Raw genomic sequence first — 57,671 nt, forward strand, 5'->3', positions numbered from 1 at the left:
TGTTATTTTAACGATACGTTTCGGATCAATTCCATGGGTCTCTCTTTCACTTGCTTTTTCATTTGGATTATATGGATTAACGAAAAAATTATTAAATTATGATGCAACAATTGGGCTTACGATGGAAACGATGTTAGTGACGCCATTTGCACTTATATATTTGTTTATGACAGGAGTTCATGGCTTTGGTTCGTTCGGTTCTATTTCGGCAATATCAACGTTTCTTTTAATAGGGGCAGGTATTGTTACAGCGTTACCACTCTTTTATTTTGCTAAAGGAGCACAACTTATTCCGCTCTATATGATAGGATTTTTACAATACATCGCGCCGACTATTAGTTTAATTTTAGGTGTGTTCGTTTTTGGTGAACATTTCACATCTACTCATATGATTGCGTTTTTCTGTATATGGATTGCTTTATTTGTCTTTTCAATGGCGAAAACAAAGTTTCTACTACAGAAGCAACCAAAATTTATTAAAAATAAATCAGCAAAAGTATCATAATGCGTAGTATTTTCTACGCATTTTTCTTTATACTTATATTATATAGAAATTCCATTATAGTCAGTGAGGAGCTGAAAAACATGGAAACAATTTTACATAATGATCCACTTATAGCAGCTATAATTTCTTGGTTTTTAGCACAGTTAACGAAAGTCGTTTTTAAATTAATAAAAACAGGCGAGTTTGATTTTGCTAAGTTCTTTGCTTCAGGTGGAATGCCAAGTTCGCATGCTTCGACTGTTACTGCACTTGCTACAGGTGTCGGAGTGGTGGAAGGTGTGGAGAGTCCAATATTTGCGGTTGCCGCTATTTTTGCCATTATTGTTATGTACGATGCTTCAGGAGTAAGGCTTGCGGTAAGTAAGCAAGCGAAAATATTGAATGATTTTTTTCATGGTAGACAAACAGAATATAAAAAGTTAAATGAGCTCGTTGGACATACACCGTATCAAGTTGTTGTTGGTGCACTATTAGGAATTGTTGTCGGGGTTGGGTATTGTTTGTAAGCAGAATGTGTGTAATACACGTTCTGCTTTTCTTTGTTTTCATACATATTTAGATGAGTTTTCGAATATCGTATACGGACTTAGAAAGGGTGGGTGAGCGGTGTGCTACTATATGACAAAGTGCATGAGGAGATAGAGCGGAGAACGACTGTACTTCAAACGATGCAAAGGCAAGACGGAGCGTGGCAATTTTGTTTTGAAGGAGCTTTGCTAACGGATTGTCACATGATTTTTTTACTCAAATTATTAGGGCGAAATGACGAAATAGAACCGTTTGTGAAAAGGTTAGTATCTCTTCAAACAAATGAAGGGACTTGGAAATTATACGAAGATGAAAAGGGAGGGAATTTATCCGCGACGATTCAAGCATATGCTGCTTTACTTGCTTCGGAAAAATATTCGAAAGAAGATATGAATATGAGGCGAGCTGAAATGTTTATTAAGGAACACGGGGGAGTTTCTCATGCTCATTTTATGACGAAATTTTTATTAGCGATTCATGGAGAATATGAATTTCCTGCGCTTTTTCACTTTCCAACGCCAATCTTATTTTTACAAGATGACTCCCCCCTCAGTATATTTGGGCTAAGCAGCTCAGCGCGTATACATTTAATTCCGATGATGATTTGTATGAATAAGAGATTCCGTGTAGAGAAAAAGTTATTGCCAAATTTAAATCATATTGCAGGCGGGGGTGGGCAATGGTTTCGAGAGGAGCGGTCTCCGCTGTTTCAATCGTTTTTAGGTGATGTGAAAAAGGTAATATCTTATCCATTATCGTTACATCATAAAGGATACGAAGAAGTAGAGCGCTTTATGAAGGAGCGTATAGATGAAAATGGAACATTATATAGTTACGCCAGTGCTACGTTTTATATGATTTATGCTTTGCTTGCATTAGGGCACTCTATTCAGTCTCCAATTATTGAGAAAGCTGTGACAGGATTAAAATCTTATATATGGAAGATGGACAGAGGAAGTCATTTGCAAAATTCTCCTTCTACCGTATGGGATACCGCTTTACTTAGCTATTCATTGCAAGAAGCTAAAGTTACAAATGAAAATAAGATGATTCAAAGGGCGACGGAGTATTTATTGCAAAAACAACAAACTAAAAAGGTAGATTGGAGCGTACATGCATCATCACTTGTAGCTGGCGGTTGGGGATTTTCAGATGTTAATACGACGATCCCTGATATAGACGATACTACAGCTGCCCTTAGAGCGTTAGCACGAAGTAGAGGGAATGATAGAGTAGATGATGCGTGGGGAAGAGGTGTGGAATGGGTAAAAGGATTGCAAAACAATGATGGAGGCTGGGGAGCTTTTGAACGAGGGGTAACGAGCAAGTTACTATCGAATTTGCCGATTGAAAATGCGAGTGATATGATAACCGATCCGTCCACACCAGATATTACAGGTAGGGTGTTAGAATTATTCGGAACGTATGCACCGAATGAATTACTTGAAGAGCAAAAAAAGAAAGCTATCAAATGGTTAATGGATGTACAGGAACAGAATGGATCATGGTATGGAAAATGGGGGATATGTTATATATATGGGACATGGGCAACGATGACAGGCTTACGTGCATTAGGAGTGCCTTCTACTCATCCATCGTTGAAAAAAGCAGCTTCATGGCTCGAACATTTGCAGCATGAAGATGGAGGGTGGGGAGAATCCTGTCAAAGTAGTGTAGAGAAAAAATTTATTTCTTTACCCTTTAGTACGCCGTCACAAACAGCGTGGGCACTTGATGCACTCATTTCTTACTACGATCAAGAAACACCGATTATTCGAAAAGGAATTTCATATTTGCTCGCGCAGTCTACTATGAATGAAAAATATCCTACTGGTACAGGGTTACCGGGGGGCTTTTATATTCGCTATCATAGTTATGGACATATATATCCGTTACTTGCTTTAGCGCACTACGTAAAGAAATATAGAAAATAAACCGAGAGATACTCTCGGTTTATTTTGATGGGTAGTAGGTCCCTGTTGAAAAGAATAAGGAACGTTGTAGTTCCTTATTTTTCTGTTGATTGGCGTTTTTGACGTGCATCAGCGGCATTTGCACGTGCGTTTGCTTCTAAGTCATTGTGGTCAGCGAGTTCGCGAGCGAACTCAACATCAATGCCATCGGCAGCTTTGTTTCGATTTACATTCTTTTTTTTCATTCGACACAATCTCCTTGTGTTTTATCCCGCATAAACGGTTAGTAAAACTCCCACCTCAAAATTCAGATGGAACAAAGAAGCTAGGTGGGAGATTAACTGCCCGTAAATGCCCGATTGGTGAGGGCTAATAATCAGTGGGGGATGAACAAAATCCTCACTGATTAAAGTTTCACTTTATGCGGCGTTGCAAAGTTAGTTTGACACAAATAGACTTTTTTATACAAAGAGGATTTGGAAAGCATAGAGCCGAAATATACAATATAACTAATAGAAATGGGGGATAGAGATGGAATTGTTGAATGGGAAAACAGCTGTTGTAACGGGTGCTGCACAGGGAATTGGAAAAGAAATCGCACGAGTTTTTGCAAAACTAGGGGCCAAAGTATTAATTAGTGATGTAAATGAAGAGAAGCTACAAGAAACGACACGTGAATTATCAGATGAAGGGTATGATGTGAGTTTATATCGATGTGATGTGAGTAATCAAAATGAAGCGAAGTCGTTAATTGAATATGCGGTGCAAAAATTTGGTACATTACATATTTTAGTGAATAACGCTGGGATTACAAAAGATGCAATGTTACATAAGATGGAGAAGTCTGCTTGGGAACAAGTATTACAAGTGAACTTAACTGGCGTTTTTTATTGTATGCAGCCAGCACTTCTTTATATGAGACAACAACAGTATGGACGGATTATTAATATTTCTTCTATTAGTAGGGAAGGAAACATTGGACAAGCAAATTATGCGGCTACAAAAGCAGGGGTTGTAGGCTTAACAAAAACAGCAGCGAAAGAGGTTGGAAGTTTTGGTATTACGTGTAATGCGATTTGTCCAGGGTTTATGGATACTGATATGACAAAAACAATACCGGATAAAGTAAAAGAGAAAATGGTTGGAGCGATTCCAGTTGGAAGAATCGGAACGCCGGAAGATATTGCAAACGCAGCTGCCTTTTTAGCATCAGAGTATGCGTCTTACATTACAGGAGAGGTATTAAATGTGAGCGGTGGGTTGCAAGTGTAAATGAATACATAATGAAAAGAGCCTGACCGAGTAGGTCAGGTTCTTTCTCGTTAATTTAAGTTAATCCAAACGCTCTTCACTTCTGTATAGTTGTTCAGCGCGTAAGATCCCATTTCGCGGCCAAGACCGGATTGTTTAAATCCTCCAAATGGAGATGCTGCATCAAAGACGTTATAACAGTTTACCCATACAGTACCAGCACGTACTTTACTTGCAACATAGTGTGCTGTTTTAACATTTTCTGTCCACACACCAGCCGCTAAGCCGAATTGTGATTTATTTGCACGTTCAATCACTTCATCAATATCGTTAAAAGGTATTGCAGAAATAACTGGACCGAAAATTTCTTCTTTTGCGATCGTCATTTCGTCATTTACGTCAGCGAATACTGTAGGAGAAACGAAGTAGCCTTGATCGAATGGATTACTTCCTCCGCAAAGTACTTCAGCGCCTTCTTCAATCCCTTTTTCAATGTAGCTCATTACACGTTTTTGTTGTTCTTCGGAAACGAGAGGACCGATTGTTGTTTCAGGGTTAAGACCGGCACCTTGATTTAGTTTTTTAGAATAGAGGACGAGATCAGCCATGACATTATCATACATTTTCTTTGGGATAAATAAGCGTGATCCAGCAGAGCATACTTGTCCTTGGTTAAACATAACACCAGAAAGTGCACCAGGAATCGCGCGAGATAAGTCGGCGTCTGGTAAAATAATGTTCGGTGATTTACCGCCAAGCTCTAAAGTAACACGTTTCAATGATTCAGATGCTTGTCGCATAATTTGTTTACCGACTGGAGTAGAACCAGTAAATGCAATTTTATCAACGAGTGGATGATTAACAAGTGCTTGTCCAGCTGATTCACCGAATCCAGGAACGATATTAATAACACCTTTCGGGAATCCAGCTTCTTCAATTAATTCAGCTAAGTATAGAGCGGATAGTGGAGTTTGTTCTGCAGGTTTTAAAACGATTGTACATCCTGTAGCAAGCGCAGCTCCCATTTTCCACATTGCCATAAGAAGTGGGAAGTTCCAAGGGATAATTTGACCGACGACACCAACAGCCTCATGGCGTGTATAGTTAAAGTAATCACCGGAAACAGGAATTGTTTGCCCAACAATTTTCGTCGCCCAGCCAGCATAATAGCGCATATGCTCAATTGCAAGTGGTATGTCTGCCGCCATTGTTTCACGGATTGGCTTTCCGTTATCTAACGTTTCGAGCTGTGCGAGCTCTTCTTTATGCTCTTCCATTAAATCAGCGAGCTTGTACATAAGACGGCTGCGTTCAGCAGTGCTCATGCGTGACCAAGGACCTTCATCGAAAGCCATTCGAGCAGCTACCACAGCTTTATGAATGTCTTCGCGACCAGCTTCAGCAACGATAGCGAGTGTTTCACCAGTTGCTGGGTTAGGAGTTTTAAAAGTTTTTCCGGAAGCGCTTTCAATGAACGCTCCGTTCACATATAGTTTCTTTGTGCCCTGAAGAAATTTCTCTACCTTTTCATGAAGATTTACAGCTAGTTGACTCATTGTATAACCCCCTTGAAAATATAATTTAAACGCAGTACGAGACGGCGTTTATTCCGAAATCAAGGATGTGGGAACTAGATGAAAAGCCTCTACTTAAAATCATAAATAAAAAATGCTGAAAATTCAAATTTCATTTTCGTTACAATTGTAAAAAATATGTAATGAAACATTGTATTCTATATAATTACAAAAAATCCTGCGCGTTTTTGTTTTCTAGTAGGAAAAACTAGAAAAACAGTGGTACAATTATACATCGTGAGAGGAGGGGGAAAATGAAGAATTATCATGATGATCCGCGCTTTCGAGTTGCCCATAGAGAAGCGTTAATTGGTCTTGGATTAGCTATTATTAATTTTATAATATGGTATGGATTTGCTTATGGGCTTGGAAGTAAGGATCCGAGTGAATATACATATGTATTAGGTTTTCCAGCATGGTTTTTTTATAGCTGTATCGTTGGATTTATCGTAATGGTTATTTTGCTTATTTTAGTTGTTCGTTTTTTATTTCAAGATATTTCACTCGATGAGGAAGAAAAAAGTGAGGAATGATAGATGAATTGGTATGTAATAATCCCAATGATAATTTCTTTTATCGTTGTGTTTTTAATTGGTGTATATGCATCAAGACGTGTACAAGCAACCGCTAATAATAAATTTTTACAAGAATATTTTCTTGGTGGGCGTGAACTTGGTGGCTTATTATTAGCTATGACGATGATTGCTACGTACGGTAGTGCAAGTAGCTTTATCGGCGGGCCTGGTATTGCTTACAATATGGGTCTTGGATGGGTGCTGTTATCAGCGATTCAAGTTGTAACAGGATATATCGTTTTAACGGTTATTGGTAAAAAGTTTGCTATTATCGCTAGAAAGATGGAAGCAATTACGCTTATTGATTATTTAAAGGGTAGATACAATAATAAAGCGGTAGTTGTTCTTTCTGCGTTATGTATTATAATCTTTTTGTTCTCAGCAACAGTAGCCCAGTGGGTTGGCGGCGGACGATTAATTGAGTCGCTAACAGGACTTTCCTACACAACGGCACTATTTTTATTTACATTTTCTGTACTTGTGTATGTGTTAATTGGTGGATTTCGTGCAGTCGCTTTATCAGATACGTTATTAGGAATCATTATGTTAGTCGGAACAACAATCATTTTAATTGCTACTGTCATTGCTGGTGGCGGAGTTGAAAAGATTATGCAGGAACTTATTCAAATTAATCCGAATCTAATAACACCGTTCGGAGCGGATGGAAGTTTAACGAAATCATATGTCACATCATTTTGGATTTTAATTGGGATTGGTGTCGTTGGATTACCGCAAATTAGTGTGCGTGCTATGTCTTATAAAAATTCAAAAGCTATGCACCAAGCATTAATCATTGGAACGGTTGTCGTCGGTACAATTATGATTGGTATGCATTTAACAGGTGTGTTTGCAAGAGTAGTCCTTCCAGGCATAACGGTACCAGATAAAGTAATGCCGCTACTCGCGATGGAAGTGTTGCCACCTTGGTTAGCTGGAGTTTTCTTAGCTGCACCAATGGCAGCGATAATGTCTACTGTGAACTCATTATTATTACTTGTAAGTTCGTCAATTATTAAAGATATATATGTGAACTACATAAATAAAGATGCCGCGGATAGTACGATAAAGAAAGGTAGCCTATTGATTACTGGTATCGTAGGATTACTCGTATATGCTGCCGCTATTAAGCCACCAGACTTTTTAATTTGGTTAAATTTATTTTCTTTCGGTGGTTTAGAAGCAGCGTTCATTTGGCCGATTGTGTTAGGTTTATATTGGAAAAAAGGAAATGCAACTGGAGCTCTCGCATCTATTTTAGTTGGAGTAGGTTCCTATATGTTTATTCACCTTTGCTACCCTAATCCATTCGGTATACATACAGTTGTTTTCCCGATTTGCTTTGCATTTATCTCTTATATAATTGGTAGTATGGTTACGATGAAAAAAGTAGCATAAAAATATAGAAAAACGTAGGAACTTCTAATATGAAGTTCCTACGTTTTTTGTTTATACAAAATTTATCTTTTTCATTCTGTATTCCGTCATGTATTCATAAAGTAATAACAATTGATGGGATGGAGTTGAGGTCTATGAAAAAAATATTATTTTTAGGAGACCCAGGAATTGATGACTCTTTAGCAATTATGTATGGATTATTGCATCCTGATATTGATATTGTTGGAGTCGTAACTGGATATGGGAATGTAACGCAGGAAAAGGCGACGAGTAATGCGGCGTATTTATTGCAAATAGCTGGCAGGGAAGATATACCTGTTATTAATGGTGCTAAAATACCTTTGTCTGGTGATTTTGTGACGTATTATCCAGAAATTCACGGCGCAGATGGCTTAGGACCTATTAAACCCCCAAAAGCTTTTTCACCAAATATAAAACCCTTTTGTGCATTTTTCGATATTCTTGAAAAGTACAAAGGAGAATTAATTATTGTTGATGCTGGTAGGTCAACAACATTGGCAACAGCTTTTATTTTAGAAAAACCGATGATGAAGTATGTGAAAGAATATTATATAATGGGCGGTGCGTTCTTAATGCCTGGAAATGTTACACCAGTCGCAGAGGCGAATTTTCATGGTGATCCTATTGCATCACAATTAGTTATGCAAAATGCAAAAAATGTGACATTAATACCGCTTAACGTTACATCAGAAGCGATTATTACACCGGAGATGGTGAAATACATTACGAAACATTCTAAAACGAATTTCAAGAAATTAATAGAACCGATTTTCAATTATTATTATAAAGCTTATAAAAATCTGAATCCTAAAATAACAGGGAGCCCAGTGCATGATGTAGTAACGATGATGGTAGCGGCAAATTCATCTATTTTAGATTACGTGTATCGTCGTGTTGATGTAGATACGGTTGGAGTTGCGAAAGGGGAAAGTATCGCTGATTTTCGCCCGCAACCTGAAGCAAAAGCGTTGAAAAATTGGGTTAAAATTGGCTGGTCTTTACATTATAAAAAGTTTCTAGAGGATTTTGTGAAAATTATGACGTAGACATAATAGTAGCATACAAGTTAAAATAATGGAGATGATTATTTAAACAATCATCTCCATTATTTTGTTTTTAAGAGATAAATAGAGAAGAGTTACACAATAGGAGAGGAATTTTACTTGAAAAAAACTATAGTATGCGCAGTGATTGTGGGTATTTTTGTTTTGCTGATATCAGGTAACTTTTTAGTGAAAAAAGTGTGGAGTTCAAATAATGATGATGCGCAGTACATAGCATCCTTTATTGAAGAACATAAAGATGAAAAGAATAGTGCACTTTTAATAAAAAGAAATGATAAAGTCGTGTATTCTGTAAATCCGGATGTTGTATTGCCAGTTGCTAGTACGATGAAGTTAATTGTGGCGCTTGAATATACGAAACAAGTTACAGAGGGGAAAATCGATCCGTCTAGTTTCGTTTCAATTAATGATGTGAATCGTTATTATGTGCCGGGTACAGATGGTGGTGCACAAGATAGATGGCAAAATTATTTGCAAAAAAAAGAAAAGATAACTGAAGGAGCGGTTTCTTTAGAAGAAGTTGCAAAAGGAATGGTTAAGTTTAGTTCTAATGCAAATACTGAATATTTAATGGAGGTATTAGGATTAGACAATATTAATCGGAATTTACAAAGTTTAGCACTTCCTGCACATCAACCGCTATTTCCGATTGTTTCATCTTTATACATTCCGGGATATTTGCATAAAGAATTACATGTTCCAAAATATAAAATAGAGAAAAAGTTAAAAGAAATGTCTCAAGAGCAATATCGTGAATATGCTATGATTATTCATGAACGCTTAAAAAAGAAGGGGCCATTATTACAGAAGGAAATTCCTCTGTATTTAGAGGAACGTTATGACAAAATTTGGTCGGATAGATTGCCGGCTGCTTCCGCTAACGATTATATGGTACTGCTTCAAAAGGCAAATCATCAAGGTGGTCTTACAGAAGCGGAAGAAAAAGTGTGGGCGAATATCGTTGAAACAGATATGAGCGCAAAGAAATATCGTAAAACATTCAGGCATGCTGGACAAAAGAATGGTTATACACCATGGACGGTAACAAAAGCAGTTTATGCAATGGATAAACGCGGAAACTGTACAGAAATTGTTTTCTTGGCAAATAATTTAAATGAAGATGACAGTGCTGAAATACGTAAACATTTAGCAAATCTACACTTTCAAGTGTTGCAAAGTGATAAGTATGATGCGACTTTTATTAAATAAACTCGGTGCTATGAGCGCCGAGTTTATTTTTATGTACAAGCACTTTTTCACCATCCTTGGGTATGATGGGTAGTAACACTTAGGCGAAAGGGGAAAAGGTGATGAAACAGAGTAAAGAAGAGTTTATTAAGAATGAAGGCGCTGATTTCCCTGGGAAAACATATGTAGATTGTGTATTACAGCACGTATTTAATTTTCAGCGTAATTATTTATTAAAAGATATGTTTCAAGTGCATAGGGCACATATTACTATGTTAACTGAAGAGAAGTTAATGAAAAGAGAAGAAGCGAAAGTTATATTAATCGCACTTAAAAAAGTAGAGGGGATTCCAAAGGAGAAGTTGCTATATACAGAGCAACATGAAGATCTTTTTTTCTTAGTTGAACATTTGCTTTCTCAAGAAGCAAAGTGTGAATTTGTAAGTAATATGCATATCGGTAGAAGTAGAAATGATATGGGTGTAACGATGTATCGCATGAGTTTACGGCAATTTGTATTACGGTTAATGGAACACCATTTATTGCTGCAAGAAAGTATGCTGGAGCTTGCCGGTGAACATATGGAAACAATTATGCCGGCGTATACACATACACAACCGGCGCAGCCGACAACATTTGGTCATTATGTTTTGGCAATTTACGATACGATGCAACGAGATTTAGAAAGAATGAAAAAAGCGTATCATCTTGTAAATCATTCTCCAATGGGGGCAGCTGCCCTTTCTACAACAAGTTTTCCTATTAAGAGAGAACGAGTTGCGCAGTTACTTGGGTTTACAAATGTAATTGAGAACTCATATGATGCTGTTGCTGGAGCGGACTATTTATTAGAAGTTAGCTCGTTACTAATGGTTATTATGACGAATACGAGTAGATGGATTCATGATTTTTTACTATTAGCGACGAAAGAATATGATGGGATTACTGTAGCAAAGCCATATGTGCAAATAAGTAGTATTATGCCGCAAAAACGAAATCCCGTTTCAATTGAACATGCCCGCGCTATTACGAGTAGTGCTTTAGGGGAAGCATTTACTGTATTTCAAATGATTCATAATACACCATTTGGCGATATTGTCGATACGGAGGATGACTTGCAGCCGTATTTATATAAAGGAATCGAAAAGGCGATTCGTGTTTTTTGTATGATGAACGCAGTTATTCGAACGATGAAAGTAGAAGAGGAAACGTTAAAAAGTCGTTCATATAAACACGCGATTACGATTACAGATTTTGCAGATGTTTTAACAAAAAACTATGAAATACCATTTCGGCATGCACATCATGCAGCAAGTGCGATTGCGAATATGTCATTGGAGCAGAAAAAGGAGTTACATGAATTAAATTTCAAAGCCATAAATGTATACTTACAAGAAAATTTGAAAGTAAATTTATTAGAAGAAGAGTGGAAAGAAAGTATATCACCAGAAGCTTTTATTCAAAAAAGAAATGTATATGGTGGACCGAGTAAAAAAGAGATGGAGCGTATGATTAAAAATCGAAAAGAGTCATTTCAAAAAGAAGAAGAGGTATTTGAAAAGGAAAAACAAAGAATTTTACAAGCTGAAAATGATTTGAATACGTTAGCTTCGAATATTATCGAATCGTAAAAGAGGGATTTAATGAATTAATCGCCAATACTTAATGGAACTATAAATAGAGAGAAGAGATTGTCGATGATTCAATTACATGTATATGAAGAGATTCTTAATTTTACAGAAGAGGTTACACCATTTTTAGAGAAGAATGAGCAGGAAAATAATCTCATATTAGGTGTATTACAAATGGTCCAAGAACCGATATTTATAGGAGTAGCAAAACAAGAGGAAGAAATTGCAGCTGTATTTCTTCAAACAGAAGAAAAGAAACAAATAATTGTTGCTACGTCTGAGATTTCGGCAGTAGCTATTAAGGAACTTGCAAAAGAGTTAACGAAAGTATATCCAAATATTCCTGGATTGATTGGTAATAAAAAAATCGTACAGAAATTAGCGGAAGAGATTGCAGTGTTAGAGAATAAGAAAACTAATGTTGCAATGGAGCAAGGTATATATGAATTAAAACAAGTAAAGAAAAAGTGGAACGGAGATGGAATCTTTCGAGAAGTAAGTAGTGATGAGCTAACATTAATAGAGCAGTGGATATATCAATTTTGCGAAGATGTGAAGCTTCCTACTACGAAAGAAGAAGCGAAACAAACTGCTCATACATTAATTACTAATCATCGTCTATTTGGTTTAGAAGTAGACGGGAAGATTGTTTCTGTAGCTGCAAAAACGAGACCAACTACAAACAATATAACAGTTAATTTCGTATATACACCGAAAGAAGCTCGGAAAAAAGGGTACGCATCTAGTTGTGTCGCTGCACTTAGTCAACGTATGTTAGATGAAGGCTACAAAACAACGACATTATATACGGACCTGGCAAATCCAACATCAAATAAAATTTATCAAGAGATTGGTTATGAGAAGATGATGGAGTCTGTACTCATATTTTTAGAGAAATAGAATGAAAAGGCACGCTATTATAGCGTGCCTCTTTGTTATTCATCAATTCGAATTACTTCACCCTGCGGGAAATTCTCAGTTTCTAGTAAGTTACGAATAGCTTTCGCAACATATTCAGGTGACAGCAGCTTTCCTTCTTCTTTTAATGCGGTGAATCGATCTAAGTTAATAAAGTCTTCCTTATTTGTTTCACGAATTTGTGCTTGCATATTTGTATCAACAACACCGGGTGCGAAAGCGACAGTTTTTACAGGATATTCTTTCTCCACTTCTTCAGTAGCTACGCACTGTGTAAACATATTGACGCCGGCTTTCGTTGTGCAATAAGCACCCCAGCCAAAGTAAGGATTTTTTCCTGCACCAGATGAAATGTTTATAACACGTTTATCTACTTTCCAGCCTTTCGTATGTTTCATGAAAGTGGATGTAAGAATCATAGGTGCGATTAAATTAATTTGAACGTTCGTAATGAATTGTTCACTTTCTGACTTTTCAATGGGCTTTATTGGTGCAACTGTGCCCGCATTATTAATTAAATGAATAGATGAGACAGTGCCTTCGTCAATAGAAGAAAGAATGTCATTAAAATGAATTTCTAAATTATGTACATCTGTAAGGTCTACGGAATGGAAAATACAATTGCTGTTATTTTGCTCTGCAAGTTTAGTAAGTTCTTTATTTTCTCTTCTAGAAATAGAGATGACCGTTGTATTTTCTTCTAACAATTGTGTGGCGATTGCCTCACCTAAACCTTGTGAAGTTCCTGTTATGATAACGTAGCGCATAGTGTAGTAAACTCCTCTCCATATATGTGGAATTTTATTGGACAACGTACATTGTATAGTTTGTCTACATTTTATAGTATAGAGCACTTTTTACTATAAATGAAATGAGATGATTATGTGCCTTTTATGAATCGCTTTACAACAACAGTAACTGGTGCCGTCACGTTCACTGGGAACACGTTAGGACTAAGTCCTACATCGCCTGCACCAAATAATAACTTCGGTACGATTGATGTGTTTACAACGGTAAATACATCGCTCCAAGTACCTGGATTCCCAGCAGGAACGACGAATGACTGGCCATTAAATTCTTCAAGTGCAATTTTGGATCTTCCGGCAGGGAGTAGTATTTTATACGCAGAACTAGTGTGGGCCGGCACATACCGGACCGATACAGAGGATGTTTCAGCTTTTTTAAATGATAACATTACATTTGCAACACCGGCGGGAACGTTTTCTGTTACACCAGATCCTGCAACTGCGCAGCAAGGTTCAGTAGGGAACCAGTTTTATTACGTACGTTCAGCTAACGTAACGAATCTTGTTAATACAGGGGGAGCGGGAACATATACAACGGGTGCTGTACCGGCTACAAGAACTTCTGCTGATCCAACAGTTAGTCGTTCAGCTGGTTGGACGCTTGAGGTAGTTTATCAAAATACAAGTTTACCACTTCGGAATTTGTCAGTGTATGCAGGTCAAGAAATTATTGATGCTTCATCACCACCAGTTGATGCTACTATTTCAGGTTTCGCAACTCCATCTACAGGTTCTGTTACAGGAAGAGTACTTGTAACTGCTCAAGAAGGTGATTCTAACATTGTTGGAGATCAACTTCGCTTTGGACCGAATGCGAATGCTACAGTTGCTTTATTCGGACCGAGAAATCCCGCAAATAATTTCTTTCAGTCACAAATTTGTAATGATAGTGGGAATTTAGATACAACTGGCACCTTTGGAAATTTGAATCAGCCGTTAGGGATAGCTTTAGCCGTCCGAAGACAAGGATGGGATATTACGAATGTAGATGCTTCGTCATCATTAGTAAATAATCAAACGTCAGCGACTGTTCGCTTTGTTACAAATGGAGATGGATATGCTGCAGCTGGTTTTGGTGTTCAAATTGATGCGACAGGGCCAATTATAAATCCTGTTAAATCTGTTGATAAAACCGTTGCAGCAGTAGGTGATATTCTCACTTATACGATTACCGTTCCGAATACAGGGTCAGGAAGTGCAGAAAACGTTGTATTACAAGACAGTATTCCGAATGGAACGACGTTTATAGCTGGTAGTGTTACAGTGGGGGGAGTAACGCAGCCGAATGCGAATCCAGCTATTGGAATTAATTTAGGGACGATACCTAATAATGCTCAGAGAATTATTACATTTCAAGTGAGAGTTACATCATTCCCGAATCCGAATCCAATTTCAAATCGTGCCATGGTATCATATCAATTCCGTCCTTTTGTCGGAAGCCTTCCTATTACAAGTACAGCTTCTTCAAATACAGTACAGACGACGGTAAACCGTGCAAATGTAAGTTTGCAAAAATCTGTAGATTTACAGACGGCAACACTTAATGACGTATTAACGTACACAGTGAATGTCACGAACAATGGGAATGTCGCTGCAAACAATGTTGTTTTTGTTGACAGTATACCTGTTGGAACAACGTTTGTAACAAATAGTGTTACGGTAAATGGAGTAGCGCGTCCTGGGGCGAATCCAGCGAGTAGTATTAATCTTGGAAGTATTAATGCTTCGCAAACGACTGTAGTGCGTTTTCAAGTTCGAGTGACATCTAATCCTCTTGTAAATCCAATTCCGAACCGTGCAAGTGCAACGTTTAACTTTATTCCGGTTCCTGGTCAACAACCAGTTTCAGGCCAAGCGACAAGTAATACAGTATTTACTACAATAAATATAGCCGATATAAGAACGAGAAAAACAGTAGATAGAGCTTTTGCGACAGTTAATGATGTTCTTACGTATACCGTTACAATTGAAAATACAGGAAATGTACTGGCGACGAACGTTATTTTTCAAGATCCAATCCCAATTGGAACGACTTTTATACCAAATAGTGTAACTGTTGATGGAGTTTCGCAACCTGTGGCAAATCCAGCGACTGGGTTTACGGTAGCGGATATATCTCCAGGTGGAAGTAGAACGGTGACTTTTCAAGTACGAGTTACATCTACCCCATCAGGAGGCACGATTGCGAATCGCGGTAATGTATCTGCTAATTTCGTCGTTATTCCGAATCAACCGCCAGTAACGATTAATAGGCAAACGAATACCGTTGTAACACAAGTTAATACAGGTGGTTTAAATGTAATAAAAGAAGTAAATACAGCTCAAGCGGCAGTAGGTGATACTTTAACATACACGATTGCCGTCCAAAATACAGGTAACGTTCCGTTAACAAACGTGTTTTTCCAAGACACTACTTCTTCAGCGGTTTCTTTCGTTGCAAACTCTGTAACAATTAATGGAGTACCGCAAAGTGGATTGAATCCGAATACAGGATTTTCTCTTCCAAATATTCCTGCGGCTCAAACAGTTGTAGTCACATTTGACGTATTAATTGTACAGGATCCAGAAAATGAAGATATTTTAAATCAAGCAAATGTAACAGCAAGTTTTCAAGTGAATCCGAGCGAACCGCCAGTAACAATCAATGTTCCTAGTAATATTGTGAATACAACTGTACAATCAGGGAATTTTGAAGTTGTGAAATCAGTGAATACGGATGTTGCAACGGTAGGTGATGTTTTAGTATATACAATCGAAGTCATAAATGCAGGTAGTGTACCAGCTACAAATGTATTTTTCCAAGATTCAATTCCACAAGGTACATTATTTATTGAAAACAGTGTATTTGTTAATGGTGTTTTACAAGAAGGTGCAGATCCAGAACTTGGATTCCCATTAAATAATTTGCCTACTGGCGCGAGTGTAATTATTTCATTTGAGGTATTAATTGATGAAATTCCGCCAGGGAATAATGTTGTAAATAACGCGAATGTAACTGGAGATTTTCTTGTAAATCCAACAGAGCCGCCAATTACTGTAACAGTACCAAGTAATACTGTTATGACAATCGTGAATTCTTCAGGGTTAAATGTAATGAAAAGTGTAAGCGCTACTGAAGCTGGTTTAGGAGATACGTTAACGTATACAGTTCGTATACAAAATAGTGGAACAGTAGCAGCAACGAATGTATCATTCCTTGATCCAATTCCATCTGGAACAACGTTTGTGGCGAATAGTGTAACAATAAATGGAACGCCTCAACCAGGTTTAAACCCAACAACTGGATTTCCACTTGCTAATATTCCAGTAGGAGGGATGGTAACTGTCACTTTCCAAGTGTTAATCACAAGTGTGCCAGCGAACAGGGTACTTCCAAATAATGTAAATGTAACTGCTGATTTCCAAGTAAGTCCTCTCCAGCCACCAATTACAATTGTAACGATTAGCAATATTGTTGTGACACGAGTAAATGTAGGATCACTTAATGTAATGAAGAGTGTAAATACACCACAAGCAGGAGTAGGAGATACGTTAACGTATACGATTCTTATTCAAAATACAGGAACTGTTCCTGCAACGAATATTATTTTTCAAGATCCAATTCCTTCTGGTACTGCGTTTGTAGCAAATAGTGTGACAATAAACGGAGTCGTACAGCAAGGCGCGGATCCTATGGCAGGTTTCCCAGTACCAAATATTCCGGTCGGGCAAACGGCTACGATTACGTTTCAAGTTACAGTGACTAGTGTTCCAAGTGGTGGAAATATAAGAAATCAATCAAACGTGACGGCAAGTTTTCTTATAAATCCAGCAGGTCCTCCTATAACGACTGTTACGAATAGCAATTTCGTCGTGACGCAAGTAAACACAGCACAGTTAAATATACAAAAATCTTCATCTGTACAACAAGCGGCACTTGGAGAAATTTACACGTATTCTGTTGTCATTAGAAATAATGGAACGGTAACAGCGATGAATGTCTCTTTCATTGATCCAATTGCTCCAGAAACAACATTTGTAGCAAATAGTGTAACGATAAATGGAACTCCTCAACCTGGATTTGATCCAAATATAGGTTTTACGCTTCCTAATATAGCTGCTGGCACATCATTGACTGTAGCGTTCCAAGTAACAGTAGTTGCGCCATCCACGCGCGGAGCCGTACTAAACACGGCAGCTGCTACGGCCACTTTTTTATTAAATCCTTTACAGCCCCCTGTAACAACGACAAATTCAAGTAATACGACAGTAGTTACGATACCGTTACCTCCTCCTGGTGAAGTAACAGCAACAAAAACAGTTGACGTTGCAACTGGAGCGGTTGGGGATGTATTAACGTATACCGTGCTAATTTCAAACGTAGGAATTATACCTGTTACAGATGTGTTCTTCCAAGATGTCATACCAGAAGGAACGACATTTGTAGAAGATAGTGTAACGATAGGTGGGGTGCAGCAACTTGGTTTAAATCCAGAAATAGGATTTACAGTTACCCCATTATTAATTAATGGTGGAAGTATTGAGGTAACGTTCCAAGTGACGATTACAGAAATTCCAGATAACGAAGTCATATTAAATGATGCAGACGTTACATTTACTTCACAACCAAATCCTCAGGAACCACCGATTACGGAAACGATATTAACGAATTTAGTCGTTACGACAATTAATATAGCTTCGATTTTTCCATTAAAATTAGTAGATAAAGAAGTAGCCACTGTAGGAGAAATTTTAACGTATGATGTATTAATCTTTAATTTCGGCACAGTGGCAGCGACCAATGTTGAATTTATCGATACTACTTCCGCCGGTGTAGCATTTGTACCGGGAAGTGTGAGCGTAAACGGGGTGCCGGCACCAGGATTAGATCCTTTCATTGGTTTTACAGTTCCAGATATACCTGTAGATAATTTTGCACTTGTCACATATCAAGAGATGGTGACGAGCATACCGGAAGGTGGAACCGTTGTTAACTTTGTAGATGTTACAGCTACATTTGCTGTAAGTGAAACAGAGCCGCCTATTACGGAAACAACGACAAGTAATACGACATTAACAAAAATCAATGAGCCTGGTTTGAATGTTTTAAAATCAGTAAGTGAGCCGGTTGTTGCAGTAGGAGATACAATCACATATACAACAGTAGTTCAAAATACGGGAACAGTGACAGCGACGAATGTTCAATATAGTGATGTATTACCTTCCTCTATAACATTCATACCGAACAGTGTAACGATAGACGGTGTGTTACAACCTGGATTCAATCCTAATAATGGATTCTCGCTTCCAGATATAAATCCAGGGGAAAGTGTAGAAGTCACATTCCAAGTAACAGTTGTCATTGTTCCATCAAACGGAACAATTGCTAATACCGCGAATGTTACGGGAAGCTTTATACTAGTACCAGGAGAACCACCAGTTGTAGTAAACCAACCGAGCAATACAACACTTACAACTGTAAATAGAGGACGATTTAATGTTATTAAACAAGTAAATAGAGCAGCTACTCTCGTTGGAGATGTATTAACGTATACGGTTCAAATAACGAATACAGGAACAGTAACAGCAAATGATGTTCAGTTTATTGATACAATTTCAGCAGGAGCGTCATTTGTATCGAGTAGTGTAACGGTAAATGGAGTTTCGCAACCAAACTTAAATCCGATTACTGGCTTTGGAGTAGGAGATATACTAGTTGGTGACACGGTTATAGTGACGTTTCAAGCGACAGTTACAAACATCCCGTCATCAGGAACCATTACGAACGTTGCAAATATAACGGGAAGCTTTACTTTAGTACCAGGAGAGCCACCGGTTGTAGTAACAGAGCCGAGTAATACGACAATAACAAGGGTAAATAGAGGACGATTTAATGTTATAAAAACCGTAAATAAAGAAGCAACACGATTAGGGGATACGTTAACTTATAGTGTGCAAGTTACAAATACAGGAACGGTAGCTGCGACAAATGTTCAGTTTATTGATATCCCATCGCCTGATTTAGAATTCGTTCCAGGAAGCGTACAAATAAATGGGATTCCACAAGTAGGTTTAGATCCTTTTGTAGGCTTTTCATTACCGAATCTTGCAGTAGGGGATAGTATATTAATTACATTTGAAGTAAATGTAATCGCAATTCCGCCTTCTAGTAGCATTATGAATACAGCGAGAGTAACTGGTGATTTCGAATTGATTCCAGGAGAACCACCGTTTACAATTACGAACTCAAGTAATACGACAGTCACATCAGTAAATAGAGGCAGTTTAGATATGTTGAAGGAAGTAGATCATCCGATTGTTGGAGTAGGAGAAACGGTAACGTATACTGTTCGTATATTAAATACAGGTACTGCTGATGCGATGGATGTTCAATTTATAGACGTGTTATCTCAGGAAGCAGATTTTGTCCCAAATAGTGTAACGATAAATGGAATACCACAGCCGGGGTTAAATCCACAGATTGGATTTACGATACCAGATATCCCAGTCGGTGAGACGGCACTTGTAACATATGAAGCTACGATTACAAGTTTTCCTGATGGTGGTACGGTAGTAAACGTTGCTGGGGCATTAGCAGAGTATATTTTAGTGCCAGGAGAGCCACCAGTTACAGTGGTGGACACAAGTAATACAGTTATTGTAACGGTAAATACTGCAATTTTGTTTGTTGCAAAAGGAGCTGATTTTGAAGTAGCAATGGTAGGAGATGTTGTCACTTACGGAATTGCTGTTATAAATGATAGTACAGTTCCTGTGACGAGTATTATTTTAACAGACATCATTGACCCAAATACGTTATTTATAAATGGAACGGTAACAGTAAATGATGTACCTTTTCCATTTGCTAATCCAAATACTGGTATCCCTTTAGGTGATTTTCAGCCAAATGATGCAGCAATTATTAATTTCCAAGTTGTAATAACAGGAGGGCAAATAAATAATTTAGTTACAAATACTGCTACAGCGAATGGGCTTGCAACTGTAAATCCTAATGAGCCGCCAGTAGTAGTTGAAGGCGATAGTAATACAGTTGTTATCCCGTTTATTCCTCAAAATGTTTCAACAACAGTCGTAAAAACGGCAGATCTTCAATCAGCAACGATAGGCGATGTTATTACGTTTACGACAGTTATTACGAATACGGGGGATACAGCGATACAAAATATTCGTTTTCAAGATATGTTAGATAGTAGTTTTCGATTTGTTCCTGGAAGTGTAACTGTTGATAATACGCCAGTGCCAAATGTAAGCCCAGTATCAGGGTTTCTTATAGGAAGTTTAAATCCAGGTGAAGCACGGACAGTTTCGTTCCAAGTAACAGTTCAGAGTGCACCAAGTGGTTCAGGAAATTATATTAATCAAGCGAGTATTCGCTTCGAACATCAAGTAGGCACAGTATTGCCACCTGTTACACAAATAATAGATAGTAACATAGTTGTCATTCCATTTGTTCCAACGATAGAACAAATTTGTGAAACAAACTTTAATTGTTTAGACAAAATTCCATTTCACTGTTCTCCGTGTAATCAGTTGCGAATAAATAAAAAATAAACACAAAAAGAGCATCCTGAAAGAATAGGATGCTCTTTTTGTTTAGATCAAGTAGCTTCTTCTTCGGGAGAAGTGAAAAATTCGTTGCCTTTGTTGGAGAGTAGAAATGGAATAGCTCCTTTTATAACGGAAATGTCCCAGTCCCACCATGCAAGGTTTTCTAGTTTTTCAATGATTTCTTGCGGGAAACGATATCGAACTAGTTTGGCAGGATTACCAGCGACGATTGCATATGGAGGTACGTCTTTTGTAACAACACTCTTGGCCCCGATAATGGCCCCATTACCAATTGTAACACCAGATAAAATGCAGGATTGATAACCAATCCATACATCATTGCCGACTACGATATCACCTTTTGAAGAAGGATGACCAGTAATGTGTGCTCCTTCTTCGAAGAGGACATTAAATGGATAAGTTGTTATCCAATCAGCACGATGTTCACCGCCAAGTACGAAAACGACTTCTTCTCCTAATGAACAAAACTTACCTATTTTTAATTTTGTTTCATCATTCCAAGAAAAAATAATAGGGCCTACTTTACTGTAAGTATAATCACCGATATCATATTTATTATATTCAGGTTTTTGATTTAAATATAACATACCAATTTTAGCATCCTCTCTAAAGAAAGTAATGGATATGGAACATTATATGCAAGGTGAAGTAAGGCGAACTATGTTATATGAAATAGTAATGTGCAAAAATGTTAGTAGGCAAGATGAATAAAAGGGAGTGAAATGTATGAGATACGAAATGGGATTATATAATAAACCTTTTCAGTCGATTCAATTAGGAAAAAAAGTATATGAAGTACGCTTATACGATAAAAAACGTCAACTTATAAAACAAGACGATGAAATTGTATTTACGAACCTTACGACAGCAGAAACGATGGCTGTAAAAGTAACGGAGATAAAACGATACGAAAGCTTTAAAGCAATGTACGAACAAATTGATAAAAAATTATTTGATTGTGAAGAACTTAGTATAAAAGAAATGTTAGAAAGTACATACGGAATATATACGAAAGAACAAGAAAAAGAATGGGGAACAGTTGCGATTGGTGTTGAGGTAATAAAGTGAGAAGAAATCGCGGTGCAGCTATAATTATACAAGGTGGTAAAATCGCTCTTATAAAACGTGTTCGAGAAGGTGAAATGTATTTTGTTTTTCCAGGCGGGGGAATTGAAGAAGGAGAAACACCTGAAGAAGCAACGAAGCGAGAGGTCTATGAAGAATTAGGGATACATATACAAGTGAAGAATCTGATCGCAAAGGTGGAGTATAAAGGTACGGAGTATTATTATAATGCCCATATTATAGGTGGAGTTTTCGGAAGTGGTAAAGGCGAGGAGTTCGAGCTGAAAGATAGAGGGAGTTATATTCCTTTATGGATGCCGGTAAATGAGTTGCCAAATTTAAATGTAAAACCTTCTGATGTGGCCAAATGTGTATTTGATTATTATGGAATATAAGGTCTGACAACATACAAAAAAAACCATTGACATAGCCTTCTGATTTAAGTATTGTATTCGAGTATGTTTATAATCAGGAGGTTTATATGAGCAATCAAACTACTACACATCATGTGAAAATGACAACAGCAGATCCATCTGGAATCGGTCTATTTGGATTAGCGATGGTAACACTTGTAGCATCGTCTCAAAAGTTAGGCTTAACAGATGGCGTTTCACTTGTATTACCATGGGCAATCTTTTTAGGAGGATTTGCACAAATCTTTGCATGCATTCACGATGCAAAGCACAACAATACGTTCGGTACAACAGCATTTGGTGCGTACGGCCTATTTTGGTTAGGTGTTGGAATGACTTGGTTAATTCAACTTGGAGTATTTGGCGAAAAATTAGCCCAAACTGCAGATTCAAAACAGCTCGGTGTAGCCTTTATCGGATACTTGATTTTCACGATCTTTATGACAATTGGTGCAATGGAAACACATAAAGTATTATTTATGATTTTCGTCCTTATTGATTTCTTATTTATCGGTCTTTCATTAAGTACTTTAGGTGTTATGCCGCACGCAATGCATAATTTAGCAGCGTATTCTGAACTATGTATTTCATTATTATCTTTCTATGGTTCAGCAGCAGCTGTGTTAAATACACACTTCGGAAAAGTTGTATTACCAGTTGGAAAACCATTTGGTATTTTTAAAAAGTAATAAAGAAGAACGGATGATTGTATAGTCATCTGTTCTTTTTTTTATGGAATAAAATAAAATAGCAAAAAATATAATTGAAATTGATTCTCATTATTAATATAATGAGAATGAGAATCATTTATTGTAAGAGGGGGATGCCAAAGTGGCGAAAATTTTAATAGCGTATGCAAGTATGTCAGGGAATACAGAGAGTATTGCTGATTTAATTAAAGTAAGTTTAGATGCCTTTGATCATGAAGTAGTATTACAAGAGATGGAAGGTATGGATGCTGAAGAATTATTAGCTTATGATGGAATCATTTTAGGATCTTATACGTGGGGTGATGGTGAATTACCATTTGAAGCGGAAGATTTCCATGATGAGTTAGAAAATATAGATTTAACGGGTAAAAAAGTGGCTGTTTTTGGATCAGGTGATACGGCGTATGAGCTGTTTTGTGAAGCGGTAACGATATTTGAAGAACGTCTTGTAAAATGCGGGGCAGAACTTGTACAAGAAGGATTGAAAATTGAATTAGCTCCAGAAGATAAAGAAGACGTTGAAAAATGCAGTGATTTTGCAATTGCTTTTGCCGAGAAGTTCTAGGAACGGGAGTGTCAACGTGGAAACAATGTTAAGTGCAACTGCTATTACAAAGTTAAGAGATGGAAGGCTTTTGTTAGCTACTACATATAATGGTTTATTCATTGAAAAAGATGGAGAATGGAAACAGGCTTTAACTGGTTTCCAAAAACGAATTCGAGATTTACATAGTGAAGGTAACGTAGTTTACGGAGTAGGAGACGAAGGAGTTTTTATTCGTAGTATGAATGGTGGAGAAACGTGGACGATCCAGCGCTTTCCAACGAAAGCAACGAGCTGGAATGTATGTAGTAATGAGAATGGAACAGTAATTGCTCATGGAGATAAAACACTGTATCATTCTAATAATTTTGGTTCCACATGGGAGACTATTCAGCCATTTCTTAATTACGGTAGTGAGGCACCATCTATTCGATCATTATTTTTATATAAACATTACTTATTTATCGGTACGAAAATACATACTAAATATGGTGGTGTTTGGCTTTTTGATTTAGAGACACGTAAATTAAAAAGGATTAAAATAGCGATGAATCAGATGATTTCTGCGTTGACTATACATAATTCCTATTTAGTAGCGGCAAGTGGATCGTGCAAGGGGATTAGCGGAAATATTTCTTTTTGCAGAATAAATGAGAGTATCGAAAGTGATAAAATAGGTTGGCATACATGTCAAAGTGAACAAAAAGCGAGTAGTTATTTAGATTTAAGTGTGGATCAACATGTGTTATATACAACGTCAACGCAAAATAAGGCGGGAATTAGCACTGTTTGCCGTGTGCTTCTTGAAGAAGGAATTGTTACAGTATGTGATTCGGTTAAAGGGCATGGTTGGCGCATTGTTAATGAAAAAGAAGGCTATGTTGTAGCTGGATCAGGTGAATTAAAAACGATGCAGTGGAAAAAAAAAGCTGTATAACTTTAAAAAAACTTTACTTTTATTATATTGGTATGATATAGTTACTTTAAACCATTTTACTTTTAATAATATAGAGATTTAAATGAGCTGTAACTTCCGAGGAGGATAGCAATGTTAAATCTCCTCTGGGGTTGCAGTTTTTTAATATATGATGTATTATTGTAAAGTGGTTGAAAATGAATATGTACATATAGGTACATTGTAGGAGGATTTTTTAAATGCAAAACGGTAAAGTAAAATGGTTTAACGCAGAAAAAGGTTTCGGTTTCATCGAGGTTGAAGGCGGAGAAGACGTATTCGTTCATTTCTCAGCTATCCAAGGCGACGGCTTCAAATCTTTAGAAGAAGGTCAAGAAGTTACTTTCGAAGTAGAACAAGGTAACCGTGGACCTCAAGCTACAAACGTAAACAAGAAGTAATTATGAAAAAAAGAAGGGCTTGCCCTTCTTTTTTTTTTGCGTTTTTATTGAATATCCTCCTATGTACATGTAATAATAAGACTGAATTTTTGAATTTTATGCGAAGTTTTTCATGCATAAAGTGCATTAATAAATAAATACTGAAAATAAAGTATGTGTGTGAAAAGGAATTTAGAAAGAGGTAAATAAATTGAAAAACGCTACACACTTCATTGTGTTTGATATTGAAAGGAATTTTAGGCCGTATAAATCAGAAGATCCGTCAGAAATAGTTGATATTGGAGCTGTAAAAATAGATGTGAGTACAATGAAGGTTATTGGAGAATTTTCAGAGTTAGTAAAACCAAGTGCCCCATTAACTCGTCATACAACAAAATTAACTGGAATTACAAAGAAAGATTTAACAGGTGTAGGGAATTTCCCTCAAATTATAGAGAAATTTATTCAGTTCATCGGAGAAGATTCAATATTTGTTTCATGGGGAAAAGAAGATTACCGTTTTCTATCTCAAGATTGTACATTATACGGTGTAGAATGCCCATGTATGGAAAAAGAGAGTAGATTTGATGTGCAAAAATTTGTTTTTCAGGCGTATGAAGAATTATTTGAGCATACACCAAGTTTACAATTTGCAGTGGATCAGCTCGGCTTAACGTGGGAAGGGAAGCAGCACCGGGCTTTAGCAGATGCTGAGAATACAGCAAATATCTTTCTGAAAGTATATGGCGAGAGAGATATTAACAAGCGATACAAGAGACATGGTGAGCTTGAACTTGTAAAGAACGGAAAACTAACAGAAAAAGCGAAAAAAAGGATGCGGAAATGGGTGTTTAAAGAACTGAGAAAAAATACAGAGCGTCCTTTTGTATGGAGTGCATTTGAAAGTAGTGACACGTGGGAAAGTATAACGGAAAGATATTATATAAGTGAATCAGCAGTAGAACTTCTGAAAAAACACTTTCCTACTGCGGTGAGAAAAGCGGAGCGGCAGCTTAGGTATTTGGCTGAGATGGAGAAAGTAGTAGAAGAAAGTTAGTAATAAAATTTATTTTATTCATATGTACAACTAGACTTCAGGATTAAGTTGCTGAAGTTTAGTTGGAAAATTCACGGCTTGTCCTGTATTGTTAATGGAATATTTTGTTGTTTTTAGTACGGATATACATAGAAAAGAGTGTAGCTTAATGGAAGCAATCTTTAACATTTTAACCGTTTTAGTTTTTTTGATAATATTTACCACACTATTTGCACTAATTACACTTCCTTTCATAGCAAAGAAGAAGAATTGGAAAAAGCTTAATATATCTTTAGCTCGTGGTGTATTAAAGATTAAAATCGAAGAGTAAGGTAAGAGTCTTATACAAGGGAGGTGTGATAGTGATAGACTTGGAAATCAAAGATGTCACCGTACAGATGGAATTAAATGGTGTCTTTTGGAATGAGGATGGAATTGCTGAAATGATGGTGACTACAAAAGCGGAGCATTCTCTTATTCTTCGTCTAGTAGTTGACTTAGAAAGTAAAACGATTCGTGCGATGAATGCCGAGATAGTGGGTGGGTTCTGTCCTCTATGTAAACAGAAAAGGAACGAATGTAGTGAACTTAATGACGTGCAAAATAAAATGGATATTTTAGAAGAAGCCTACGATTGGGTGAGAGAGCATCCGGAATATCGTTTTCAATTATCTTTTTACGAGTACAATAAATTTGAGGTAGTAATGTGAAATTTTCATTTTAACAACATACATAATGACTAAAAGGAAAAACACCAAAAACTTATAGAAGGACTTGGTCAACTAGAAATATTGAAGTAGATGTCTCTCATGGAAATACGCTTGTACAACAAGGAAGGAATCTGCTTGATTCTACAAGAAATGTCATCTTGGAGCAAAAATATTTTTTAAAAATAAGCATATTTGTTATAAAGAAGAAAAACCGATTCTTAGTAGAATCGGTTTTTAGTATAAATGTCAACTATGTCCCAAATAAAAGAGCGCTTGTTAATAGAGCTCAGTAAAAATAGGTATATGGAAGCATTTATTCAATCCCATTCGGATCATAAGAATACTGCTGTTTATTCTCAATCCGCTCAATTACGTCTTGTAATTCATCCGGCTTCAAAAACTCAATTGGAGAGAAGCCTTTCTCAAACGTAAGTGTATCAGCCTCAATCATTAATACATATCGGTCGTTTACCTTTGCAATATGTATTAGGTCTCCGAAATCAGCAAGCAAAGCCTTCACAGAGATATGATCTGCTTTTAGCTTTAATTCCACTTCAGGGGCGTGCTCGACGATTTGAGCGGTAGCTTCCATTACTTCTTCTGTTGAAAATTGTTCCATAATTTCGCGTTTCGGACTGGCAGCCCATACTTCCATCGCTTGGTCGAACTGTTCACGTTCTTCAGTACCTTCTTCAAATACATCTTCAATTTGGTCGTATACCATGTCCATTACTTGTGTTTTCATAATTTCAGGCATAGAGCGCTCGTATTCGACGAATTTTAAGAAGTCTTCAAAGTAGCGGGCGTGTGATGCTTGGTGTATTTTTAGTTCGCCAGGCTCCACCATACCTTCTTCAGGCATGTATGGGTACTGGATAGATTTCATATTCTTTGTTGTGATGGCCATTTCAACGTTACGAATAAGTGTTGATTCATCAGAAATGGAAGCAACCTTTGGTTCGAAGTCACATTTCATTACGAATACGAATGGATCATCAAAGTATTTGCGTAGTTTTGCTTGAGCGATTAAAAACACACCACCACGTACAGCGCTTGTGTCAAGGTATGTATAAACGAGAGGTTCGCTCATATCTTTGAAGTTTTCTTTTGTTTCTGCAAAGCGAATACGATTAAATAAGTTGTAATGAGGGTTTGAATCGAGTTCATGCCCTTCTTCTACAATAAAGCGACCAATCTTCGTTGGGGCTTGTTCTGTTTTTGCGTGACGTTCTACTTTTCGCTTTGAAATTTTTAATAATTCACCATTCAAAAATTCTTTTAAAGAGCTATCTTCATACTCTTCAGCGTCTAATGTTTGAAAATGTTTATAGCGCTTATCAACTGCTTCACCTTTTCCTTCTACTTGTACTACATAAAAGGAAAGAAAATTTATTTCAAAATCCATATTTATCACCTTGTTTCATTTCATTAACTCTTATCAGTATAGAGATGGAAAAAACTTTCGTCAATTTATATAAGGAAGGGGGAGTCCCTTCCTTATATATTTGTTATTTTCGAAATTAAAATCCGTCTTCTAATGCTGAAAATGGAATGTTTAGCCTGTTTTCTACTGTACGTAAACGCTGATTTAAGCGATTTAATCTACGTGTATGACGCTCAACTGTGTTTTCTAGTTGACGTACTCTTTGCTCGAGCTCATTTACTCGTCTTTCTAATTGACGGTTTCCAGCACCAGGAAAAGAGATTGGAAGTTGAAATTGGCGATTTGGATCATATGGATTAATTTGCTCTGTTTGATCTATATATTGTTGGTATTGTGCCTGTAAATCATACTGAGGTTGGTAACCATATTGGTTATATGAATCATAAGGGTTGTAGGGATACATAAAAAAATCCTCCATTTCTTTATAATAGGTTAAATTCACCATAATGTATGTGCAAAAGCGGAGTAGTGGCACGGCAAATACCTATATACACTGAAGCGAATGATTGTTTTTACCTATAAAAGCTCGGTTTAAGTTGTTTAATAATGATCACATATGAAAAATCGGTATTACGGTTTCTAAAGCATGCAGGTGAATAAAGAGGTGAAATGAAAGAGTTTTACATTTGTATTTTATCTGTTAAATGGTATATACTGGATGAGGATAGGTTGCATAAAAGTTACAATCTTATCAAACTCGAAAATTTATATAAATATGTATAGACATTTACAAAAGAAAAGAGTAATTTTAATAGAGTAAAAAACAACTTGTAACATTTTCTAAATATATTGTAAAATGATTGTAACAAAAGATACATAAAAATGAAATAATACATAAGAAATAATGTTGGGGAAAAGGAGAGAGTATATTGTTCCGAAAAATAAAGGGTATATTAGTAGGGGTGCTATGCGTAGCTGTAGTAAGTGGTTGTGGAACAAAAGTAAGTGATGTGGCATTAGTAAGTGATTTTGGAGGGAACGTTGTAGAGGCTAAGGCTGATGTACAGGATTCAATTAGCTTAGTGGATGGGCGTACTGGTACTGAGGTGAAAAAATTAGATTTATCGAGCTTAGGTTATTTTGAAGATGAAGCGAAATTCAAAGCAGCGGTAACGAAGGTTGCTAGTGAAGTTGGTAAAAGTGTCGATAAAAAGATGGTACCTTCCCGTTTGGCACCTGATGGAACGTGGCAAGAAGGAAAGCCTGCTTATGAGTTAATGGAAAAAGAATTAGTGGCTAAATTATTAAATGTGGGTATGTGGGATTCTTCTTATCAGTTACCAATTGTGGAGAAAAAACCGGTTGCAACACTTAGTGATGCTCAAGGAAGTGGTACTGTAATTGGTAGATATGAAACGAATTTAGGTGGCTCAGCAGGTGGTAGAGTTGAAAATATTCGTTTGTCTGCCGCGAGCATAAATGGGGTTGTTTTAGCGAAGGGAGACCGTTTCTCTTTCAATGCATTAATCGGTGATACAACACCAGATAAAGGGTATCAATTAGGAAAAGAAATTGTGGATGGTAAATTAGTAGATGGTTATGGTGGTGGCGTTTGTCAAACATCATCAACGCTATACAATGCAGCAGATCAAGCTGGTTTGAAAATGGTAGATAGAACTACACATTCTAAAACAGTAGGTTATGTCCCGCAGGGAAGAGATGCTACAATTGCTTATCCATATTTAGACTTAGTATTTGAAAATACGAATGATGCTCCTGTTAAGCTTTATATGGGCATTCAAGGCGGAAAGTTAGTTGCTGAAGTACATAAGATGAGATAAATATCATAAGCTATAAGAATAATAGATTTGAAGCCGGTATTTCTGAATTGCACCTCAATTGTTAGACATAGTCTAACAATTGAGGTGCAATTTTTTATGGCTAAATTTTCTTCGAAAGAAAAAATACGAGGGGTGAGACGATATTTAGAAGGGACTGAAGGTGGAAAAACAATTGCTAAATCTATTGGTGTTCACTCCAGTATGCTCTATCAGTGGATTAGACAATATGAATCTTCAGGTGAAAATGCTTTTAAAAAACGCTATAAACCATATTCATCCCAGTATAGACTAGTTGTACTTCATTATATGAACGAACAAAGGACATCTATTAGGGAAACAGCGTGGTTTTCAACATTCCGTCTTATGAAACACCTCGGAAGTGGAAAGTAACTTATGACTCAGGGGGATTTTATGCCCTATAATTAAAGAAAAAGGGGTGCTTATCCATGAAAAATAAAATACGTAACGTGACAAAAAATCAAGGAGTAGTTGGCTCAATAGGGGCACTGCAAGTGGAAAATGAGCGTTTTACGTATGGAAAATACATATTAAAAAAGTGGAATATCTTAGTTCAAAACAAGGGGAATTTTCGAAACAAGATAAAGCTCAAGTAGTCTATGAAATAAGGCATGGAGTTACGATGAAAGTGTTACTTCATCTAGCAGATATTCAGCGTAGTACGTATTGCTATTGGGTGGGGAATTTCGATTGTCCTAATCCGGATATGGAGCTAAAAGGATTTATCCAAGCCATTTACGACGAACATGAGGGTCTTTATGTTTATCGTCATATTAGTGATGAACTGAAGAATCGCGGATAAAAAGTAAATCGCAAAAAGTGTATCATATCATGAAAGAATTAGGATTAAAATGTCTAGTATAATTTAAGCGAATGTAAAGTTAATTATTTTATTGCTATTGTTAGGTTGTTAAAAACTGAATTTAATCAAATGAAGAAGAAGCTAATAAGCAAAACAATTTTTCAAGAAAGCTTTGCGGTCTTTTCATGTTTCAAAGCCTCATGTTATAACAGTTAATAAGAATCCAGCTTATCCTATAGCCATTGAACGATTAAAAAAGAATATGCGACTTAGACAACAAAAGTACTTGAATAACATAGAAGAAGCCATGCAAATGATTAAAAAAGAACAGATTGATGTACGGGATCGGTTTGCCCATAATCAAAAAAATCATTCATTAATTGTTTGGACTTGCAACATAAGATATGATTCCGTTAGGAGTATATACGCTTTATTCTCTTATACTTTTGCAAAAGAACCATAATTCTTTTAATTTGTAAAATTTTGACTATATATATATCGAATTTTGATGAAAGAAAATGTTTGTTAAATGTCGATTTCTTGCGTAATATAGACATCAAGATAGAAAGTACCAATATTTAGGGGGTGATAAATATTTGGTTTTTGAAGAGGCTTAATTAATTAAGTTTATATTCGTTGTTGGGAATAATGCAAGTTATATAGTGAAACTGTTACTAGGAGGCACAGGTGTATGGAATGATGAAACTGTATATTGTTGATGTAGATTATTTAGTCCATAGCGATTATACAAAATAATGATTAAGAGAATTGGTGTTTTAATTTTTTGATTATTCAAAAATCCCTTTCGGTTCAAAGGTAGTTAATCAAAATATCTAAAATAAAAATAGTAATATTCACTCTAATGTAAATGAATGTACAAAAATTTTGTAAGAGGAATAGAAATATTGCTTTCAATATAGGTAATTTAAGTTAATGGATGGTAGCCCTAGTTGAAAAGCGATAAATTGTTATCTGTTGATATTGATTAGTTTTTAGAGGTAACGGTCTGCAATCATTCAGGTTGAATTATGAAATAAGTAATAAATTCATAATTAGGTTAGTTAAATATAGCCTCTAAGTAGATAGGTATACTTTAATAGTAGATGCATATATAAATAAAATATGAAAGTGAGTTGAAGATCTAGATGGGCAAAGGTCTAACAGGGCGTATTTCAGCAACACCAGCTCGTCTCTTACATGAAGAAGTTTTGGAACCCCAATTCAGGTATGAGGTTGAGTATTTGTTGCCAGCGTATATTCAGATTGAACAAGTGATGCTTCTGGAATATGTACGGATGTGTTGGATTACTGCAAAAGAAGGACAGGAAATTTCACAGATATTGCAGTCTATTACTAGTGGTGGGCTAGTAGCAGATCCAGTAAATAACATGTCAGATATAGCATTTGGGATTGAGCGACTAGTGGAATCTTCTCTTTCTGTTCCAGTACCTTGTTGGCATATGGACCGTAGTCGTAATGATTTTCAAGCTTGTGCTCAGTTGATTTTTGGTCGTGCACAATGGCTAGAGTTAATGCAAAATCTAATAGAATTGATAGAGTCGATGGACATCCTTGCTAATCAGTATCGGGAGGTGGGTATGCCGGGGTATACTCACTATCAGTCAGCTCAAATCATCACACCTGGTTTTTATCTGTCAACAATTAATCAAGAGTTGCTGCAAACATTGAAACGTTGGATTAGAGTATATGACGATATGAATCAATGTCCACTTGGATCAGGAGCAATGGCTGGTGTGGAACTAGATTGGGATCGTGACCGACTTGCTAGTCTTCTGGGGTTTCACCAAGTTCGCCTTACTGCACTAGCAGCAGTTGCATCACGCGAATGGGTCTTACAAGCATCTTCGGAGTTATCTATATTTTCTGTTCTAATTTCTAGATTTACAACAGATTTGATGCAGTGGGGTAGTAGTGAAATGAATTTTATTAATTTGCCGGATGAATTATCAGGAATTTCTTCAGCGATGCCTCAAAAGAAAAATTTTCCTATTTTAGAGAGAATAAGAGGGAAGAGTGCTCATTTATCTTCATTTTATCTAGATATGGTTCTTGGACAGCGTAATACACCATTTACTAATTTGGTAGAGACATCGAAGGAGGCGGGGACACATCTATTGACGATGTTTCGCACGACTAAGTCTTTACTCCGTCTGTTGAAAACGGTGATTGACCATTTGAGCTTTAACGAAGAACAGATGCTTACTATCTGTAAACGTGATTTCTTCGGTGGATTCACACTTGCCAATTTACTTACGGTGAAGACAGGCATTCCATACCGAAAAGCGCAAGTAATTGTTGGTCGTTATATTATGAGTGCGTCTCAGCGTAGCTTAATGCCGATGGAAGGAGACGAGCGATTGTTGCAGGAGAAGTGTGCAGAAGAGGGTTATGAAGTTTCTGATTTAAGCGATATACTTACTACTGCATTTGATATCCGAAAAAATCTATTTATAAAGAGGTCTTCGGGTTCGACTAATCCAGAGCAGGTTAAAGCATTACTACTAGTGCAGAAAGAACAGGCACAGCATCTTGGAGAGGAATTAAGAAAGCGGGAAGCTCAGCTATCGAAAGCAAATACACAAAGGGAGTATCTTTTAAATCTGTTGATATCAACAGAAAAGGATGGAGAGGACATAGATGTTATATGAAAATATGATGGATGTTATAGGAAACACTCCACTGGTTAAGTTACGATTGAATAATCAATCAGTCGCATCTGTCTATGCGAAGCTCGAACTTATGAATCCTTTTGGAATGAAAGATCGAGTAGCTAAACAAATCATTCTTGCTGCTAAATTATCTGGAGAACTTACGGATGATATGCCAATTATTGAGAGTTCTTCAGGCACAATGGCTTGTGGAGTGGCACTGGTTGGTCGTCAATTAGGGCATAAGGTACATATTGTAACGGATCCACGTATTGACTCGATTACATATGCTAAATTAAAGTCGTTAGATTGTAAAGTGCATGTAGTGAAGAAAATGGGGAGAAATGGTTGGCAAAGTGCACGATTAGAGCGTTTGTATGAGTTAATGGAGGAGTATCCTGGAGCGTTTTGGCCTCGTCAGTATGAAAACTTAGAAAATCCACGTGCTTATAAAAAACTAGCAATGGAGTTGATAAAAGATTTAGGGCGAGTTGATGTTCTTGTAGGTTCCGTTGGTAGTGGAGGTTCTCTTTCGGGATCTGCACGTGCATTAAAATACTATAATCAAGATTTACAAGTGGTAGCTGTTGATGCGGCTGGGAGTGTGATCTTTGGACAGCCGGATTGTCCTAATCGCTTACAAGGAGGACTTGGTAACAGTTTGATTGCGTCTAATGTAGATTTTAGTGTGATTGATGATGTACATTGGTTGAATGATCAAGAGGCGTTTGCAGCCACTTTGCAACTTGCACGCGATGAGCAGATTTTTGCCGGAAACAGCTCTGGATCGGTATATGCAGTCTCACGTTGGCTTGCTAGTCAGGTCACGTCAGAATGTAATATTGTTGCAATCTTTCCTGATCGTGGTGATCGTTATGCTGATACAATCTATAATGAGGCGTATCATAATGAGAAAGGTCTTTCTAGATGCAACCTAACTAAAGGACCACAATTTGTTGATTTGGATTGTGTCGTCTCTTCTTGGTCTTATGCAAATTTATTAGGAGTGAATCCACATGGAAAAAAAACTATTGTTCGTTGAAGCCAATACAACAGGCACAGGAATGCTCGCTATAAGAAAGGCGAAGGAGCTAGGATATGAGCCGATATTTTTGACACAAAAAAAGAGTCTTTATCACGGGCTCTCTGATTTAGAATGTCGTGTGATTGAGCTGGATACTAATTCCGTTGACGCTATTAAGCATTACATTATACATGAGAAAATAGAAGATATAGCAGGGATTTTGACAACTAGCGATTATTATCTTGAAACTGTGGCAGAGCTAGTACAAATGTTTCGATTAAGTGGTAATACGCATCAAGCGATTTATTATTGTCGTAATAAGGCAATGTTTCGTGAAAAACTTCATTTAGAGAAAGTACTTCAGCCAAAATTTCACATCGTTCAATCTATAGATTCTCTACAGAATATTTATTCTTCTATACAGTTTCCGTGTGTAGTGAAGCCAGCAGATGACAGTGGTTCGAATAATGTGCGCCTTTGTTCTAATTGGGAAGAAGTAGAGAAAATAGCCACAAAAATTCTTGCCAACAAATATAATGCTAGGGGACAAGAGAAAGCAAATATGGTGTTGCTAGAAGAATATATAGAAGGTCCAGAATATAGTGTAGAAATGTTTTCGTGGGAAGGAAACTCTATATGCATAGGTATTACAGAAAAACAATTAACTGGATTTCCGTATTTTGTTGAATCTGGTCATATTTTCCCTGTTGAACTCCCAAAAGATGTACAATCAGAGATTGAACAGACCGTGAAATGTGCGCTTCAAGCTGTGGATTTTAGGTTTGGTGCATCACATTCAGAAGTAAAATGGACATCAAATGGTTGTGTCGTGATTGAAGTAAATGCTCGTCTTGCGGGGGGGATGATTCCTGAATTAGTTCGCCATTCAACTGGAGTTGATCTTCTCAGGCAGCAAGTTCTTAGTTCAGTAGGTGTAGCACCAGAGTGGAAAGAAATAGAGTACATGAATTATGCTGGTATTCATTTTCTCACGGCTAAAAAGTCAGGGTTTTTGTCTACAGTAAAGGGGATTGAAGAGGTAAGAGAGCTTTCCTATATTGAAGAGCTAGTAGTTAAGGCGCAAGTTGGTCAACCTGTGAATCCACCAGAAAATTTTTCACACCGTTTAGGTCATGTTATGGTACGAGGTAGAACATATGAAGAAACAGTATTATTTCTAGAAGAAGTAGCTAAGAAGCTTGAAATACAAGTCAATAACTAAATGTGCTAGATGTTTTTATGGTTGATGATTCTTCATCACATATGGAGAAAGTTAAGGTAATCCCAAAGGTCGTTTATATTATCTGTCTTAATGAATTTTGAGAGTTTATTGTATTATTGAGGAGGAATATTTAAATGATTCAAGAAGAAGATAAATACTCTTTAACTCACCCTCAGAAAAGAATTTGGTATACAGAAATTTTAAATTCTAATACAAATGCATGTAATCTAGATATGGTTATAAGGATATACAGTGAAGTGGATTATTTTTTATTAAATAAGGCAATTAATAAAGTGATTAGTGAAAATGATAGTCTTCGCATTAGACTTAAACAGCAAGATAACCAGGAGCCAGTACAATATTTCATAGAACATCAAGATAAAAATTTTGAATATTTAGATTTCAGCGATGAAAATGACTCTGCAAAATTAGACTCTTGGATAGACAAAAAACTAAGAGAACCATTTGATTTGATGGATTCAGATTTATATTATTTTTCTTTGGTGAAACCTGGAAAAACGGAAGGTTTTATTTATTGCAAGGTGCACCATATAGTTACGGATGGCTTATCAATGAATATGATAGTCAATCAAATCATTGATGTGTACGTAAATCTCTATATGGGAAAAGAGATAAATGCGATTTCTACAAGCTCATATGTACAGTTTATAAAAAATGAAGAAAACTATATGAAGAGTTCTCGTTTTGAAAAAGATGAGAATTTTTGGTTGGAAGAATTTCGGACTATCCCAGCCGTTACTGGAATAAAACCTCATAATCCTTTCTTAACTAGTACAAAATCTTCACGTGAAAAATTCGTTGTATCAGATGGATTAAGGGGTGCAATAGAGAACTTTTCTAGGGAGTATGGTTTTAGTATTTATTCTATTTTTGTTTCTGTTCTTCAGCTAGCTTTGCATCGATGGACTTCATCTAATGATATTACACTTGGAATGGTTTATGGGAATCGCGCGGGTAGGATTGAAAAAGAACTTATGGGGATGATGGTTAGCACAGTTCCTTTAAGAATGAATATTGAACCTGAAGAGGAAGCAGTGTCTTTCTTTACTCGGATAGCTAAAAAGCAAAAGAAGATTTTATTTCATCAAAAATACCCCTTTAACTTATTGTCTGAGAAGATAAGAAAAATTAACGGTGGCTTCGAACGTTTTTTTGGAGTTTCCATTGACTATCGTCCTATAAAACTTAGTAAGGAATATGTAGATAATAACTTTTTCTGGCTTGCAAATGGACATGAAGTTAATGATTTTGCTGTACATATTGAAGAGCAACTTGATACCGGTAATTTAGAATTAGTGGTAGATTATCGGGAAAGATTATTTTCAAGACAAGAGATTAGAAGTTTCTTCAATTCTATGTTTGTTTTATTGGAGAATATATTAAAAGAACCGAAACAAAAGATTAAAGAAATTAGTATTCTTCCTAATGAAGAAAAGGAAAAAGTATTGGTAGAGTTTAACGAGACAAAAGCCAATTATTCTTCAAATTTCACAATTCATCAGCTATTTGAAAAACAAGCAGAACGTACTCCAGAAGCAGTAGCGATAGTATATGAAGACCAAAAATTAACTTATCAAGAGTTGAATGAGAAGGCGAATCAGCTAGCTCATTATTTACAGAAGCGAGGGATTGGACCGGATTCACTGGTTGGCTTATGTGTAGAGCGTTCCCCAGAGATGATAGTAGGTCTCTTTGGTATTCTAAAAGCAGGGGGAGCCTACGTTCCACTGGATCCGACATATCCACAAAAACGATTGAGATATATTGTAGAGGATGCCGGGATACAAGTGCTTGTAACAAAAGAAACGTTACTAGGATTGTTCTCAGAAGAAATAGAAGTAATTTGTTTAGATCAAGATCAAGAGAAAATCTCTCTGGAAAATAGCACTTCACCTGATAGTAAAGTAACAGCAGAGAATTTAGCTTATGTCATTTACACCTCTGGATCTACTGGAAATCCGAAGGGGGTTATGATAGAGCACCATTCGGTGATTAATAGATTAGAATGGATGCAGGAAAAGTATCCAATATCTAAAATAGATACTATCCTTCAAAAAACGCCTTTTTCATTTGATGTATCTGTTTGGGAACTTTTATGGTGGTCATTTGTAGGAGCTCGTGTTTGTTTGCTTCCACCTGGTGGTGAAAAAGATCCTAGGTTGATTGTGGATTATATAGAACGTTATAGCGTGAATATTATGCATTTTGTTCCGTCTATGTTATCTGCTTTTTTGAATTATATGGAACGGTTGACAGGTAAAAAGAACTTATCTTCTCTCCGACATGTTTTTACAAGTGGAGAAGCGTTAAATACAGATCAGGTTCGACGATTTAAGAGTGTGTTTTTTAATTTCCAGGGGACGAATTTGAATAACTTATATGGTCCTACTGAAGCAACTGTAGATGTAACATACTTTGATTGTGATTTAGAACAAGAACTAACACTTATCCCAATTGGGAAGCCAATTAATAATACTCAGTTATACGTACTTGACCAGAGCCTTGAGATAGTTCCAATTGGAGTAATTGGGGAATTGTATATTGGGGGCGTAGGTTTAGCACGTGGATATCTGAATCGTCCTGAATTAACCAGTGAACGGTTTATTTCGCATCCATTCAAAGAAGGAGAGCGGCTATATCGGACAGGGGACCTAGTAAAATATCTTCCAGATGGAAATTTGGAATATATAGGCCGGATCGATAGCCAAGTTAAAATCAGAGGTTTTCGCATTGAACTAGGAGAAATAGAAGCAGCTTTACTTGAACATTCTTCTGTGAAAGAGGCAGTGGTTTTAGCAAGAGAAGATAATCCTGGGGATAAACGTCTCGTAGCGTATGTGGTTGGTAATGGAAGTAGGAATGAATGGAGAGAACATCTCAAGGGCCGATTACCTAGTTATATGATCCCTGCACACTTTATAGAAATGGAGGTTATGCCACTTACTCCGAATGGAAAAATTGACCGGAAAATCTTGCCCGCTCCAAAGGAGCAATTAGTTAAAGAGAATGTGCTTTCTCCTCGAACTCCTGTGGAAGAATTAGTAGCTTCTATCTGGAGTGAAGTGTTAGGTATGGAGCACATTGGAATTCAGGATTCATTCTTTGAGTTAGGTGGACACTCTCTTTTAGCGACACAAGTAGCCTTTAGGTTACAAGATGCGTTCCAAATTGAACTTTCAGTACGGGAACTTTTTGAGTACTCGACAGTTGAGACTTTAGTTGAACGGATAGTTCAGTTGCGTCAAAGAGGACAAAAACGAGATCTTCCTCCGCTGAAGCGAGTAGAGCGAGGGAAGCCGTTACCGCTCTCTTATGCCCAACAACGTTTGTGGTTCATAGATCAGCTGGAGGGAGCAAGTGCTCTATATAATATCCCAGCCGTATGGCGCCTCAAAGGAAGGTGGGAACCTGAAGCGTTAGAAAAAGGATGGAATCAACTTATCGAACGTCATGAGTCTTTACGAACGAATTTCTTCCAAGGGGTAGATGGACAGCCTATACAACAGATTTGTCTTTATGTGCCACAATCTATGAAAAGAGTGGATCTGACAAAGCTCTCTTCGGTAGAGAAAGAAAAAGAAATGAATCATTTGATTCAAAGAGAAGTAGAAACTCCCTTTGATTTGAAGCATGGTCCATTAATTCGAGCACAAATTTTCCAAGTTGAAAAAGAGGAATGGATTCTTCTTTGTACTATGCATCATATCATCTCTGACGGATGGTCGATGGAAATCTTCCTTGAAGAATGGCTAGCTTTATATGAAGAAGTGGTGGATGGAAAGCCAGCGGAACTAAGTCCTTTACAGTTCCAATATGTTGACTTTGCCCAGTGGCAAAAAGAATGGTTGGTAGCGGAGGTACTAGATCAGCAACTACAGTACTGGAAGGAAGAGTTGTCTGGAGAATTACCAATCCTGCAATTACCGATGGATCGTCCACGCTCAACTGTTCAAACACACCGAGGTGCGATGCATTCTGTTCTTTTATCTCATTCATTATTGGAGAAACTGAAAGAAATAAGTCGTCGGGAAGGATCGACGTTATTCATGACTTTATTAGCAGCTTACCAGAGCTTCCTCTCTCGTTATACAGGACAAGAAGATATATTAGTAGGAAGTCCTATTGCAAACCGAAACTACAGGGAGGTAGAAGGGTTAATCGGATTCTTCGTGAATACGTTGGTGTATAGAGCAGATATGACTGGAAATCCGACATTCCAAGAGTTAATGTCCCAGGTTCGTCGAAAGGCACTGAAAGCCTATGAACATCAAGATATTCCATTTGAAAAAGTAGTAGAAGTTATAAAGCCTGAACGGAATATGAGTACTTCTCCAATTTTTCAGACGATGTTTACCATGCAAAATGCAAAACAGGGACCAAGGGAGTTATCGAGCAGAGTTTTAGAAACGATGGATATTCATACTTCAATTGCGAAATTTGACCTCACTTTATTTGGAATTGAAAAGGAAGAAGGTTTTTTCCTAGCCTTTGAATACAATACTGATTTATTTAACTCTTTAACTATTGAACGCATGGCGCAGAATTTTGAAAATTGGCTGAATGAAATCGTTAATCAGCCAGAAGTACCTCTAGCAAATTTAAATTTGCTATCAGACGAGGAGCGGCAGCTACTTTTAGTGGATTTCAATCGAACAAAGTTGGCTATGCCACCTCTGAATCGCTTGGCTCACCAAGTGATTGAGGAACAGGTGGAAAAGAGGCCGCATGCCATTGCGGCGATATGTGGTGTAGAGTCTATTACTTATAGAGAGCTAAATAAACGCGCAAACCAGCTGGCACATTGGCTTCGAGAACGAGGATTTGGACGTGATGATACTGCTGCCTTGTTAGCTGAACGGAATATTGACATGCTGGTTGGTATATTGGCAGTGCTGAAAGCAGGTGGAGCTTATGTACCGCTTGATTCTACACATCCTGATAACCGTTTGCTTACTATACTAGATAATAGTGGTGCCAAGGTGATTCTAACAGAATCCAAATGGCAATCACGCAGTTTGGAGTTAAGTAAGAATATCTTACAAGATATCATGGTATTTTCACTTGATACAGGAGATGGTAGTTGCGCTGATATCGAAGAGCTTGCCTCGTACTCGGTGGAAAACCCGACATTTATTAATGAGCAGGGGGATTTAGCTAATGTATTTTTCACCTCTGGTTCTACAGGACAGCCAAAAGGAGCGATGGTCGAGCATATTGGGATGCTAAACCATCTATATGCGAAGATTTATCTACTGGGGTTAAATGAGAATAGTATAGTTGCTCAAAATGCATCACATTGCTTTGATATATCAGTTTGGCAGTTTTTAGCGCCTTTAATGACAGGGGGACAAGTTATCATCTACAGTAACGAGGTAGCAACTGATCCACAAGCATTATTTCAAGCAGTGCACAATGATCATGTAACTGTATTGGAGATGGTGCCTGCAATAATTGAGTTGTTTCTGCAGGCGGCGAGCGATGAGTTGAATTGTACACTCCCTCAATTGGAATTTATGATTTCGACAGGAGAAGGGTTACCAGTATCTTTATGTCGTAAATGGTTGACGGCATATCCACATGTGAAGGTGGTCAATACCTATGGGGCAACTGAATGTTCTGATGATACATCACATGAAGTGATTTGTGGTATATATCCTTATAAGGATCATCCACAGGTAGTGCTAGGGACACCGATTCCTAACATTCACCACTACCTACTTGATGCTTATCAGCGACCGGTACCAATTGGTTGTATTGGTGAAGTTTATATAACAGGTATTGGAGTGGGGCGCGGCTACTTGAATGATCCAGAGCGTACAACTCAAGCTTTCCTGCCTAATCCTTTTTCAGATGGTATGGGAGAGCGGATGTATAAAACGGGTGACTTGGCACGGTTTACACCGGATGGACAACTAGTATTCATATCACGTGCCGATTTTCAAGTAAAGGTACGAGGGTACCGTATTGAACTTGGAGAGATTGAATCCACTTTGTTGAGTCATCAAGCGGTGAGTCAATGTTTGGCAATCGTCCGTAAGGATCGAAGAGGGAACAATCGTATTTTGGCTTATCTTATGCTGAATGATTCAGTTGATGTTATTGAAATTCGGCAATATTTACAAAAGCATTTACCTGAGTACATGGTGCCGGAACACATTATTATCCTAAAGGAGATGCCACTGAATCGTAATGGTAAGGTTGATCGGAAAGCATTACCAGATCCTGATGAATCTGAACGTGAAAGTGCTAATTATATAGCCCCGCGAAACGTTTGGGAAATAATGTTAGTTAAGGTTTGGGAAGAAGTACTGGAGATTAGCCCTATTGGTATTGATGATAATTTCTTTGATCTTGGAGGTCATTCGTTAAAAACAATTCAGATTCGTTCGCGAATCAAACAACAGTTCAATGTAGAAATACCACTGAAAAATCTATTTGATTATCAGACTATTCGGAAACTTTCTCCGATGCTGAAAGAAGCACTAGATGGAGAGGGGAATATAGTAGAGGGAATTATTCCGCAAGTAGGTCCGGCAGAGTTCTATCCAATGTCACATGCACAGCAACGTTTATTCTTACTTCATTGTCTCGATCCATATAATCTTTCTTACAACATGCCAGTTGCTATTGAACTCGTAGGATTTTTGGATTTAGAAGCATTTCAACAAGCTTTTCAATCGCTATTAAATAGACATGAAGGGTTGCGTACTACTTTTGCTATTCATGATGAAAAGCCTGTGCAACGGGTATCTGAATCGCTTCACAACGAATGTTTATTCATTGATTTATCAGATGAAGATGAGAAAGTACAGCAACAGAAAATAGAAGATATTAGCAGGTGTGAGGAAGAAATAAATTTTGATTTGACATCAGGTCCTCTATTTCGGATGAGACTTTGCAAACTTGCGAGCGACCGCCATGTGTTTTGGATGAATATGCATCACATCATTGGCGATTACTGGTCATGGCAGGTGTTGATGAAAGATTTTGCTGCTTTGTATGAGTCATATTGTCAACGACGGATTCCTTTACTACCACCTTTAATCGTGCAGTATAAAGATTATGCGAGTTGGCAGAACGATCGTTTACAACGAGGTGAACTGGTAGAGGCAGAGCGTTACTGGCTTGAACAGTTCAATGGAGATTTACCAATTCTTGACTTGCCTCTTGACCATCCGCGTCCATCAATACAGACATTTGCAGCTTCACAAGAGACTTGTAAACTTAATCTTAAATGTCTGAATAAACTTAAAGAATTGGCTCAACGACAGGAAGCGACGTTATACATGACAATTTTGTCTGCAGTTGGGGCATTTCTGTCGCGAATGAGTGGACAACAAGATATCGTAATCGGCACACCGGAGGCGGGACGAGATCATGTGGAGCTTGAAGGGTTACTTGGATTTTTTGTTAACACTTTGCCTTTACGTCTTCGTCTGAGTGATGATCAGACATTCATTGAATTATTACAACACTGTAAACGTACTGCACTCAACGCGTTTGCTCATCATGAATATCCTTTTGATCAATTAGTTGAAAAAATTAAATTAGAGCGTGATCTAAGTCGTTCACCCCTTTTCTCGGTTATGTTCCAATTGATACATTCGACCACGCCGATAGAGTTAGGTAACTTGAGTTTTCGCCAATTACCAACTGGAACAGACATGACCAATTTTGACTTGATGATTATCTGTGCTGAAACTGGAGAAGGACTTGATATTCAATTTAAGTATCGTACTGATCTTTATGAAGCAGAAACAATACAGCGATGGATAAAACATTTCACAGTCATGATCGATAGTATTCTAAATGATCCTGATAATAAGGTGTCTGATTTATTGATTATGGATGAACCACAAAAGAATCAATTGTTAATCAATTGGAACAACACAAGACACTCTTATCCAATTCATTCTTGTGTTCATCAATTATTTGAGCAAACTGTTCTTACTAACTCGGATCGAATCGCTGTGGAATATGGCAAGCAATATCTCACTTATCATCAGTTAGAGAGGCGTGCAAACCAATTAGCCAATTATTTGAGAAAACAAGGCGTTGGAGTAGGAGTCAATGTCGCCGTCTGTCTGGATCGTTCACTGGAAATGGTAGTTGCTCTGTTAGGTATCCTGAAAGCAGGTGGAACGTATGTGCCACTTGATCCTAATTTTCCATCAGATCGTCTAACGTATATGTTGGAAAATTCTTCTGTTAAGGTAGCGCTAACCGACCGTTTATCTATAAATGCATCTGTGCCAGATAATGTACTAATTATTGATTTGGAAATGGTTGTTATGCAAATTTCTGCTGAGTCTGAAGAAGCTCCTTCTTTCCCTATGTCAAGTGAACAAACAGCTTATTTAATCTATACTTCTGGTTCCACCGGTAAGCCAAAGGGAGTTCAAGTGTCTCACCGTTCCTTAGTTAACTTCCTAACCAGCATGGCGGATGAACCTGGTATTTGTGCACCAGATCGTTTGCTTTCAGTAACTACTTTATCTTTCGATATTTTTGGACTGGAACTGTTTTTACCACTAATTACAGGTGCTACGGTTGTTCTTATCAGCCGTGAAGAATCGATGGATGGAGTACGTCTAGCACAGGTAATCGAAGAGAGTAAAGCGACGATCATGCAAGCAACTCCAGCGACTTGGCGCCTGTTAATGGAAGCCGGTTGGCAGGGAAGTCCACAACTGAAGATTCTCTGCGGCGGTGAGAAGTGGACTCGAGAACTAGCGAAGGAATTGCAGGCTCGCAGTGGTGAACTATGGAATATGTATGGGCCAACAGAGACCACTATTTGGTCAGCTATCCACCATGTGACTGAGCAGGAAGGATCAGTAAGGATTGGGCGACCTATCGGAAACACAGAGCTATATGTTCTCAATTCAGAGATGAAACCTGTGCCGATTGGGGTGCCAGGTGAATTGTATATCGGTGGAGATGGTGTAGCTCAAGGTTATTGGCGCCGTTCTGATTTAACTGATGAGCGTTTTCTGATGAATCCGTTTACTGGACAAGGGCGAATCTACCGTACTGGTGATCTTGTACGTTATCTTGCTGATGGGACGTTAGAATGTTTAGGACGAATAGATCATCAAGTGAAGGTTCGTGGCTATCGCATTGAACTGTCTGAGATTGAAATCGTACTACAACAACACTCAGATATTAGTGAAGCAGTGGTGGTGGCACAAGATGATATATTGGATGAAAAGAAGTTGGTTGCTTATCTTGTTCCAGTAGGGAAAGGGTTGCCTACACATGAAGAGTTACGTAAACATTGTCTCACTCAACTTCCAGAGTATATGGTTCCTTCAGCTTTTATAGAGTTGGACAAAATACCTTTAACATCCAATGGTAAAGTGGATCGTAAGCAACTTACAGATTTAAATGTGTCGTTGTCACACCATACCTATGAACCACCTCGCGACCTTAATGAGTTATATATGGTCAATATTTGGGAAGAAATGCTAAATGTTAAACCAATTGGAATTAATGATAATTTCTTTGCAATTGGTGGCTATTCACTAAAAGCGCTACTATTGCAGAATGTTATTCGTGAGCGATTTGGTGTTGAATTGCCATTAACTGCTCTGTTCCAAAATCCGACAGTTGCTGAACTTTGCACACATTTGCAAGAAGAAGCTACAGAACATGGAGCATTTATGATTCAACTTCAGCAAGGCGACGGAAAACAACCTCCTCTAGTGCTTATACATCCACACGGTGGTGGTGTACTACCATATATTCATTTGGTCAAGGCATTAGGGCCTCAGGAAACAGTATATGGGATACAGGCAATTGGATATGAGTCAGATGAGCGGCCGGTGACATCAATTGAAGAAATGGTTGCTTTATATGTTGAAGAAATCCGTCGTGTGGTACCACAAGGGCCTTATCGTTTAATGGGTTGGTCTTTCGGTGGAACAGTGGCCTATGAAATAGCAAGGCAGTTAGAACATTTGGATGAGAAAATTGAATTCGTTGGATTACTTGATGCGGAACCATTAGACGAGGCAGGAGTAATATATGAGGAGTTTACGGAACGTGATGCGATAGATTATTTTGCTACTCTGTTTGAGCTTGAACCTTGTCTATATACTCAGATGGATCCGGAAAAAGCTCTTAAAGTACTACTACAAAAGGCAAAAGAATGTGGCAAATGGACACAGGGTATGACACTTGATTCTATACGCCGAAAAATAAGAGTGCTTGTTGCCTGTAGTCAGGCCAGGGTGAATTACCGTTATCAAGGGCCTATTCGTTCTAATCTTCAGTTGTTTTGTGTACATGAAGTTTCGAAACATCTGCACCCACTAGTTAATTCGAATGAATGGATACCACGTACTACTGGTAATGTTACCGTATTCGATGTTCCAGGTGATCATAATAGTATGGTAGAACCTCCACATGTGAGCAAGTTGGCTGAGGTAATACAGAGTGTATTAGTTGGTGAGCAGGTATCAGAAGTAATGGGGGAATCATAAGATGCAGAAACAATGGAAGACAGGCACATTAGTCTCTGGTGAAATTGGCACAGGAACCTCGTTTGGAACGTTTGGTGAATTATTACAGGGTGTACAGGCTGATAATAATCTTGATTTTCTCGTCACATTACCAATCAAAAGATATTCGAGGGTTGAATTTGCCCCCGATTTGTCTGAAGAGTTAAAAGTAATTCCTGAATTTAAACAAAAGTCAGCTCTACTTGCTGTTCGGTTGCTGAAGTACTTCAATTTACCGCTGGGTGGAACATTGACCATTAAGAGCGACTTGCCAACAGGGAAGGGGTTAGCAAGTTCCTCTGCTGATTTAGTAGCGACTGCACGAGCGATTGAATCATCTTATGCCATTGCAATTCCAGTTACATTACTGCAAAAATTTATGGGAGAGATCGAACCGACTGATGGGGTAATGTATCCTGGAGTAGTCTCTTTCTATCACCGCAAAGTGGAACTTGGTGAAATGCTAGGTCCTATACCCCCTTTAACAATTTTAGCAATAGATGAAGGTGGGGAAGTGGATACTATCGAATTTAATAAGCTTCGGAAAGTATTCACATTGGAAGAGAAATTTGAATATACACAGCTAGTTAATCGATTAAAGGTAGCTTTCCAGGAACAAGATTTCCGTACAATAGGAGAAGTGACAACTCGAAGTGCTATCATGAATCAGTCACGGCAAAAAAAGCGTTATTTAAATCATTTTCTACAACTTTCCGATCAATATGATGCATTAGGTATTGTGGTTGCACATAGTGGCACCTTTATTGGTTTGTTACTTTGGCAAGAAGAAGAAGAGTATAAATATAAACTAATACAGTTAACTAAAAAATTAAAAAAGATGTATGGGCAAGTGCATGTATATCACACTCTTTAAAGTAAAAGTTGATGTCTCCACTTGATTCTTGGAGTTAATGTTTATCTCTTAGGATTTTAAGTTTTGGAGAAAAGTGAGAAATGCTTACCCCTAAGAAGGAATCACGGGATATAGGGCAAAGTCTTACAGAAGTAACGTATAAAAGACTTGCCCTATGTTGTCTTTACCTTTTAGGGAGAGACACAAAGGACATTCGTTTCGAATATCAATTTTTCTACTTCAAGTAGTTTTTTAAGTTGAACAGATATAGATTTAGGATAAATAGATTAAAATTTAGAAAGTAGGAGTATGAATGGTTAATCTTGTTGATAGAGTTGTTTTCTCTTCTCAGATTACATTACAAACTGATCATGACCGAGAGGAATTTACTTCGTTTACATTGGGTAAACAATCAATCTCAATTGCAGCAGCTACATTGAAAGGATTACATCAAATTTCTCAGCAAGTAGGAGTTTCACAGAGTACAGTTTTGCTAGCAGCTTATTCGGTGTTCATTCAGCGTTACTCTTCACAGGAAGAACTAGTTATTTGCATAGTTAATACAGACCGATTCGAGTTGGCTTTGTTTGATAGTTTAGGTGAGATATCGTTTCGGAAATTGCTTGAACAACTGCATACTGGCTTTCAGAAAAAAGCTAATATTCAAGAGTGGTTATGGGAAAAAGGATCTATACCGTTATTATTTCAACATATTGAGAATGAAGTTGGGCTTGATAACAGGAAACTAGAGGGGTACGATTTGTACTTACTCAGTAGTTTTGCTGAAGAAGTAGCAAACTTGACATTTTATTATAATGCAGAACTTTTTGAGCAGGATACAATCATCCGGATGTTAGAAAGTTTCCAGGTTTTATTAGAAGGGATTGTTTGTAACCTAGGGGAGCAGATTACACGTCTCCCACTCTTAAATGAGACAGAACAACAGCAAATATTAGTCAATTGGAATAATACTCAAGTAGGGTATCCACGTAAGGATGTAATTCATGAACAACTTGAGGAACAAGCAGAACGTACTCCAGAAGCAGTAGCGGTAGTATATGAAGATCAAAAACTAACTTATCAAGAGTTGAATGAGAAGGCGAATCAGCTAGCTCATTATCTACAGAAGCGAGGGATTGGACCAGATTCATTGGTTGGCTTATGTGTAGAGCGTTCTCCAGAGATGATAGTAGGTCTCTTTGGTATTCTGAAAGCAGGAGGAGCCTACGTCCCACTGGATCCGACATATCCACAAAAACGATTGAGATATATTGTAGAGGATGCAGGGATACAAGTGCTTGTAACAAAAGAAACGTTACTAGAATTATTTTCAGAAGAAATAGAAGTGATTTGTTTGGATCGGGATCAAGAGAAAATCTCTCTGGAAAATAGCACTTCACCTGATAGTAAAGTAACGATAGAGAATTTAGCTTATGTCATTTATACCTCTGGATCTACGGGAAATCCGAAGGGGGCTTTGGTGCAGCATCATTCTGTACTAAATCTATCCTATGGTTTACAGAAAGAAGTTTTTTTACATGAGATACCCACTAGCATGCGCGTCGGCTTAAATGCTTCAATTGCTTTTGATGCATCTGTTCAGCAATTACAAATGCTTTTGTATGGTTCTAGTTTGTATATTATCCCGAACGAGGTTCGCAGTAATCCTCGACAGTTTGTATCTTATATTCGGGAGAACAAGTTGGAAATGTTCGATATAACACCTTCATTACTTCAATTACTCATAGATGGTGGGTTGTTAGAAATGAACGATGGTGTTCATGTTCCAAGCAAGGTACTGGTTGGTGGAGAATTGATTATGCCGTCACTGTGGGAACAACTAGTTGAGGCTGATAAAATTCATTTTTATAACGTATATGGTCCTACAGAATGTACTGTTGATGCAACATGTTATCATATCAAAAAAGATAGCAAGAGAGTAACCATTGGGCGTCCGTTGCCGAACGTTCAAACCTATGTATTAGATAGGAATTGGTTACCTGTTCCAGTTGGTGTGACGGGTGAACTTTATATCGGTGGAGCAGGCCTAGCGAGGGGATACTTGAATCGTCCAGAGTTAACGTCCGAACGTTTTATTCCGCATCCATTCAAAGAAGGAGAAAGGCTGTATCGGACAGGGGACTTAGTGAAATATCTTCCAGATGGAAATTTGGAATATATAGGCCGGATTGATAGCCAAGTTAAAATCAGAGGCTTTCGAATTGAACTAGGAGAAATAGAAGCAGCTTTACTTGAATATTCTTCTGTGAAAGAGGTGGTGGTTTTAGCAAGAGAAGATAATCCTGGGGATAAACGTCTCGTAGCGTATGTGGTTGGTAATGGAAGTAGGAATGAATGGAGAGAACATCTCAAGGGCCGATTACCTAGTTATATGATCCCTGCACACTTTATAGAAATGGAGGTTATGCCACTTACTCCGAATGGAAAAATTGACCGGAAAATCTTGCCCGCTCCAAAGGAGCAATTAGTTATAGAGAATGTGCTTTCTCCTCGAACTCCTGTGGAAGAATTAGTAGCTTCTATCTGGAGTGAAGTGTTAGGTATGGAGCATATTGGGATTCAGGATTCATTCTTTGAGTTAGGTGGGCACTCTCTTTTAGCGACACAAGTAGCTTTTCGGTTACAAGATGCATTTCAAATTGAACTTTCAGTACGGGAACTTTTTGAGTATTCGACAATTGAGACTTTAGCTGAACGGGTAGTTCAGTTGCGTCAAAGAGGACAGAAACGAGATCTTCCTCCGCTGAAGCGAGTAGAGAGAGGCAAGCCATTATCGCTCTCTTATGCTCAACAGCGAATGTGGTTTTTACATAGTCTTAACCAAGAATATTCTGTATACAATATACCCATTGTCTTGCATCTGGAAGGGAACTTAAATATTAAAGCTTTTAAGAGTAGTATCACTGAAATAGTTAGGCGTCATGAATCATTTCGTACAAGAATTTGGGAAGGAGAGAATGGACCTGTTCAGCAAATTCAAGAGCAGATTAAAGTGGATGTGCCATTGATTCACTTAGATCAGGCAGAAGTGGAAGATGTATACCATTTAGCGAAACAACTAAATGATAAGCCATTCAATCTATCTCAAGGTACATTATTCCGTAGTGTATTGGTACAGACTAGTAAGCAGGATTATTATCTGATCTGGATTGTACATCACATAATTTCAGACGGGTGGTCAACGGAATTGTTCAAAAAGGAATTAATGATTCTGTATTCTGCATTTAATGTGGGGAAACCCTCCCCATTGGTCGAGCTACCGATTCAATATGCTGATTATGCACACTGGCAACAAGAATGGATACAAGGAAATGTGCTGAAGCAACAGTTACGGTATTGGAAGCAAAGACTTAGTGGAATACTACCCGTTTTACAGTTACCTATTGATAAACCACGTCCACCTGTGCAGAGATTTCATGGCGCTATTCATGAATTTGTGATTTCACAAGATTTGTCTAAGCGTATTAAGGAATTGTCTCATAAATTTGGTATGACGACATTCATGACTCTACTTGCTGCGTTAAATACATTACTCTATCGATATAGCGGACAAGAAGATATACTAATTGGTTCACCGATAGCCAATCGTAACAGCACTGAAATTGAGGGGTTAATAGGTTTTTTTGTGAACACATTGGTAATGCGTACGGAATTGTCTAATAATCCAAGGTTCACTGAATTGATGGAACAAGTTAGGCGTGTCTCATTGGAAGCATACGCGCATCAAGATATACCATTTGAAAAATTGGTTCAAGAATTACATCCAGAACGGAATCAAAGCTATTCTCCATTGTTTCAAGTAATGTTTGTAATGCAAAATAGTCTCTTTAAAGAAGAAAAAATACCAGGGCTGAATATATGTCAGCACACATTTGATACAGAAATGTCTAAATTTGATCTTACTTTATTTGTGACAGAGGTGGAGAATGGTTTACAAGCGAGTCTGGAATACAATACTGACTTATTTGATAAGGTGACGATAGAGCGTATGGCAGAGCATTTTTGCTGTCTGCTTAGAAGTATTTCTTCTGATCCACAACAACGGTTAAGCGAAATTTCTCTATTAACGGAAACGGAAAGAGAACTAATGTTAATTAATTGGAATAATACTCAAGTGGGGTATCCACGTAAGGATGTAATTCATAAACAACTTGAGGAACAAGCAGAACGTACTCCAGAAGCAGTAGCGGTAGTATATGAAGACCAAAAACTAACTTATCAAGAGTTGAATGAGAAGGCGAATCAGCTAGCTCATTATCTACAGAAGCGAGGGATTGGACCAGATTCATTGGTTGGCTTATGTGTAGAGCGTTCTCCAGAGATGATAGTAGGTCTCTTTGGTATTCTGAAAGCAGGAGGAGCCTACGTCCCACTGGATCCGACATATCCACAAAAACGATTGAGATATATTGTAGAGGATGCAGGGATACAAGTGCTTGTAACAAAAGAAACGTTACTAGAATTATTTTCAGAAGAAATAGAAGTGATTTGTTTGGATCGGGATCAAGAGAAGATCTATCTGGAAAATAGCACTTCACCTGATAGTAAAGTAACGATAGAGAATTTAGCTTATGTCATTTACACCTCTGGATCTACGGGAAATCCGAAGGGGGTTATGATAGAACACCATGGTTTGATTGACTATTTAACGTGGGCTTTGGATGCTTACGAAGTAGAAAAGGGGATTGGCACGATTGTGTCATCATCACTAGCGTTTGATGCAACGATTACTAGCTTATTTCCACCTCTATTAATCGGTGGTAAAGCGATCTTACTTCGCGAAGGGGAAGAGATTGAGCAGTTAAGTGAGATGTTACGAAAATATAAGAATCTCAGCTTACTTAAAATTACTCCAGCACATCTACAATTGCTTAATCAGCAATTGTCATCAGAAGATTTGGCGAATCGAGTACGTACAGTCGTAATCGGTGGAGAAGCACTGCTAGGGGAGAATATCACTTTCTGGCAGCAAGCAGCTCCTGAGACTAGGATAATTAATGAATATGGACCTACTGAAACGGTAGTTGGTTGTTCTGTCTATCATGCAAGTGAGATTCAAAAAGGTCCTGTACCAATCGGACGGCCTATTACCAACAAGCAATTTTATATACTTGATTCTTTGATGCAACCAGTTCCAATTGGAGTGATTGGAGAATTGTATATTGGAGGCGTAGGTTTAGCACGTGGATATCTGAATCGCCCTGAATTAACCAGTGAACGGTTTATTCCTCATCCATTCAAGCAAGGAGAGCGGCTGTATCGGACAGGGGACCTAGTAAAATATCTTCCAGATGGAAATTTAGAATATATAGGCCGGATTGATAGCCAAGTTAAAATCAGAGGCTTTCGCATTGAACTAGGAGAAATAGAAGCAGCTTTACTTGAACATTCTTCTGTGAAAGAGGTGGTGGTTTTAGCAAGAGAAGATAATCCTGTGGATAAACGTCTCGTAGCGTATGTGGTTGGTAATGGAAATAGCAATGAATGGAGAGAACATCTCAAGGGCCGATTACCTAGTTATATGATTCCTACACACTTTATAGAAATGGAGGTTCTGCCACTTACTCCAAATGGAAAAATTGACCGGAAAATCTTGCCCGCTCCAAAGGAGCAATTAGTTATAGAGAATGTGCTTTCTCCTCGAACTCCTGTGGAAGAATTAGTAGCTTCTATCTGGAGTGAAGTGTTAGGTATGGAGCACATTGGGATTCAGGATTCATTCTTTGAGTTAGGTGGACACTCTCTTTTAGCAACACAAGTAACTTTTCGGTTACAAGATGCGTTCCAGATTGAACTTTCAGTACGGGAACTTTTTGAGTATTCGACAGTTGAGACTTTAGCTGAACGGGTAGTTCAGTTGCGTCAAAGAGGACAGAAACGAAATCTTCCTCCGCTGAATCGCGTAGAGCGAGGAAATCCATTGCCACTCTCCTATGCCCAACATCGTTTGTGGTTCATAGATCAGCTGGAGGGAGCAAGTGCTCTATATAATATTGTTCTTCCGCTACACATTGTGGGAAATTTAAATGAACAAGCTCTTGTATCTGCTGTACAGGAGATTGTAAATCGTCATGAAGTACTACGTACTACTTTTACAGAGATAGAGGGTTCCCCTATGCAAGTAATCAAGCCACCGTCTGAGATACAATTATCTGTTATTGATTTGAGTAGGGATGATTTAGGGGTGCAAAGTACACAGGTACAGCAACTGATTAAAGAACTCACAGACTATAAGTTTGATTTGTCTCGAGGACCTCTATTCCGTAGTCATCTGGTTAAAATAGGGAAATGTGAATGTGTACTTGTCATGGTAATGCATCATATTATATCTGATGGCTGGTCTAATGAATTGCTGATACGAGAATTTGGACAGTTCTATGAAAGTTTTGCAACTGGTCAATCATTTTCAATACCAGAGCTCCCAGTACAATATGTAGATTATGCAGCGTGGCAACGTAAGTGGTTAGAAGGGGGCGTGTTAGAGAGTCAACTTGGCTATTGGAAACGACATCTAGCAGATGCACCACCTCTCTTAGAAATACGAACAGACTATCCACGTCCACTAGTCCAATCATATCGAGGGGCTGTACAGAAATTTGAACTGTCGATAGAACTCAGTTCTGCATTGAAAACATTATCTCGTACTGCTGGAGTTACGCTGTTCATGACTCTGATGGCAGCTTATAAAACTTTATTGTTTCGTGAGACAGAGAAAGAGGATATTTCGGTTGGGTTTCCAGTTGCCAATCGCAACCGTAGCGAAGCTGAGGGATTGATTGGTTTTTTTGTTAACACTTTGATTCTGAGAACAGACCTGTCTGGTAATCCAACCTTCCAAGAAGTATTGCAACAAGTACGAGAAATGGCTCTAGAGGCATATGCAAATCAAGATATTCCGTTTGAGAAGATAGTTGAGGAACTCCACCCAGAGCGAAATCGTTCTTATTCTCCTCTGTGTCAAGTGATGTTTGTTTTACAAAAGGAGGTACCTACAATCCTACTAGATTGCCATGATATCAGAATGACAGTTTGCGAAGTGGAAGAAAAATTTTCAAAGTTTGATTTGACTTTTTTTATGGAAGAACGTGGGGGGAAATTGATAGGTAACGTGGAGTACAGTACCGATCTATTTAGGAAGGAAACGATTGAAAAAATGATTTCGCAATTTCAACTTGTGCTTGAGAGTGTGGTAAAACATCCAGAAAAGCGCTTGCGTGAGATTCAACTAGGTTCGGTAGATGTACTTTTTACAAAAGGAGAACTCAACGAATTGTTCGACTAAGGGCAAAGTCTTGAGAGTTATAAAGTCCGCATTATCAGAGTTGTTGCTTCACTGATACAAACAGTGGTTAAAAATTCTTTAAAACTATGAATCCTCAAAAATAATTTTCAAGTGAAAAATATTGAGACACTACCTCATTCCTTGCGGTATAGATAAGTTACCACAGCGAATCTTTCCAAAAGGAATGGGAAGGGTCTCAGATTGCTCTTGTACTTGATAATACTACTATTAGCAAATTTTGTTGAAGAATTGGCAGTGCCTCTATTTTCTAAAAAATTGATATTCCCTGTGGATAGGCGATGCAGTGATTTTTAACATTCAATTAGATTATTTTCTGTCGCAGGATAGCTATTAATAATTTATATTACGAATTTAATTAATGCAAATCCATAATGTGATGGGATATGCATTGTGTTCTCAATATCGCATAAACAATTAATCTTATGGAGGATGAATCATGAATGAAATAGCTTCACTATGGGGTAATCGTATTTATGTTAGAATGTTCTCTGCTTTTTCCATCTCTATTTTTGGTGTCTATTTAGATATGATAGCTGTCGCTACATTAGTTAGTTATACGTGGAAATCAGATCCTATCATCATAAGTTTGATCCCTATTGCATATGCTCTCCCAATGATTCTATTTGGATCATGGGCAGGAGTGTTATCTGATCGCCTCAAAAAGTTGAGAATTATGATCATTGCAGATGTTCTTATTGCAATCGTTACCTTTATCTTGGTATTTGTTCCTAATGTGTACTGGTTACTCTTATTACTCGCTGTTCGATCTACATTTGCTTCTTTTTTTCAACCAGCTCATCAAGCTTTGACGAAGCAAGTGGTTCATGAGCACCACTTAGCTCAAGCTACATCCTGGAATGGATTGATGGATCAAGTGGGGAGAATTGCGGGACCACTCTTAGGGGCAATGTTAATCACTGGACTGTCACCACAGATTTCTATGTCGGTTAGAGGAGTCAGCAGTTTGTGCTCCGCTTTTATTTTATTGAGTATTAGTAAAATGGTGAAGGATAAAAAACAATTCGAACAAATACAAAAAACAGAACGACAAGGATTTTTTTCTGCTTGGCTTGAAGGTTGGAAGTATGTATGGAATAGAAAAATCATTTTTTATACTATGTTCTATGGATTATGTGGAGTGGGTATTCTGCAGCTCGTTGAATCGCAAGTTCCTGTCCTAATGCGCGAATTATTCCCGAATTCTCCGGAAATGGTGGGTTGGATTAATGCAATTGTGGGCTTAGGGGGAGTTTGCGGTGTTTTGCTTATCAAGAGAATAGGAGAGTTGAAATATGGCTGGTTTCTTGGTGGTGGAATTGCTCTAATAGGTTTAGGATTTGGAAGCCTTGGTCTTTTTACTGAGACAACCCCTGTTTTTTTTACTTTTGTGATTGGTTTTATTGCTGGAATAGGAAGCGGATTATTCTTTATTTCATTTAACATCATTTTACAGAAAGAAACAGATATAGAAACAGCTGGTCGAGTATTTGGTATTCAAAGTTCTCTATCAAATTTGATGTTTATTGTACCTCCACTTATAGGCGGAGTGTTCGTTAAGCTCATAGGAGTAAGTCAAGTTTATGTATGGATCGGGAGTGCTATGTTTCTATTAGGTGGGATTGGAATCATCTTTAGAAATAAGATTTGGAAAACCGAGATGGTAGTGGAGAAAGTGAAACAGGTTACATCATTATAGGATAAAAAATTATCAATTCATAGATATAAGAAATAGGTTTAAAGATTTGCTTAATGGAAAATACAAACAAAATATTTGGATGCTCAGAAAAAACTTTTTATGCTAATGGAGTTTTAAAAACAATTATAAGACAAGTAAAGTGAAAGAATTGGAAACATTCCCTGTAGTTTTTTTACGAGATCTAAAAAGTAGAGAGTATCAGAAAATGGTTTGTAATTCCGATTTGTAGATATTGTACTATCTTCTTACTGTTTATTAGTAATCGACTTCACTTTACACAGATTTTCTGTGATAATTTTTATGTAGCGCAATTGGTTTATATACTTTCATGGTGTAAAGCATCAGAGTAGCTAAAATACTAAATTCGTTTATTTTCGTTAGAAAATTCACTTATTTATAATTGAAAATACATTTTTAGTTGAGAATAAATCTTATCTATAAGAGGAGAGTAATTTAGTTGGTTCAATAAAATATTTGTTCTTTATTCCTTGGTAAAATAATGAGAGGTTATTAGAAATATAGGAGGTAATTATAAAATGATTGAATTAAGAAGTGATACGTTCACGCTGCCAACAGTGGAAATGTTAAAGGCAATTATTCATGCACCACTTGGGGATGATGTATATCAAGAAGATCCGACTGTGAATGAACTTGAAACTTTAGTTGCCAAAATGATGGGGAAGGAAGCTGCTATTCTAATGCCTAGTGGAACAATGGCAAATTTGGCTGCCTTAATGGCATATTGCCCAAGAGGTTCAAAAGTACTAGTAGGCAATGAAACGGATATTTATATTTATGAAGCTGGTGGAGCTTCTGTTTGTGGTGGCATTATGTATGAACCTATTCCAACGCAAGCAGATGGTCGCCTTTTAATCAAAGATTTAGCTAGGGCATTTCCAGAAGATCCAACTGATCCACAGTTTTCATTACCTTCTCTAATCTGTCTTGAAAATCCTCACAATCGAATGGGGGGAAGAGTTTTACCTCTATCATATCTTAAAGAAGTACAAATGTTTTCAAGACAAAAAGAGATTCCTATACATATGGATGGGGCACGTATATTTAATGCAGCTATTGCAATGGATATACCGGTAAAAGAGATTGCTCAATATGCAGATTCAGTTCAATTTTGTTTATCTAAAGGTTTGTCGGCTCCAATTGGGTCTATGATTGCTGGAAAGAAAGATTTTATTCAGAAAGTATACCGTATTCGAAAAATGTTAGGTGGTGGAATGAGACAAGCTGGTATTATTGCTGCTCCAGCTTTAATTGCGTTAAAGCAAATGAATGATCGTCTAACGGAAGATCATGTGCATGCTCGGCAGCTAGCTGAAGGACTTGCACAAATAGAAGGAATTGAGTGTGATGTGGACTCTGTAGATACCAATATTGTTTTTTTTCAAGTAATAGATAAACGCTATACTTGGAAGACTTTTATTGAGAAAGCTAGAGAACATGACTTAAACATAGCGGAATTAGGACATGGCAGAATTCGTGCTGTGACACATTCTGGCGTGAATACTCAAGATATTAATCAGGCTCTGAAAATTATTAAACAAATTAT

Annotated in this window: 32 protein-coding genes and 5 pseudogenes (2 of these 37 running past the window's edge); 31 read left to right on the forward strand and 6 right to left on the reverse strand. The window is 37.5% G+C overall.

The window, feature by feature from the left end; translation table 11 throughout:
- The 3 genes from rarD to JFU20_RS24960 all read left to right on the forward strand — a co-directional run.
- Positions 1-505, forward strand: the 3' portion of a protein-coding gene (gene rarD / locus JFU20_RS24950; protein WP_002014350.1) for an EamA family transporter RarD. Its footprint begins 437 nt before the window's first position; 505 of the gene's 942 nt are visible here — the last part of the coding sequence; its start codon lies beyond the left edge, outside the window; it ends in the stop codon at positions 503-505.
- An 80-nt stretch (positions 506-585) separates the two neighbouring features.
- The gene (locus tag JFU20_RS24955; RefSeq protein ID WP_000447809.1) at positions 586-1,011 is read left to right on the forward strand and encodes a divergent PAP2 family protein; all 426 of its coding nucleotides are present in this window, start codon (positions 586-588) and stop codon (positions 1,009-1,011) included.
- A gap of 102 nt (positions 1,012-1,113) precedes the next feature.
- Positions 1,114-2,967: a terpene cyclase/mutase family protein gene (locus JFU20_RS24960; RefSeq protein WP_002165286.1), complete on the forward strand. Its 1,854-nt coding sequence runs from the start codon at positions 1,114-1,116 to the stop codon at positions 2,965-2,967.
- Between the two features lie 74 nt (positions 2,968-3,041).
- On the opposite strand, the gene JFU20_RS24965 is transcribed toward JFU20_RS24960, so the two are convergent.
- Positions 3,042-3,191, reverse strand: a complete 150-nt coding sequence (locus tag JFU20_RS24965) for a YfhD family protein (RefSeq protein ID WP_002066466.1) — start codon at positions 3,189-3,191, stop codon at positions 3,042-3,044.
- A gap of 286 nt (positions 3,192-3,477) precedes the next feature.
- Between JFU20_RS24965 and fabG the strand changes: the two genes are divergently transcribed.
- Positions 3,478-4,218: a 3-oxoacyl-ACP reductase FabG gene (gene fabG, locus JFU20_RS24970; RefSeq protein WP_002014354.1), complete on the forward strand. Its 741-nt coding sequence runs from the start codon at positions 3,478-3,480 to the stop codon at positions 4,216-4,218.
- Between the two features lie 50 nt (positions 4,219-4,268).
- On the opposite strand, the gene dhaS is transcribed toward fabG, so the two are convergent.
- Entirely contained in the window at positions 4,269-5,753 is a 1,485-nt protein-coding gene (gene dhaS / locus JFU20_RS24975) for an aldehyde dehydrogenase DhaS (protein ID WP_002014355.1), read from the reverse strand.
- A gap of 272 nt (positions 5,754-6,025) precedes the next feature.
- Between dhaS and JFU20_RS24980 the strand changes: the two genes are divergently transcribed.
- The 6 genes from JFU20_RS24980 to JFU20_RS25005 all read left to right on the forward strand — a co-directional run bounded on the left by JFU20_RS24980 (position 6,026) and on the right by JFU20_RS25005 (position 12,545).
- Positions 6,026-6,304, forward strand: coding sequence for a YhdT family protein (locus JFU20_RS24980; RefSeq protein ID WP_002014357.1), 279 nt, complete (start codon positions 6,026-6,028; stop codon positions 6,302-6,304).
- 3 nt (positions 6,305-6,307) lie between these two features.
- Entirely contained in the window at positions 6,308-7,741 is a 1,434-nt protein-coding gene (gene panF / locus JFU20_RS24985) for a sodium/pantothenate symporter (RefSeq protein WP_002087740.1), read from the forward strand.
- Between the two features lie 134 nt (positions 7,742-7,875).
- The gene (locus JFU20_RS24990) at positions 7,876-8,808 is read left to right on the forward strand and encodes a nucleoside hydrolase (RefSeq protein ID WP_002014360.1); all 933 of its coding nucleotides are present in this window, start codon (positions 7,876-7,878) and stop codon (positions 8,806-8,808) included.
- A gap of 117 nt (positions 8,809-8,925) precedes the next feature.
- Positions 8,926-10,035, forward strand: coding sequence for a serine hydrolase (locus tag JFU20_RS24995; RefSeq protein WP_002128464.1), 1,110 nt, complete (start codon positions 8,926-8,928; stop codon positions 10,033-10,035).
- Positions 10,036-10,136: 101 nt separating this feature from the next.
- The gene (gene argH, locus JFU20_RS25000; RefSeq protein ID WP_033715890.1) at positions 10,137-11,645 is read left to right on the forward strand and encodes an argininosuccinate lyase; all 1,509 of its coding nucleotides are present in this window, start codon (positions 10,137-10,139) and stop codon (positions 11,643-11,645) included.
- A 66-nt stretch (positions 11,646-11,711) separates the two neighbouring features.
- On the forward strand, positions 11,712-12,545 hold the full coding sequence (locus JFU20_RS25005) for a GNAT family N-acetyltransferase (protein ID WP_002014365.1): 834 nt from the start codon (positions 11,712-11,714) through the stop codon (positions 12,543-12,545).
- Positions 12,546-12,580: 35 nt separating this feature from the next.
- Here JFU20_RS25005 and JFU20_RS25010 read toward each other — a convergent pair whose 3' ends face one another.
- Positions 12,581-13,330: a (S)-benzoin forming benzil reductase gene (locus JFU20_RS25010; protein ID WP_002014367.1), complete on the reverse strand. Its 750-nt coding sequence runs from the start codon at positions 13,328-13,330 to the stop codon at positions 12,581-12,583.
- Positions 13,331-13,447: 117 nt separating this feature from the next.
- Here JFU20_RS25010 and JFU20_RS25015 point away from each other — a divergent pair, with 117 nt between their 5' ends.
- Positions 13,448-20,920 carry a DUF7507 domain-containing protein gene (locus tag JFU20_RS25015; RefSeq protein WP_201038975.1) on the forward strand — a complete coding sequence of 2,491 codons (7,473 nt, stop codon included), beginning with the start codon at positions 13,448-13,450 and terminating at the stop codon, positions 20,918-20,920.
- A gap of 47 nt (positions 20,921-20,967) precedes the next feature.
- On the opposite strand, the gene JFU20_RS25020 is transcribed toward JFU20_RS25015, so the two are convergent.
- On the reverse strand, positions 20,968-21,525 hold the full coding sequence (locus JFU20_RS25020; protein ID WP_002014370.1) for a CatB-related O-acetyltransferase: 558 nt from the start codon (positions 21,523-21,525) through the stop codon (positions 20,968-20,970).
- 139 nt (positions 21,526-21,664) lie between these two features.
- Here JFU20_RS25020 and JFU20_RS25025 point away from each other — a divergent pair, with 139 nt between their 5' ends.
- The 8 genes from JFU20_RS25025 (at position 21,665) to JFU20_RS25060 (ending at position 26,751) form a co-directional block, all read left to right on the forward strand.
- A complete protein-coding gene (locus tag JFU20_RS25025) occupies positions 21,665-22,006 on the forward strand; it encodes an ASCH domain-containing protein (RefSeq protein ID WP_002128458.1) in 342 nt (113 codons plus the stop codon).
- Positions 22,003-22,398, forward strand: a complete 396-nt coding sequence (locus tag JFU20_RS25030; RefSeq protein WP_002165291.1) for an NUDIX hydrolase — start codon at positions 22,003-22,005, stop codon at positions 22,396-22,398. The genes JFU20_RS25025 and JFU20_RS25030 overlap by 4 nt, the downstream gene beginning before the upstream one ends.
- 86 nt (positions 22,399-22,484) lie before the next feature.
- Positions 22,485-23,105, forward strand: coding sequence for an acetate uptake transporter (locus JFU20_RS25035; RefSeq protein ID WP_000070943.1), 621 nt, complete (start codon positions 22,485-22,487; stop codon positions 23,103-23,105).
- Between the two features lie 142 nt (positions 23,106-23,247).
- The gene (locus JFU20_RS25040) at positions 23,248-23,691 is read left to right on the forward strand and encodes a flavodoxin (RefSeq protein WP_001062757.1); all 444 of its coding nucleotides are present in this window, start codon (positions 23,248-23,250) and stop codon (positions 23,689-23,691) included.
- A 16-nt stretch (positions 23,692-23,707) separates the two neighbouring features.
- Positions 23,708-24,607: a WD40/YVTN/BNR-like repeat-containing protein gene (locus JFU20_RS25045; RefSeq protein ID WP_002014373.1), complete on the forward strand. Its 900-nt coding sequence runs from the start codon at positions 23,708-23,710 to the stop codon at positions 24,605-24,607.
- Between the two features lie 218 nt (positions 24,608-24,825).
- Positions 24,826-25,026 carry a cold shock-like protein CspB gene (gene cspB / locus JFU20_RS25050; RefSeq protein ID WP_001179147.1) on the forward strand — a complete coding sequence of 67 codons (201 nt, stop codon included), beginning with the start codon at positions 24,826-24,828 and terminating at the stop codon, positions 25,024-25,026.
- A 190-nt stretch (positions 25,027-25,216) separates the two neighbouring features.
- Positions 25,217-26,062, forward strand: coding sequence for an exonuclease (locus JFU20_RS25055; protein WP_002165292.1), 846 nt, complete (start codon positions 25,217-25,219; stop codon positions 26,060-26,062).
- 341 nt (positions 26,063-26,403) lie between these two features.
- A complete protein-coding gene (locus JFU20_RS25060; RefSeq protein WP_002165293.1) occupies positions 26,404-26,751 on the forward strand; it encodes a hypothetical protein in 348 nt (115 codons plus the stop codon).
- A 313-nt stretch (positions 26,752-27,064) separates the two neighbouring features.
- Here JFU20_RS25060 and JFU20_RS25065 read toward each other — a convergent pair whose 3' ends face one another.
- On the reverse strand, positions 27,065-28,156 hold the full coding sequence (locus JFU20_RS25065) for a DUF3900 domain-containing protein (RefSeq protein WP_002014380.1): 1,092 nt from the start codon (positions 28,154-28,156) through the stop codon (positions 27,065-27,067).
- A 115-nt stretch (positions 28,157-28,271) separates the two neighbouring features.
- On the reverse strand, positions 28,272-28,598 hold the full coding sequence (locus tag JFU20_RS25070; protein ID WP_002137656.1) for a hypothetical protein: 327 nt from the start codon (positions 28,596-28,598) through the stop codon (positions 28,272-28,274).
- Between the two features lie 466 nt (positions 28,599-29,064).
- Here JFU20_RS25070 and JFU20_RS25075 point away from each other — a divergent pair, with 466 nt between their 5' ends.
- The 12 genes and pseudogenes from JFU20_RS25075 to ltaE all read left to right on the forward strand — a co-directional run.
- On the forward strand, positions 29,065-29,976 hold the full coding sequence (locus JFU20_RS25075; RefSeq protein ID WP_002014382.1) for a VanW family protein: 912 nt from the start codon (positions 29,065-29,067) through the stop codon (positions 29,974-29,976).
- 96 nt (positions 29,977-30,072) lie between these two features.
- Positions 30,073-30,855: pseudogene (locus JFU20_RS30225) on the forward strand (helix-turn-helix domain-containing protein); the annotation flags it as partial.
- 89 nt (positions 30,856-30,944) lie between these two features.
- Positions 30,945-31,197: pseudogene (locus JFU20_RS25090) on the forward strand (DDE-type integrase/transposase/recombinase); the annotation flags it as partial.
- Between the two features lie 744 nt (positions 31,198-31,941).
- On the forward strand, positions 31,942-33,465 hold the full coding sequence (locus JFU20_RS25095) for an argininosuccinate lyase (RefSeq protein ID WP_002014387.1): 1,524 nt from the start codon (positions 31,942-31,944) through the stop codon (positions 33,463-33,465).
- Positions 33,455-34,507, forward strand: a complete 1,053-nt coding sequence (locus JFU20_RS25100) for a PLP-dependent cysteine synthase family protein (RefSeq protein ID WP_002165295.1) — start codon at positions 33,455-33,457, stop codon at positions 34,505-34,507. The genes JFU20_RS25095 and JFU20_RS25100 overlap by 11 nt, the downstream gene beginning before the upstream one ends.
- Positions 34,482-35,711 (forward strand): ATP-grasp domain-containing protein, encoded by a 1,230-nt coding sequence (locus tag JFU20_RS25105; protein WP_002165296.1) that lies wholly within the window; start codon positions 34,482-34,484, stop codon positions 35,709-35,711. Before JFU20_RS25100 ends, JFU20_RS25105 begins: the two co-directional genes overlap by 26 nt.
- A 134-nt stretch (positions 35,712-35,845) precedes the next feature.
- Positions 35,846-41,935 (forward strand): annotated as a pseudogene (locus JFU20_RS30770) (amino acid adenylation domain-containing protein); the annotation flags it as partial.
- Positions 41,936-42,028: 93 nt separating this feature from the next.
- Positions 42,029-46,216, forward strand: a pseudogene (locus JFU20_RS30775) (non-ribosomal peptide synthetase); the annotation flags it as partial.
- A gap of 1 nt (position 46,217) precedes the next feature.
- Positions 46,218-47,108: a GHMP family kinase ATP-binding protein gene (locus tag JFU20_RS25115; protein WP_201038985.1), complete on the forward strand. Its 891-nt coding sequence runs from the start codon at positions 46,218-46,220 to the stop codon at positions 47,106-47,108.
- A gap of 700 nt (positions 47,109-47,808) precedes the next feature.
- Positions 47,809-54,324, forward strand: a pseudogene (locus tag JFU20_RS30875) (amino acid adenylation domain-containing protein); the annotation flags it as partial.
- Positions 54,325-54,847: 523 nt separating this feature from the next.
- Positions 54,848-56,107 (forward strand): MFS transporter, encoded by a 1,260-nt coding sequence (locus JFU20_RS25125; RefSeq protein WP_002014148.1) that lies wholly within the window; start codon positions 54,848-54,850, stop codon positions 56,105-56,107.
- 536 nt (positions 56,108-56,643) lie between these two features.
- A protein-coding gene (ltaE, locus tag JFU20_RS25130; protein ID WP_002014149.1) for a low-specificity L-threonine aldolase crosses the window boundary here: on the forward strand, positions 56,644-57,671 show its 5' portion. The gene runs 28 nt beyond the window's last position; 1,028 of the gene's 1,056 nt are visible here — the first part of the coding sequence; it begins with the start codon at positions 56,644-56,646; its stop codon lies off the right edge, out of view.

The sequence above is a fragment of the Bacillus sp. TH30 genome (assembly GCF_016650875.1).
GTDB lineage: Bacteria > Bacillota > Bacilli > Bacillales > Bacillaceae_G > Bacillus_A > Bacillus_A mycoides.

What these genes read in the sequence shown, in the direction of transcription:
- JFU20_RS24955 (WP_000447809.1), top strand. Translation starts at nt 586, where the DNA reads ATGGAAACAATTTTACATAATGATCCACTTATAGCAGCTATAATTTCT.
- JFU20_RS24965 (WP_002066466.1), bottom strand. Translation starts at nt 3,191, where the DNA reads ATGAAAAAAAAGAATGTAAATCGAAACAAAGCTGCCGATGGCATTGAT.
- fabG (WP_002014354.1), top strand. Translation starts at nt 3,478, where the DNA reads ATGGAATTGTTGAATGGGAAAACAGCTGTTGTAACGGGTGCTGCACAG.
- dhaS (WP_002014355.1), bottom strand. Translation starts at nt 5,753, where the DNA reads ATGAGTCAACTAGCTGTAAATCTTCATGAAAAGGTAGAGAAATTTCTT.
- JFU20_RS24980 (WP_002014357.1), top strand. Translation starts at nt 6,026, where the DNA reads ATGAAGAATTATCATGATGATCCGCGCTTTCGAGTTGCCCATAGAGAA.
- panF (WP_002087740.1), top strand. Translation starts at nt 6,308, where the DNA reads ATGAATTGGTATGTAATAATCCCAATGATAATTTCTTTTATCGTTGTG.
- JFU20_RS24990 (WP_002014360.1), top strand. Translation starts at nt 7,876, where the DNA reads ATGAAAAAAATATTATTTTTAGGAGACCCAGGAATTGATGACTCTTTA.
- argH (WP_033715890.1), top strand. Translation starts at nt 10,137, where the DNA reads ATGAAACAGAGTAAAGAAGAGTTTATTAAGAATGAAGGCGCTGATTTC.
- JFU20_RS25005 (WP_002014365.1), top strand. Translation starts at nt 11,712, where the DNA reads ATGATTCAATTACATGTATATGAAGAGATTCTTAATTTTACAGAAGAG.
- JFU20_RS25010 (WP_002014367.1), bottom strand. Translation starts at nt 13,330, where the DNA reads ATGCGCTACGTTATCATAACAGGAACTTCACAAGGTTTAGGTGAGGCA.
- JFU20_RS25020 (WP_002014370.1), bottom strand. Translation starts at nt 21,525, where the DNA reads ATGTTATATTTAAATCAAAAACCTGAATATAATAAATATGATATCGGT.
- JFU20_RS25025 (WP_002128458.1), top strand. Translation starts at nt 21,665, where the DNA reads ATGAGATACGAAATGGGATTATATAATAAACCTTTTCAGTCGATTCAA.
- JFU20_RS25035 (WP_000070943.1), top strand. Translation starts at nt 22,485, where the DNA reads ATGAGCAATCAAACTACTACACATCATGTGAAAATGACAACAGCAGAT.
- cspB (WP_001179147.1), top strand. Translation starts at nt 24,826, where the DNA reads ATGCAAAACGGTAAAGTAAAATGGTTTAACGCAGAAAAAGGTTTCGGT.
- JFU20_RS25065 (WP_002014380.1), bottom strand. Translation starts at nt 28,156, where the DNA reads ATGGATTTTGAAATAAATTTTCTTTCCTTTTATGTAGTACAAGTAGAA.
- JFU20_RS25070 (WP_002137656.1), bottom strand. Translation starts at nt 28,598, where the DNA reads ATGTATCCCTACAACCCTTATGATTCATATAACCAATATGGTTACCAA.
- JFU20_RS25095 (WP_002014387.1), top strand. Translation starts at nt 31,942, where the DNA reads ATGGGCAAAGGTCTAACAGGGCGTATTTCAGCAACACCAGCTCGTCTC.
- JFU20_RS25100 (WP_002165295.1), top strand. Translation starts at nt 33,455, where the DNA reads ATGTTATATGAAAATATGATGGATGTTATAGGAAACACTCCACTGGTT.
- JFU20_RS25105 (WP_002165296.1), top strand. Translation starts at nt 34,482, where the DNA reads ATGGAAAAAAAACTATTGTTCGTTGAAGCCAATACAACAGGCACAGGA.
- JFU20_RS25115 (WP_201038985.1), top strand. Translation starts at nt 46,218, where the DNA reads ATGCAGAAACAATGGAAGACAGGCACATTAGTCTCTGGTGAAATTGGC.
- JFU20_RS25125 (WP_002014148.1), top strand. Translation starts at nt 54,848, where the DNA reads ATGAATGAAATAGCTTCACTATGGGGTAATCGTATTTATGTTAGAATG.